Annotated in this window: 50 protein-coding genes and 1 tRNA gene (2 of these 51 only partly in view); 22 read left to right on the top strand and 29 right to left on the bottom strand. The window is 58.7% G+C overall.

The window, feature by feature from the left end; translation table 11 throughout:
* Window positions 1-356: the 5' end (the start) of a calcium:cation antiporter gene (locus EXN68_RS08090; RefSeq protein ID WP_142840344.1), read on the bottom strand. 751 nt of this gene lie to the left of the window's left edge; 356 of the gene's 1,107 nt are visible here — the first part of the coding sequence; its start codon is at window positions 354-356; the stop codon falls past the left edge of the window.
* Between the two features lie 194 nt (window positions 357-550).
* On the opposite strand from EXN68_RS08090, the gene EXN68_RS08080 reads away from it, so the two are divergent.
* The gene (locus EXN68_RS08080; RefSeq protein WP_142840343.1) at window positions 551-817 is read left to right on the top strand and encodes a DUF2188 domain-containing protein; all 267 of its coding nucleotides are present in this window, start codon (window positions 551-553) and stop codon (window positions 815-817) included.
* Between the two features lie 108 nt (window positions 818-925).
* On the opposite strand, the gene EXN68_RS08075 is transcribed toward EXN68_RS08080, so the two are convergent.
* Complete coding sequence (locus tag EXN68_RS08075; protein WP_142840342.1) at window positions 926-1,870, bottom strand: LysR family transcriptional regulator; 945 nt, start codon at window positions 1,868-1,870, stop codon at window positions 926-928.
* A gap of 90 nt (window positions 1,871-1,960) precedes the next feature.
* Between EXN68_RS08075 and EXN68_RS08070 the strand changes: the two genes are divergently transcribed.
* Both EXN68_RS08070 and EXN68_RS08065 read left to right on the top strand, forming a co-directional pair.
* Window positions 1,961-2,992 (top strand): NAD-dependent epimerase/dehydratase family protein, encoded by a 1,032-nt coding sequence (locus tag EXN68_RS08070; RefSeq protein WP_142840341.1) that lies wholly within the window; start codon window positions 1,961-1,963, stop codon window positions 2,990-2,992.
* Window positions 2,992-3,381: a DUF6220 domain-containing protein gene (locus EXN68_RS08065; RefSeq protein ID WP_142840340.1), complete on the top strand. Its 390-nt coding sequence runs from the start codon at window positions 2,992-2,994 to the stop codon at window positions 3,379-3,381. Before EXN68_RS08070 ends, EXN68_RS08065 begins: the two co-directional genes overlap by 1 nt.
* A 54-nt stretch (window positions 3,382-3,435) precedes the next feature.
* On the opposite strand, the gene EXN68_RS08060 is transcribed toward EXN68_RS08065, so the two are convergent.
* The 4 genes from EXN68_RS08060 to trxB all read right to left on the bottom strand — a co-directional run bounded on the left by EXN68_RS08060 (window position 3,436) and on the right by trxB (window position 7,464).
* Window positions 3,436-4,548, bottom strand: coding sequence for an alkene reductase (locus EXN68_RS08060; RefSeq protein ID WP_142840339.1), 1,113 nt, complete (start codon window positions 4,546-4,548; stop codon window positions 3,436-3,438).
* Between the two features lie 127 nt (window positions 4,549-4,675).
* The gene (locus tag EXN68_RS08055; RefSeq protein ID WP_142840681.1) at window positions 4,676-4,966 is read right to left on the bottom strand and encodes an ArsR/SmtB family transcription factor; all 291 of its coding nucleotides are present in this window, start codon (window positions 4,964-4,966) and stop codon (window positions 4,676-4,678) included.
* A 602-nt stretch (window positions 4,967-5,568) separates the two neighbouring features.
* Window positions 5,569-6,465, bottom strand: coding sequence for a LysR family transcriptional regulator VtlR (locus EXN68_RS08050; RefSeq protein WP_046798419.1), 897 nt, complete (start codon window positions 6,463-6,465; stop codon window positions 5,569-5,571).
* 24 nt (window positions 6,466-6,489) lie between these two features.
* Window positions 6,490-7,464, bottom strand: a complete 975-nt coding sequence (gene trxB / locus EXN68_RS08045) for a thioredoxin-disulfide reductase (protein WP_052818057.1) — start codon at window positions 7,462-7,464, stop codon at window positions 6,490-6,492.
* Window positions 7,465-7,713: 249 nt separating this feature from the next.
* Between trxB and EXN68_RS08040 the strand changes: the two genes are divergently transcribed.
* The gene (locus EXN68_RS08040) at window positions 7,714-8,181 is read left to right on the top strand and encodes an Lrp/AsnC family transcriptional regulator (protein WP_161991241.1); all 468 of its coding nucleotides are present in this window, start codon (window positions 7,714-7,716) and stop codon (window positions 8,179-8,181) included.
* A 30-nt stretch (window positions 8,182-8,211) separates the two neighbouring features.
* Here the strand turns inward: EXN68_RS08040 and EXN68_RS08035 are convergent, their stop codons facing one another.
* Together EXN68_RS08035 and greA are read right to left on the bottom strand one after the other, a co-directional pair.
* Window positions 8,212-9,267 (bottom strand): glycosyltransferase family 4 protein, encoded by a 1,056-nt coding sequence (locus EXN68_RS08035; RefSeq protein WP_142840337.1) that lies wholly within the window; start codon window positions 9,265-9,267, stop codon window positions 8,212-8,214.
* Window positions 9,268-9,354: 87 nt separating this feature from the next.
* The gene (gene greA, locus EXN68_RS08030) at window positions 9,355-9,831 is read right to left on the bottom strand and encodes a transcription elongation factor GreA (protein WP_026363859.1); all 477 of its coding nucleotides are present in this window, start codon (window positions 9,829-9,831) and stop codon (window positions 9,355-9,357) included.
* Between the two features lie 221 nt (window positions 9,832-10,052).
* On the opposite strand from greA, the gene EXN68_RS08025 reads away from it, so the two are divergent.
* From EXN68_RS08025 to EXN68_RS08015, 3 genes are all read left to right on the top strand, one after another.
* The gene (locus EXN68_RS08025; protein ID WP_142840336.1) at window positions 10,053-11,285 is read left to right on the top strand and encodes a putative DNA modification/repair radical SAM protein; all 1,233 of its coding nucleotides are present in this window, start codon (window positions 10,053-10,055) and stop codon (window positions 11,283-11,285) included.
* Complete coding sequence (locus EXN68_RS08020) at window positions 11,285-12,739, top strand: UdgX family uracil-DNA binding protein (protein ID WP_142840335.1); 1,455 nt, start codon at window positions 11,285-11,287, stop codon at window positions 12,737-12,739. Before EXN68_RS08025 ends, EXN68_RS08020 begins: the two co-directional genes overlap by 1 nt.
* Before the next feature lie 148 nt (window positions 12,740-12,887).
* Window positions 12,888-14,027, top strand: a complete 1,140-nt coding sequence (locus EXN68_RS08015; RefSeq protein ID WP_142840334.1) for a GGDEF domain-containing protein — start codon at window positions 12,888-12,890, stop codon at window positions 14,025-14,027.
* Here the strand turns inward: EXN68_RS08015 and EXN68_RS08010 are convergent.
* From EXN68_RS08010 to EXN68_RS08000, 3 genes are all read right to left on the bottom strand, one after another.
* Window positions 14,024-14,212, bottom strand: coding sequence for a type II toxin-antitoxin system antitoxin (locus tag EXN68_RS08010; RefSeq protein WP_142840333.1), 189 nt, complete (start codon window positions 14,210-14,212; stop codon window positions 14,024-14,026). The two genes, EXN68_RS08015 and EXN68_RS08010, sit on opposite strands and share 4 nt — an antisense overlap.
* A gap of 287 nt (window positions 14,213-14,499) precedes the next feature.
* Window positions 14,500-17,988, bottom strand: coding sequence for a carbamoyl-phosphate synthase large subunit (carB, locus tag EXN68_RS08005; RefSeq protein WP_142840332.1), 3,489 nt, complete (start codon window positions 17,986-17,988; stop codon window positions 14,500-14,502).
* Between the two features lie 157 nt (window positions 17,989-18,145).
* On the bottom strand, window positions 18,146-18,967 hold the full coding sequence (locus EXN68_RS08000; protein WP_237681376.1) for a LytTR family DNA-binding domain-containing protein: 822 nt from the start codon (window positions 18,965-18,967) through the stop codon (window positions 18,146-18,148).
* Window positions 18,968-19,059: 92 nt separating this feature from the next.
* Here EXN68_RS08000 and EXN68_RS07995 point away from each other — a divergent pair, with 92 nt between their 5' ends.
* Together EXN68_RS07995 and ypfJ are read left to right on the top strand one after the other, a co-directional pair.
* Window positions 19,060-19,548, top strand: a complete 489-nt coding sequence (locus EXN68_RS07995; RefSeq protein WP_142840330.1) for a DUF2306 domain-containing protein — start codon at window positions 19,060-19,062, stop codon at window positions 19,546-19,548.
* A gap of 98 nt (window positions 19,549-19,646) precedes the next feature.
* Complete coding sequence (gene ypfJ / locus EXN68_RS07990) at window positions 19,647-20,555, top strand: KPN_02809 family neutral zinc metallopeptidase (RefSeq protein ID WP_142840329.1); 909 nt, start codon at window positions 19,647-19,649, stop codon at window positions 20,553-20,555.
* A gap of 39 nt (window positions 20,556-20,594) precedes the next feature.
* On the opposite strand, the gene EXN68_RS07985 is transcribed toward ypfJ, so the two are convergent.
* Complete coding sequence (locus tag EXN68_RS07985; protein ID WP_142840328.1) at window positions 20,595-21,074, bottom strand: DUF2938 domain-containing protein; 480 nt, start codon at window positions 21,072-21,074, stop codon at window positions 20,595-20,597.
* A 289-nt stretch (window positions 21,075-21,363) separates the two neighbouring features.
* A complete protein-coding gene (gene mcpU, locus EXN68_RS07980) occupies window positions 21,364-23,454 on the bottom strand; it encodes a methyl-accepting chemotaxis protein McpU (RefSeq protein WP_142840327.1) in 2,091 nt (696 codons plus the stop codon).
* A gap of 329 nt (window positions 23,455-23,783) precedes the next feature.
* Here mcpU and EXN68_RS07975 point away from each other — a divergent pair, with 329 nt between their 5' ends.
* A complete protein-coding gene (locus EXN68_RS07975; RefSeq protein ID WP_142840326.1) occupies window positions 23,784-25,181 on the top strand; it encodes an MATE family efflux transporter in 1,398 nt (465 codons plus the stop codon).
* A gap of 124 nt (window positions 25,182-25,305) precedes the next feature.
* Here the strand turns inward: EXN68_RS07975 and carA are convergent, their stop codons facing one another.
* Window positions 25,306-26,511, bottom strand: coding sequence for a glutamine-hydrolyzing carbamoyl-phosphate synthase small subunit (carA, locus tag EXN68_RS07970; RefSeq protein WP_142840325.1), 1,206 nt, complete (start codon window positions 26,509-26,511; stop codon window positions 25,306-25,308).
* A 337-nt stretch (window positions 26,512-26,848) separates the two neighbouring features.
* Between carA and EXN68_RS07965 the strand changes: the two genes are divergently transcribed.
* Window positions 26,849-27,298, top strand: a complete 450-nt coding sequence (locus tag EXN68_RS07965; RefSeq protein ID WP_170979832.1) for a GatB/YqeY domain-containing protein — start codon at window positions 26,849-26,851, stop codon at window positions 27,296-27,298.
* Window positions 27,299-27,651: 353 nt separating this feature from the next.
* Here the strand turns inward: EXN68_RS07965 and EXN68_RS07960 are convergent, their stop codons facing one another.
* Both EXN68_RS07960 and EXN68_RS07955 read right to left on the bottom strand, forming a co-directional pair.
* Window positions 27,652-27,885: a BrnA antitoxin family protein gene (locus EXN68_RS07960; RefSeq protein ID WP_309546932.1), complete on the bottom strand. Its 234-nt coding sequence runs from the start codon at window positions 27,883-27,885 to the stop codon at window positions 27,652-27,654.
* A 49-nt stretch (window positions 27,886-27,934) separates the two neighbouring features.
* Window positions 27,935-28,240, bottom strand: coding sequence for a BrnT family toxin (locus EXN68_RS07955; RefSeq protein WP_142840323.1), 306 nt, complete (start codon window positions 28,238-28,240; stop codon window positions 27,935-27,937).
* 174 nt (window positions 28,241-28,414) lie between these two features.
* On the opposite strand from EXN68_RS07955, the gene dnaG reads away from it, so the two are divergent.
* The 3 genes from dnaG to EXN68_RS07940 all read left to right on the top strand — a co-directional run bounded on the left by dnaG (window position 28,415) and on the right by EXN68_RS07940 (window position 34,029).
* The gene (gene dnaG, locus EXN68_RS07950; RefSeq protein ID WP_142840322.1) at window positions 28,415-30,400 is read left to right on the top strand and encodes a DNA primase; all 1,986 of its coding nucleotides are present in this window, start codon (window positions 28,415-28,417) and stop codon (window positions 30,398-30,400) included.
* Between the two features lie 393 nt (window positions 30,401-30,793).
* Entirely contained in the window at window positions 30,794-32,848 is a 2,055-nt protein-coding gene (rpoD, locus tag EXN68_RS07945; protein WP_142840321.1) for an RNA polymerase sigma factor RpoD, read from the top strand.
* A gap of 257 nt (window positions 32,849-33,105) precedes the next feature.
* Window positions 33,106-34,029: a DUF930 domain-containing protein gene (locus tag EXN68_RS07940; RefSeq protein WP_142840320.1), complete on the top strand. Its 924-nt coding sequence runs from the start codon at window positions 33,106-33,108 to the stop codon at window positions 34,027-34,029.
* A gap of 167 nt (window positions 34,030-34,196) precedes the next feature.
* Here EXN68_RS07940 and EXN68_RS07935 read toward each other — a convergent pair whose 3' ends face one another.
* Window positions 34,197-36,749, bottom strand: a complete 2,553-nt coding sequence (locus EXN68_RS07935) for an HWE histidine kinase domain-containing protein (RefSeq protein ID WP_142840319.1) — start codon at window positions 36,747-36,749, stop codon at window positions 34,197-34,199.
* A 267-nt stretch (window positions 36,750-37,016) separates the two neighbouring features.
* Here EXN68_RS07935 and EXN68_RS07930 point away from each other — a divergent pair, with 267 nt between their 5' ends.
* A complete protein-coding gene (locus tag EXN68_RS07930; protein WP_142840318.1) occupies window positions 37,017-37,439 on the top strand; it encodes a secondary thiamine-phosphate synthase enzyme YjbQ in 423 nt (140 codons plus the stop codon).
* A 149-nt stretch (window positions 37,440-37,588) separates the two neighbouring features.
* Entirely contained in the window at window positions 37,589-37,930 is a 342-nt protein-coding gene (locus EXN68_RS07925; RefSeq protein WP_142840317.1) for a hypothetical protein, read from the top strand.
* 163 nt (window positions 37,931-38,093) lie between these two features.
* Here the strand turns inward: EXN68_RS07925 and EXN68_RS07920 are convergent, their stop codons facing one another.
* Complete coding sequence (locus EXN68_RS07920; RefSeq protein ID WP_142840316.1) at window positions 38,094-38,837, bottom strand: SIMPL domain-containing protein; 744 nt, start codon at window positions 38,835-38,837, stop codon at window positions 38,094-38,096.
* A gap of 181 nt (window positions 38,838-39,018) precedes the next feature.
* On the opposite strand from EXN68_RS07920, the gene EXN68_RS07915 reads away from it, so the two are divergent.
* Window positions 39,019-39,094, top strand: a tRNA-Ile gene (locus EXN68_RS07915).
* Window positions 39,095-39,254: 160 nt separating this feature from the next.
* Here the strand turns inward: EXN68_RS07915 and EXN68_RS07910 are convergent.
* Together EXN68_RS07910 and EXN68_RS07905 are read right to left on the bottom strand one after the other, a co-directional pair.
* Window positions 39,255-39,626, bottom strand: coding sequence for a hypothetical protein (locus tag EXN68_RS07910; protein ID WP_065113813.1), 372 nt, complete (start codon window positions 39,624-39,626; stop codon window positions 39,255-39,257).
* Window positions 39,627-39,842: 216 nt separating this feature from the next.
* On the bottom strand, window positions 39,843-40,475 hold the full coding sequence (locus EXN68_RS07905; RefSeq protein ID WP_052818041.1) for an outer membrane protein: 633 nt from the start codon (window positions 40,473-40,475) through the stop codon (window positions 39,843-39,845).
* 442 nt (window positions 40,476-40,917) lie between these two features.
* Between EXN68_RS07905 and EXN68_RS07900 the strand changes: the two genes are divergently transcribed.
* Entirely contained in the window at window positions 40,918-41,370 is a 453-nt protein-coding gene (locus EXN68_RS07900) for a hypothetical protein (RefSeq protein ID WP_142840314.1), read from the top strand.
* Between the two features lie 211 nt (window positions 41,371-41,581).
* Complete coding sequence (locus EXN68_RS07895; RefSeq protein WP_142840313.1) at window positions 41,582-42,142, top strand: dual specificity protein phosphatase family protein; 561 nt, start codon at window positions 41,582-41,584, stop codon at window positions 42,140-42,142.
* Window positions 42,143-42,286: 144 nt separating this feature from the next.
* On the opposite strand, the gene EXN68_RS07890 is transcribed toward EXN68_RS07895, so the two are convergent.
* Window positions 42,287-43,534, bottom strand: coding sequence for an AGE family epimerase/isomerase (locus EXN68_RS07890; protein ID WP_142840312.1), 1,248 nt, complete (start codon window positions 43,532-43,534; stop codon window positions 42,287-42,289).
* Between the two features lie 192 nt (window positions 43,535-43,726).
* Here EXN68_RS07890 and metH point away from each other — a divergent pair, with 192 nt between their 5' ends.
* Window positions 43,727-47,500 (top strand): methionine synthase, encoded by a 3,774-nt coding sequence (metH, locus tag EXN68_RS07885; RefSeq protein WP_142840311.1) that lies wholly within the window; start codon window positions 43,727-43,729, stop codon window positions 47,498-47,500.
* 69 nt (window positions 47,501-47,569) lie between these two features.
* On the opposite strand, the gene EXN68_RS07880 is transcribed toward metH, so the two are convergent.
* Both EXN68_RS07880 and EXN68_RS07875 read right to left on the bottom strand, forming a co-directional pair.
* Window positions 47,570-48,901 carry an MFS transporter gene (locus EXN68_RS07880; RefSeq protein ID WP_142840310.1) on the bottom strand — a complete coding sequence of 444 codons (1,332 nt, stop codon included), beginning with the start codon at window positions 48,899-48,901 and terminating at the stop codon, window positions 47,570-47,572.
* Between the two features lie 79 nt (window positions 48,902-48,980).
* Entirely contained in the window at window positions 48,981-49,757 is a 777-nt protein-coding gene (locus tag EXN68_RS07875; RefSeq protein ID WP_142840680.1) for an AAA family ATPase, read from the bottom strand.
* Between the two features lie 333 nt (window positions 49,758-50,090).
* Here EXN68_RS07875 and EXN68_RS07870 point away from each other — a divergent pair, with 333 nt between their 5' ends.
* Entirely contained in the window at window positions 50,091-50,738 is a 648-nt protein-coding gene (locus EXN68_RS07870) for a hypothetical protein (RefSeq protein ID WP_142840309.1), read from the top strand.
* A gap of 42 nt (window positions 50,739-50,780) precedes the next feature.
* On the opposite strand, the gene EXN68_RS07865 is transcribed toward EXN68_RS07870, so the two are convergent.
* From EXN68_RS07865 to EXN68_RS07835, 6 genes are all read right to left on the bottom strand, one after another.
* Complete coding sequence (locus tag EXN68_RS07865; protein ID WP_142840308.1) at window positions 50,781-51,824, bottom strand: zinc-dependent alcohol dehydrogenase family protein; 1,044 nt, start codon at window positions 51,822-51,824, stop codon at window positions 50,781-50,783.
* Window positions 51,825-51,901: 77 nt separating this feature from the next.
* Window positions 51,902-52,960, bottom strand: coding sequence for an ABC transporter ATP-binding protein (locus EXN68_RS07860; protein ID WP_142840307.1), 1,059 nt, complete (start codon window positions 52,958-52,960; stop codon window positions 51,902-51,904).
* A 13-nt stretch (window positions 52,961-52,973) separates the two neighbouring features.
* A complete protein-coding gene (locus tag EXN68_RS07855; RefSeq protein ID WP_065113804.1) occupies window positions 52,974-53,756 on the bottom strand; it encodes an ABC transporter permease in 783 nt (260 codons plus the stop codon).
* The gene (locus EXN68_RS07850) at window positions 53,753-54,637 is read right to left on the bottom strand and encodes an ABC transporter permease (protein WP_142840306.1); all 885 of its coding nucleotides are present in this window, start codon (window positions 54,635-54,637) and stop codon (window positions 53,753-53,755) included. The genes EXN68_RS07855 and EXN68_RS07850 overlap by 4 nt, the downstream gene beginning before the upstream one ends.
* A 102-nt stretch (window positions 54,638-54,739) precedes the next feature.
* Window positions 54,740-55,846, bottom strand: a complete 1,107-nt coding sequence (locus EXN68_RS07845) for an ABC transporter substrate-binding protein (RefSeq protein WP_142840305.1) — start codon at window positions 55,844-55,846, stop codon at window positions 54,740-54,742.
* 290 nt (window positions 55,847-56,136) lie between these two features.
* The gene (locus EXN68_RS07835; RefSeq protein ID WP_046798027.1) at window positions 56,137-57,015 is read right to left on the bottom strand and encodes a MurR/RpiR family transcriptional regulator; all 879 of its coding nucleotides are present in this window, start codon (window positions 57,013-57,015) and stop codon (window positions 56,137-56,139) included.
* A gap of 177 nt (window positions 57,016-57,192) precedes the next feature.
* On the opposite strand from EXN68_RS07835, the gene EXN68_RS07830 reads away from it, so the two are divergent.
* Window positions 57,193-57,671 carry the 5' portion of an N-formylglutamate amidohydrolase gene (locus tag EXN68_RS07830; protein WP_142840304.1) on the top strand. 295 nt of this gene lie beyond the right edge of the window, so the window shows 479 of its 774 coding nt (coding positions 1-479); the start codon lies at window positions 57,193-57,195; its stop codon lies beyond the right edge, outside the window.

Here is a 57,671-nt window from a genome sequence, read left to right as displayed (position 1 = left end):
GCTAAGCCAAGAATGCCGTTGATGTCGATCATCACGGCGGAATAGATCGTGTCGCGCACCAGTGTCGGTGAGCTGGATTCACTCATGATGATGGCGAGGATCAGCACTTCCACCGCAACTGCCGACAGTGTGAGGATCATCGTGCCATAGGGATCGCCGACCTTGGCGGCGAGGATTTCGGCGTGATGGGCAACCCGCATAGAGACCAGAACGATGAGCCCGATCAGGGCGATCGCGGCAATGAGCGATGCCGTTTTCCCGCCCTCGAATATTGCATGTTCGGCCATATAGGCAACGATTGCCGCCGGTATCGCGAGCAGCAATATGCGCTCCTGCTTCAGAATAGAACCCACCATTGATTTCCCTTCCCCTGACAGCCGCAGGCTGTGACGTATCGTCCCTCAGATCAAGCAGGATTTGCGCTTGAGTGCTTTTGGTAGGATAGTGATGTCGCAGGACATGCTGCTCATGCCGCGGTGTCCCCGTTGGGTGCAATGCTTGAAACGCGGTTGTGGTTGCCATGTCGCCTACTGAAACAGGAGGAACATGCATGACCAAAGTGGTGTATGAAATCGTCGAACATGACGGAGGCTTCGCTTACCGCATGAACGGCGCTTATTCTGAAACCTTCCCTTCCTATGCGGATGCCGTCGAGGCTGCGCGTATCGTTGCCGCTGAACAGCAGGTGGGCGGCGATGACGAGGAAATCAGCTATCAGGACGAACGCGGCCAATGGCATGAAGAATATAGCCAGGGCGGCGACCGGCCGGAAGCTGAAGTCGTGGACAAGACTTTACCGTCGGCCAGACCGTTTTGATGAAAGAGCCGGCATTTCCGGTCAAATCGGCACCACGTTACATGTTCCGCAAGTTGGTTTTACATCATCGCGGACCGAGGTCCGTGCGGCAACCGCTTCCCAATAGTCCTAGCGCCGTTGCGGCGGAGCGCCCGGGTCGGTCTCCTTGAGATGTGCCTTCAGGCCTTCGACGAGGGCGCTGAACACGGCACGGCATCGTGGTGAGGTCTTCAGGTTTTCATGCATCGCCACCCAGGTATGCAGCGGGATGTCGATGTCAGGCAGAACCTGCACCAGTCGCGGGTCCTTGCGCGCAAGGCCGATCTGACAGACGCCGATGCCTGCGCTGGCGCGGATCATGGCAAGCTGGGCAAGATTGCTGTCGGCGCGGATTTCGAAGCAGATATCCTCAATATCGGGTATTTCCGGATCAAGGGCGCGCATCCGCTGGATGGCCGCCCTGATAAAAGGCGTCTTGCGGTCGAAACCGACCATCCGGTGCTCGTTTAATTCTTCCATGACCTTCGGAATCCCGGCTTTCGCCAGATAGTCGCGCGTCGCATGAAAGCCCAGACGGAAATTGCCGATGTAGCGCATGACGATCGCATCCTGCTGCGGTTCGGTCATGCGGATAGCGATATCGGCCTCGCGCCGCAAAAGGTCTTCCAGCGTATCCGATAGCGAAAGCTCGATTTCGAGCCGGGGGTGAATTTCCTGCATGGCCGCGACGATGGGCGGCAGCATTTCCACGCCGATGATGTCAGATGCGCTGATGCGCACCGTGCCTTCGATCTTGCCGACTTCGCCGGATGCCGCACGCATGAGCGCTGCCGCTGTCGCTGCGAGATTTTCCGCATAGGGGCGGAGCGCAAGGGCAGCTTCCGTCGGCATCAACCCGTGCGGTGAGCGGATGAACAGCGGAAAACCGACCGCCTCTTCCAGCGCGCCGATATGGCGCCCTGCAGTCGGCTGAGTGATGCCCAGTTCACGCGCAGCCGCAGACAGCGAGCCGTCACGCAGCACACTGAGGAAGGTGCGGTAAAAATCCCAGCTGACATCCCTGCTCTTGATCATAAATTTTTGTATACCTGCTCCACCCATTTCGACAATTTCGTATATCGCAGGACGGAACGATACTCCAGCCCACAAGAAGGAGTGATGGTGATGATATATGAAAAACACGCAGATACAGCAGAAAATCAGCCTCTGGCGCTGATCGTCGGGGCGAATGGCGGTGTGGGCAGCCATGTGGCAAAGATGCTGTTGCAACGCGGCTGGCGGGTGAGGGCGCTGACGCGCCAGCAGGCACCATCCGGTGCGACGGATGGTATTGAGCGCGTGACCGGCGACGCCATGAACCGGCAGGACGTGGTGGAGGCCGCGAAGGGGGCAATGCTCATCGTCCATGCGGTCAACCCTCCGGGATATCGCAACTGGGACAGGCAGGTACTGCCGATGCTCGACAACACCATCGCGGCGGCTGAGGCTTGCGGGGCGAGGATCGTGTTTCCCGGCAGCGTTTATAATTTCGGGCCGGATGCCTTTCCGCTCCTGACGGAGGACAGCCCGCAAAAGCCTTTCACCCGCAAGGGCACGTTGCGGGTGGAGATGGAGCGGCGGCTGAAGATGGCGTCGATGCGCGGCGTGCCGGTGCTGATTGTCCGCGCCGGGGATTTTTTCGGCCCCGATGCGAAAAATAACTGGTTTTCGCAGATGCTGGTGCGGCCGGGTAAGCCAGTGCGCAGCGTCCAGAACCCTGCGGCGCCCTATGCCGGACATCAATGGGCCTATCTGCCTGACGTGGCGGAAACGATCGGCCGGTTGCTCGACCGTTCGGGCGATCTTCCGGCGTTCGCCGTTTATCACATGGAAGGTTTCTGGGATTTCGACGGGTTACAACTGGTTGCGGCAATCGAGCGGGTCGTTGGCCACCCGGTCAAGATGCGTCGGCTTTTCTGGCCGGGCATAAGGCTGGCCGCACCCTTCGTTCCGCTGTTTCGTGAAGTGCTGGAAATGCGATATCTCTGGCAGATGCCGATCCGCATGAGCAACCGCAAGCTTGCGGATTTTCTCGGCACGGAACCACGGACGCCGATTGATGCAGCCGTCTCGGCGACATTGGCGAGCCTCGGCTGCCTTCAGCAGGTGCCGCAACCGGCGAGCCTCCATCCGGCTGATGCCGGGGGCAGGGTGTGATGGCCACCGCGGCAAATGGGATGTCAGCTCGGCGTCGCGTATTCGCGGTGATTTCGGCAGGGGTGCCGGTGCTGATTTTTGCGCAGGTGCTGCTGGCGGGGTTGTCGATCTATTATGACGGATCGCTGCTTTCGGTGCACAAGGGGCTTGGCATGTTTATCGCCATCCCCATCGCGTCGCTGGTCTTCCTCGCGCTGCGTTATGACGATCTGCGGCCGAACCTCAATCGAGCGCTGGTGCTGCTTGCGCTCTATTGCCTGCAGGTGGCGCTGATGAGCATCGGCCGGGAAACGGGCAATGGCTTTCTGCAGGCGCTGCATGTGGCAAATGCCTTTGTCATGGGGGCGTTTTCCGATTTCGCCGCCCGGCAGGCACGCACCGCATCCTGAAACGGAAAACGCCGCACTGCGGAGAAGCAGTGCGGCGTCTGGTTTTATCAATGATCAGCCGAGCGCCGGATAGTCGGTATAGCCTTCTGCGCCGCCGCCATAGAAGGTCGGCTGGTTCGGCTCATTCAGCGGTGCATCGTTCTTGAAGCGGCGCACCAGGTCCGGATTGGCGATGAAGGCCTTGCCGAAGGCGACAGCATCGACCTTGCCGCTTTCCACGGCTTCAATAGCGCTTGCACGGTCGTAGCCGTTATTGGCGATCCACAGGCCCTTGCCGCCGGCATTGCGATACGCACCCTTGAAGGCGGCGTAATCGAAGGGCTTGTCGCCCTGCTTGAAATCACGCGGGCCACCGGTCGCACCCTCAACGACATGGATGAAGGCGAGATTGCGCTTGCCGAGCTCTTCCGCAACGTAATTGTAAAGCGGCTGCGGATCAGCCTCGAAAATATCGTTGGCGGGTGTGACGGGGGAGAGGCGGATGCCGGTGCGGCCTGCGCCGATTTCTTCCGTAACCGCATCCACCACTTCCAGAAGGAAGCGGGCGCGGTTTTCGATCGAACCACCATAGTCGTCGGTGCGCTGGTTGGTGCTGGATTTCAGGAATTGCTCGATCAGATAACCGTTGGCTGCGTGGATTTCGACGCCGTCGAAACCAGCTTCCAGCGCGGCACGGGCGCCGCTGCGGTAATCCTCAAGGATGAGGCCGATATCGTCGATGGTGAGCGCACGCGGCTCGGAGGTTTCCGCAAAAGCACCGGTGCCGTCATCATTGATGATATAGGTCTTCGATTTGGCCGGGATGGCGGAAGGGGCGACGGGCTGGCCGCCATGCGGCTGCAGCGACGTATGCGAAATGCGGCCCACATGCCAGATCTGCGCAACGATCTTGCCACCGGCCGAATGTACGCCGTCGGTGATCTTCTTCCAGCCTTCGACGGCTTCCTGCTTGTAGAGGCCCGGAACATCCGCATAGCCCTGTCCCTGCTGGGAAATCGGCGTGCCTTCGGTGACGATCAGCCCGGCCGTGGCGCGCTGCTCGTAATAGGTGGCGTTCAGATTGTTGGGAATTGCCCCCGGCGAACGGTTGCGGGTGAGGGGAGCCATGACGATACGATTGGCGAGTGCGATATCGCCGGCCTGTGCCGGTTCGAAAAGACTTGTCATGCGACTTCACTTTCTGGTCGGTTGGCGAAATTGCGCTTAAGGCGCGCTGTCTTTCGGTCTGGGTGCCGGAAGGAGAACCACGTGCTGGTTTCCAGTCCGGCACCCCAGGGCTCAAAGCTTGGGAGGCTCAGAGATTCGCGTGCAGATAATTGCGGAACGCGTCGATGGTTTCCTCGTTGCGTTCGAAAAACACCCATTGCCCGACCTTCTTCGACCTTATCAGGCCGGCTGCCTGCAACACCGCCAGATGCGACGAGACGGTGGATTGTGACAGGCCGCTGATCTGAAACTGGTTGGCGCACACACCCATGCTGAACGGATGGTCCTGACAGAAGTGATTTTCCGGGCACTTCAGCCATTCCAGAAATTTCAGCCTGGCAGGGTGGGAAAGGGCTTTGAGGACTTCCTCCGGGTTCATCGGTGTTTCTCTAATATCTGGCATGAGCGATGCTTATATCGATGGTTTCCGATATACAAATCACGTATCCGTGAGGGCCTGTGGGGATGGCGGGGATGCTTCCCAAAAAAGAAGGCCGCTGGATGTCTCCGCGGCCCGATAAGTTTGAAGGTTAAAACCTCCAGAGGGGAACAGCTGTCGCGTGCCTTACGGGAGCGTGACAGCCAGCTAAAATATGGGAGCGTCAATAATGCAAAACAAGGTTGCATCGTGCGATATTTCGCCAAATTGGGGAAAATTCTTGCGGGTAAAAAAAGAGGGCCGCCGGATAGATCCAGGGCCCTTTAAGTGTGAAGGTCAAAAACCTCCAGAGGGGAACAGCTGATGCGGTGGAACTGGGAGGAAAAGCCACCGTGTGCATCAGCTGAGAGCGATATGGTGCTTTTTTGTGCACGAAACAACTCTTTTTTGTGCAGGTCAGGCATGCGCGCGATGCAGGCCTCGATATTTCCGGTATATTTTATGTGCAATGCTGGTGAGGGCCGCCTGTCGGCAGCCCTCTCATCCGCATTTTCAAGTGTTTGAATTTAAAAGGATATCCAGGTTTTCCGGCTATTTTAACGTCAGAAGTTCCAGTTCCGCGCCTTGGCGACGATGAAATCGCGGAAAGCTTTCAGCTTTGCGGCGTTTTTCATTTCATCGGGATAGCAGAAGTAGGTATCGAATGACGGAATATCTGCGGCCAGCGACAGCTGGATGAGACCAGGATCGCGCCCGACGATGTAGTCGGGCAAACAGGCGATGCCTATTCCCAGCAGGCAGGCGCGTTTGATCGAGGTCTGGCTGTTGATCTGCAGATGCGGGATGCGCGTGTTGTCTGAAGACCGCCCGGCGTTTTCCAGCCAGTTGACATCAAGAAGGTAGTTTGGCGCCGGTTCACCGAAGGAGATGATCCGGTGATTGTCCAGATCCTCGATCGACTGCGGTTCGCCGTGGCGATTGATGTAGGACGGCGCGGCATAGACATGCATGTGCACCGTAAACAGCTTGCGCTGGATAAGGTCCGATTGCTGCGGCTGGCGCAGGCGGATGGCGCAATCGGCGTGGCGCATGTTCACGTCAAGCTCCTCATTGTCGAGGATGAGCTGGATCGACATTTCCGGATAGAGTTGCAGGAACTCCTGCACCTTGTCCGTCAGCCAGCCCTGGCCGAGACCAACCGTCGTCGTCACGCGCAGCTTGCCGCTCGGCTTTTCCGTCGTTTCGGTCAGCTGCATCTTCACCGTTTCGAGCTTCAGCAGCACGTCATGGGCGGTGCGGTACAGCAGCTCGCCCTGTTCGGTGAGGATCAGGCCACGAGCATGACGATGGAACAGCTTGACGCCGACATCCTGCTCCAGCGCGCTGACCTGGCGGCTGATGGCCGACTGGGACAAATGCAGCTTGTCGGCAGCGTGGGTGAAAGACCCTGCTTCGGCTGCGGCATGAAAAATGCGCAGTTTATCCCAGTCCAATGGCATTGCCATGCCTATCCTGCCTTTCGGTTATTCCGCTGCGACCGCGAGCGGTTGTTGCGCGGTGAGATAGCGTTCTGCTTCAAGCGCTGCCATGCAGCCCATGCCGGCGGCGGTGATCGCCTGGCGGTAAATGTCGTCGGTCACGTCACCGGCCGCGAATATCCCTTCGACGTCGGTTGCCGTGGAATCGGGAGCGGTCCACATGTAGCCGTTGTCTTTCAGCTTCACTTTGCCCTTGAACAGTTCAACCGCAGGCGCATGGCCGATGGCGACGAAGACACCGTCGATGGGCGTATCGCTGATGACACCGGTTTTGGTGTCACGCAGTCGCACACCGGAGACGGAGGGCGGCATGGGCGGCTTGGCGGGTGCGCCGGTAATTTCGGCGATTTCCGTGTTCCACAGGATCTTGACGTTTTCCTTGGCAAACAGCCGTTCCTGCAGGATCTTTTCCGAACGGAAGCTGTCGCGGCGATGCACGACTGTCACGGATTTGGCGATATGGGCGAGATAGAGCGCCTCTTCCACGGCGGAGTTGCCGCCACCGACGACGATCACGTCCTTGTTGCGATAGAAGAACCCGTCGCAGGTGGCGCAGGCGGAAACACCGAAACCCTGAAAATGCTGTTCGCTCTCGATACCGAGCCACTTGGCCTTGGCGCCGGTGGCGATGATCAGCGTATCGGCGGTCCAGACCTGACCGGAATCGGTCTTGACCACGAAAGGCCGGGTCGTGGTGTCAACTTCGGTCACGAGGTCGCTGACGATTTCCGCGCCCACATGGGTTGCCTGTTTCAGCATCTGGTCCATCAGCCACGGACCCTGAATCGGATCGGCAAAACCCGGATAGTTTTCGACGTCAGTGGTGATCATCAGCTGGCCACCCTGTTCCATGCCGGCAATCAGCACCGGCTTCAGCATTGCGCGGGCCGCGTAGATGGCCGCCGTATAGCCGGCGGGACCGGAGCCGATGATCAATACCTTCGTGTGGCGGGCAGACATGGAAACATTCCTTCTCAATAGCAGGGTCTTCGCTCAAGGGCCTTCCAGCCGTGGACGGCGGACGGGCCACAACCCCTTCGTTGGCAGGTATTTAAGGTTGTCTAGTGTCTTTATTCAAGGGCAGCCTTGCGTTACCAACAAGGCAGTTGTGGATGCGCGCGCAATTTTGTAACCGGCCGGCGGCATATTGTTGCGAATCCCGTGCCGAATAGTACAAGGAACTTCTACGGCTTAACGAGGAACTTCTCCGTGACCAGCGTCGAACTCGATGCCATCGATCTGAAAATCCTGCGCGAATTGCAGCGCGACGGGCGCATGACCAATGTGGAACTGGCCGAAAGGGTTGGTATTTCCGCGCCGCCATGCCTCAGGCGTGTCCGCAAGCTCGAAGAAGCGGGTGTGATCGAGGGTTATCACGCCATGTTGAACGCGCCGAAGCTCGGTTTTGATCTCGTCGCCTTCTGCATGGTTGGCCTCAAGCGCCAGTCGGACAGCAATCTGAAGGCTTTCGCTGCCGCGACGGGCGGCTGGTCGCTGGTGCGGCAGGCATGGATGGTGTCAGGCGAAAGCGATTTCCTGTTGCATTGTGTTGCCAGAAACCTCACCGAGTTTCAGGATTTCGTCATCGAAGTTCTGACGGCTGACGAAAATGTCGACACGGTTCGCACCATGCTCACCATCCGTCAGGTCAAGCGCGTCGGCCTCGTGGAAATCTGAACGGCAGATTTGCAGTTGCTTTGCTAGGCGTTATGCGCGCCTTAGCGTGTCATAGACCGCACCGAGACTTGTCGCCTCTTTTTCCAGCGGGAATGTGGTGCGCACATGCGCAAGCCCGGCCAGCGCATGGTTTTTGGCCAGAGCCGGGTCGGCAAGATAGGGCTTTATCGCATCCACGAGTGCTGCGTAGTCACCCGCTTCGACCACCATGCCGGTCTTTCCCTTGACGATCATTTCCTCGTAAGCGCCGGCATTGCTGGCAACGACTGATGTTTCCGACGCCATCGCCTCGAGCGGTGTCAGGCCGAAACCCTCGTTTCGCGACGGTGCAACATAAAGCGTCAGCCGTCTGTACCAGGGTTTGATATCATCGACTTCGCCCTGAAACACGATCCGGTCGGAAAGGCCGGCTGCGGTAACATCGGCTTTGAGCGTGTCACCAAAGGCCTTGTGTTCCGCCGTCACGCGGCCGGAAACCACGGCCGTCCATTCAGGGTGTGCGGGCAGAAGCTCGATCATGGCGCGCACGAAGAGATCGGTGCCCTTCTGGTGGCGCACCCGCCCAAAACAGCCGATCAGATAGTGTCCCGGCAGGCCGGTTGAGGCGATCGTGTCCTCGGGGCCTTCCGCCGGATGAAACAGATCGGTGTCGACGCCATGCATCACGACGCTGTGGGGAACTTCAAGAAAAGAGCCGGAACGGCCGCTGGTTGCCACCACGGCATCCATCTTCGAAATCAGGAAACGCGTATAGGCGGAATGTCGCCTTTGCGCGGCCGAGGTGAAGAGCAGCTTTACCTTCATGCGCAGCACATCGCGCATGAAAATGCCCGGCAGCATTTCAAGATTGCGGCGGGCGTGCCAGATGCGGGGGCCGCCGAACGGCCCGTTTTGCCAGAGGCGCCACAGATCGCGGAAGCGCACATGCGGCAGATGCGGCGGCAGGCCGGGACCGATGACGGCCACCTTCTGTCCCAGCCGGTTCTGCACCGGAATGAGCTGAACGATGGTGGAGGTGACGCCGGAGAGCCTGCGCTTGAAGTTCGGTGCAAGCACCTGCACATCTTTCAGACTGACGTGGGACAAGATGGGCTTCCGTCTCTGCGGCTGGTTTGGCGGTTTGATACGTCAAAAGGCAATGCGCCCGCGAGGGGCGCATTGCGGTGAGGCTCATCAGCCCCACTGTACCGCGAGGATTTCGTAACCCTTGGCGCCGCCCGGGGCGTTGACTTCGATGCTGTCGCCAACTTCCTTGCCGATCAGGGCACGGGCGATGGGCGAGGAGATGGAAATGCGGCCAGCCTTCACATCGGCTTCCTGGTCGCCGACGATCTGGTAGGTTTTTTCCTCGTCGCTGTCCTCGTCCACCAGCTTGACGGTGGCGCCGAACTTGATCTTGGAACCGGACATCTTGGAAAGGTCGATGACCTCCGCGCGCGCGGTCAGGTCTTCCAGTTCGGTGATGCGGCCTTCGTTATGGCTCTGGGCTTCCTTGGCAGCGTGGTATTCGGCATTTTCCGAAAGGTCGCCATGGGCGCGCGCTTCCGCAATTGCCTCGATGATACGGGGACGTTCCTCCTGCTGGCGAAAGCGCAGCTCCTCCTGCAGCTTGACGAATCCACCCTGAGTCATCGGTACTTTTTCTACCATTTTTTTATCCTTCGCATTCCGGTCGCTTTACTTGCAGACACAAAAAGAAACAGGTTCCGGAGAGGAACTCCGGAACCATGCCAAAATCATAACTAAGCCGACTATATCAGAAGACGACAGCGAAATGCCAGCAAATTTGAGGCGGGCAATTTTATGCATTCATTCATGAAGTTAGGCGGCATGATTGACATTTCTCAATAGAACATATAGTGAACATAATTATGAAGAAGTCAATCAGGCAACGTCTGGCCATTCTCTCCGATGCGGCGAAATATGACGCATCCTGCGCCTCCAGCGGTACGACGAAACGCAGCTCGGCTGCATCCGGCGGATTGGGCTCCACGGAGGGATCGGGGATCTGCCATGCCTATGCGCCGGACGGGCGCTGCATTTCGCTGCTGAAAATCCTGCTCACCAATTTCTGCATTTATGACTGCGCCTATTGCATCAACCGTTCCTCCAGCAATGTGGAGCGCGCGCGGTTTACCGCCGAAGAGGTGGTGTGGCTGACGCTGGAATTCTATCGGCGCAACTATATCGAGGGATTGTTCCTGTCCTCCGGCATTATCCGCTCTTCCGACCATACGATGGAGGAGATGGTGCGCGTGGCGCGGGAGTTGCGCGTTACCCATGGATTTCGTGGTTATATCCATCTGAAATCGATCCCTGAAGCATCGCCGAAGCTCATAGAGGAAGCGGGGCTTTATGCGGACCGGCTGTCGATCAATATCGAGTTGCCGACCGATAGCGGTATCGGTCGTTTCGCGCCGGAAAAGCAGCCCGCAAATATTCGCCGCTCCATGGCTGATATCCGCCTGAAAATCGAGGAGGCCGGCGAGCCGACGGTGCGCACGCGTCGGACAAAGCGCTTTGCGCCCGCCGGGCAGAGCACGCAGATGATCGTGGGTGCTGACGGTGCTGATGACAGCACCATTCTCTCCACCAGCGCCCGGCTTTATGGCAGTTATGGCCTGCGCCGCGTCTATTATTCCGCCTTCAGCCCCATTCCGGATTCCTCGAAAAACCTGCCACTGATCAAGCCGCCCTTGATGCGTGAGCACAGGCTTTATCAGGCCGACTGGCTTTATCGATTTTACGGTTTCGATATTGGCGAGATAACCGCGATTGGTGGCGACGGCATGCTCGATCTCGATATCGATCCGAAGCTGGCATGGGCGCTCAAAAATCGCGACCGTTTTCCGGTGGATGTGAATGCTGCGGATCGGGAAATGCTGCTGCGCGTTCCCGGCTTCGGCACCAAGGCGGTGGCGTCCATCCTGTCATCACGACGGTTTCGGCGGGTACGGCTGGAGGATGTTGCCCGTTTTGGGGTGTCCCTGAAAAAGGTGAAGGCCTTTATCGTCGCGGACGGCTGGACGCCGGGCAAACTGACTGAACGGCCTGATCTGCGGGCGATGTTTGCGCCGCAGCCCGAACAATTGTCGCTGTTGTGATGTATGGCCCGGTTCTGGAAGGGCGGGGCGATTTCGGCGAGTGGCGCGATGCGGCTCGGGCGGCGCTTGCCGCCAACATACCGCCAGAGGCGATTGACTGGCGGCTGCGGGATGACGAAGCTGGTCTGTTGGATTTTGCCGGGGAGCCGTTGCCGACGCCCAGGCCTGGGGAAACCCAGGTCTCCGTTCCGGCCGCTTTCGTGGCGCTGGCACAGGCGGTGATCTGTCACAGCGATAGGGGCCGTTTTGCGCTGCTATACCGGCTGTTGTGGCGGCTTAGGCAGGATCGCGCCCTGCTGCAATTCAAGTCCGATCCGGATGTATCACAAGCACGGCTGCTCGAAAAATCTGTCCGTCGTGACTGTCACAAGATGACGGCCTTCGTTCGTTTCAAGGAGTTACCCTTACCGCAGGGGCAGGTCGGGCGACGGCGCTTCGTTGCCTGGTTCGAGCCGGATCATTTTATTGTCGAGCGCGAGGCGCCGTTTTTTCAGCGGCGGTTCACCGACATGGACTGGTTGATCGCGACGCCGAAAGGGTCTGCGCGATGGGATGGGAGCGTGCTGCAAACATCGCGAGAGGCCGCTGCCAAACCCGATTTAACAGACGAGACGGACGATCTCTGGCGGACTTATTATGCCAATATATTCAATCCCGCCCGCTTGAAGATCAAAGCAATGACGGCGGAGATGCCGAAAAAATACTGGAAGAACCTGCCCGAGGCGGATCTCATTCCCGGCCTCATTCTGGGCGCGGAGGCGCGGGTGCTGGATATGGCGGCCAAGGCGGCAAGCCAGCCGCAGCCTTTTCACCACCGCCTGCAGGCCGTTGCCGCCGCGGCACGGGAGGAGGTCCTGTCGCCGGAACCGGAAGGTTCGCTTGCCTCCTTGAGGCGGCAGGCAGGCCAATGCACCCGGTGTCCGTTGCATTGCAAGGCGACGCAAACTGTTTTTGGCGAGGGGCCGGAGGATGCGGATGTCATGATCGTCGGCGAGCAGCCGGGCGATCACGAAGACCTTGCCGGAAAACCTTTCCTCGGCCCTGCCGGTCAGCTCTTTGACCGGACGCTGGGCGAGATCGGCGTGGATCGCAGGCGGCTTTACGTCACCAATGCCGTGAAGCATTTCAAATATGAAACACGTGGCAAGCGGCGTATTCACCAGCGGCCGGATGCGGGTGAGGTGCAGCAATGTCGCTGGTGGCTGAGCCAGGAAATTGCATTGGTGCAGCCGAAGCTCATCGTCGCCATGGGCGCGACGGCGCTTTATGCGCTGACCGGTGGCAAGGAGAAAGTCACCGACGTTCGCAGCCGCCCTCTGCCCATGCAGGAAGGGCGAACGCTGTTTGCCACGGTGCATCCTTCCTACCTGCTGCGCCTGCCGGACGGGGAGGCGAAGCACGCGGAAATTCTGCTCTTTAAAAAGGATATGGAGTTTATAAGATCATTCGAATAGATTGTTTTATTAATTTATGAAAATATTGTATTTTATTTTGATTTTTATGAATATAATTTACGATTTTTTGGTTCGCTATTTTTATTGAAATTTTATACTTATAGATGATAATTGAATTCGTTTTATTTATTTATTGCGTGGACATATTATGTTGGGTGAACTCGATCTCACGACAGTCATACTGATGCAAAAGTGCTCTTATATTGTAGGGTTGCTGAGTTTCATCTATCTGAAGTTGTCAAATCGTGGATTGCGTGGCCCGGTTGCTCTTGCCGCCGGCTTTGCTGCCATGACAATTGGCTCCACCCTCGCCGGTTACGGCGAATGGGGGATAATGTCACCGGCTTTTTGGCAGCTCGGCAGTGTCGTTTTCGGCATTATCGGTTATGCGCTGATCTGGCTCGGTCTGAAAGTTTTGAGCGATGGACGCCCTGTGGGTCGCCGAACGGTGGTTGTCCTCTGTCTTGTCGCCCTGCTGGCGATTATCGTCGCGCTGCAGGTGGCTGAAAACAATGCCTATCGTGCGGCTCTGTTCAATGGCTGCGCGGCTCTCGCCTATCTTGCGGGCGCGGGTGGTCTTTTCACAAGATGGCGCAAGGAGCGGCTTCTCTCCCGTCTGGCACTCGGCGCAATCACCGGGATTTCCGGTCTGATTTCGCTATCCGTGGTGAAAAGTATATTCCTCCCGGACTATGCCATCATCAATCTGGTCAATGCGTTTTTCTTCATCATCATGCTGAACTTCGCCATCGCGCTGTTCGTGATGATGCTGGTGGCCGAGCGGTCCGAACGGAAATTGCTGGTTCTCGCCAACACCGATCCGCTGACCGGCGTCAAGAACCGCCGCTTCTTTTTCCAGGCCATGCCTGCGGCTCCCGATCCCGCCGATGCGGCCATGCTGCTGGATATCGATCACTTCAAATTGATCAACGATCGTTTTGGCCATGCCGTCGGTGATAGCGTCCTTCAGGAAGTGGCGAAACGCATCGGTGGCAGCATACGCGGTGCCGATGTGCTGGCGCGTTACGGTGGTGAGGAATTCATCATCTTCCTGCCGGGAGCAGGTGGTCAGAAAGCCTCTATGATCGGCGAGCGTATTCGCAATGCGGTTGCCGTCAATGACGTCGATTGCGGTGGATTGCGCGTCGGCGTGACGATCAGCATCGGCGTCGCGACCACCGGCGAAATGCGCTGCGACCTGCAGACGCTGGCGGAAATGGCGGATCGCGCCCTCTACCGGGCCAAGAGCGAAGGGCGCAACTGCGTGCGCGAGGCGCTGGCGGCCTAGCCCTGCTGCTCGCTCAATTCATTCACCGCGGCGCGATGGTGCAGGGCTTCCTTGAGCAATATCTCGATCTGGGCGTTGATGCTGCGCAACTCACCGCTGGCCGTGCTCCTGATCACGTTCAATATTGCGGGTTCGATCCGCAGCGGAAAAGCCACCCGTTCCGGTCCCGGCGGACGTCCTGCCATTGCTTTAACCCCGCAAGGTTTCGGTGCTGATCACCGGAGTTGCGTCGACAGGCGCGGAAATGCCGGCGATTATGCGGGCAAGCGCAGGCGAAATATATCCGCCTGTGGCCGAGGTCGGCATGTCGGTCTTGGATAAGGGCATCATGAACCTCACGTCGGAATGATGCGTTTTTGATACCGGAAACGGATTGCAGGGGGATTACGCAATGCGAAACGCCGCGGATCTTGCGACCCGCGGCGTTTCGTTTTCACTCAGCACGTGACGGCGCGGATTTCCCGCGGGTCGCTTACTGGAAATAGCTCTGCAGCGGCTTCACTTCCAGATTGCCGGCCTTCAGCGCCTGGATGGCAAGGGCTGCAGCTTCGGCACCGGCCATGGTCGTGTAATAGGGCACCTTCTGCATCAGTGTTGCACGGCGCAGCGACTTGCTATCGGAAATCGCCTTGTTGCTATCAGTGGTGTTGATGACGAGCTGGACCTGGCGGTTGCGGATGGCGTCTTCGATATGCGGACGGCCTTCCTGCACCTTGTTGATCTTTTCGGCGTTGATGCCCCGTTCGGCAAGGAAACGCTGTGTGCCGCCGGTGGCCACGACCTTGAAGCCGCTTTCCACCAGAATGCGGATGGCGGGGAGAACACCTTCCTTATCGTCGTCACGCACCGAAACAAAGACCGTGCCGGAGCGCGGCAGGTCGACGCCGGCGCCGAGCTGGCTCTTGGCGAAGGCGAGCGCAAAATCCGTGTCGAGGCCGATGACTTCACCGGTCGAGCGCATTTCCGGTCCGAGCAGGATGTCGACGCCGGGGAAGCGGGCGAAGGGGAAGACGGCTTCCTTGACGGCGATGTGCTTCAGGTTGCGCGGATCGGGCTTTTCGCCATAGGCGGCAATCGCTGTATTGAGCTTTTCACCGGCCATGACGCGGGCGGCGATCTTGGCAATCGGCGCGCCGATGGTCTTGGCGACGAAAGGCACGGTGCGCGAGGCGCGCGGGTTGACTTCGAGAACGTAGATCGTGCCGTCCTTGATCGCATATTGCACATTCATCAGGCCGCCGACATTCAGCGCTTTTGCAAGAGCCGTCGTCTGGCGCTCCAGTTCGTCGAGGGTTTCCTTGCTCAATGAACGCGACGGCAGCGAGCAGGCCGAGTCGCCCGAATGGATGCCGGCTTCTTCGATGTGCTCCATGATGCCTGACACGAAGACGCTTTCGCCGTCGCACAGCGCATCGACGTCCACTTCCACGGCGTTGGTCAGGTAGCTGTCGAACAGCAGCGGGTTCTTGCCGAGCAGGGTGTTGATCTGGCCGGTCTTGTCGTTCGGGTAACGCTGCTTGATGTCTTCGGGTACGAGGCCCGGAACCGTGTCTAGCAGATAGGTCTGAAGCTGGCCTTCCGAATGGATGATCTGCATGGCGCGGCCACCCAGAACGTAGGACGGGCGAACAACCAGCGGGAAGCCGATTTCAGACGCGACGAGGCGGGCCTGCTCGACCGAATAGGCGATGCCGTTGTTCGGCTGGGCGAGATCCAGCTTCATCAGCAGCTTCTGGAAACGGTCGCGGTCTTCGGCAAGGTCGATCATGTCAGGCGCGGTGCCGAGGATCGGGATACCGTTCTTTTCCAGCGCTTCTGCGAGCTTCAGCGGGGTCTGGCCGCCGAACTGCACGATGACGCCAACCAGCTCGCCCTTTTCCTGTTCGGCGCGCATGATCTCGATCACGTCTTCGGCCGTCAGCGGCTCGAAATAGAGGCGGTCGGAGGTGTCATAGTCGGTGGAAACCGTTTCCGGGTTGCAGTTGATCATGATGGCTTCGAAGCCGGCATCCTTCAGCGCGAAGGCGGCGTGGCAGCAGCAATAATCGAACTCGATGCCCTGGCCGATACGGTTCGGGCCACCGCCGAGGATGACGACCTTCTTGCGGTCGGAAACCTGCGCTTCCGAGCGGGCTGCGCCAACGAAGGGAATTTCATAGGTCGAATACATGTAAGCGGTCGGCGAAGCGAATTCTGCCGCGCAGGTGTCGATACGCTTGAAGACCGGGCGAACATTGAGGCTGTTGCGCAGTTCGGCCACTTCTTTCGGGCGCTTGGACGTCAGGCTGGCGAGGCGGGCGTCGGAGAAGCCCATGGCCTTCAGCATACGCAGGTTTTCAGCATCCTGCGGCAGGCCATGCTCGCGGATGCGAGCTTCCATGTCGACGATGGCCTTGAACTGGGCGATGAACCACGGATCGATCTTGGAGTTTTCGTGGACTTCTTCTTCGGTCATGCCCATGCGCAGCGCCTGGGCGACCATGCGCAGACGGTCCGGCGTCGGCGTGCCGATGGCGGCGCGGATGGCGTTCTTGGAGCCTTCGCCTTCCTCAAAGCCGGGGATTTCGATTTCATCGAGACCGGTGAGGCCGGTTTCCATGCCGCGCAGCGCCTTCTGCAGCGATTCGGCGAAGGTGCGGCCGATGGCCATGACTTCACCGACCGACTTCATGGCGGTGGTAAGGATCGGCGACGCGCCCGGGAATTTCTCGAAGGCGAAACGCGGGATCTTGGTGACGACATAGTCGATGGAAGGTTCGAAGGAAGCAGGTGTCGCGCCGCCGGTGATGTCATTTTCCAGCTCGTCCAGCGTATAACCGATAGCGAGCTTGGCGGCGATCTTGGCGATCGGGAAGCCGGTCGCCTTCGATGCCAGCGCGGACGAGCGCGATACGCGCGGGTTCATTTCGATGACGACGAGACGGCCGTCTTTCGGATTGACGGCGAACTGCACGTTCGAGCCGCCGGTTTCCACGCCGATCTCACGCAGCACCGCAATCGAGGCGTTGCGCATGATCTGGTATTCCTTGTCCGTCAGCGTCAGCGCCGGTGCGACCGTGATCGAATCACCCGTGTGGACGCCCATCGGATCGATGTTTTCGATGGAGCAGATGATGATGCAGTTGTCCGCCGTGTCGCGGACGACTTCCATCTCATATTCCTTCCAGCCGAGCACCGATTCTTCGACCAGCACTTCGGTCGTCGGCGATGCATCGAGGCCGCCCGAGACAATGTCGAAGAATTCCGAGCGGTTATAGGCAATGCCGCCGCCGGTGCCGCCAAGCGTAAACGACGGGCGGATGATGGCGGGCAGGCCGACATGGTCGATGGCCTGGGCGGCAATCGCCATGGCGTGGGCCATGTAACGCTGCTTGCGATCGGTCTCGCCGAGGTTCCACTGGTTTTCGAGGTCATCCAGCGCCTTGTCGAGCTCAGGACCCGAAAGCTTGCCCTTTAGTTCGGTGCGGGCGATTTCGTGCTTCTTGCGGTCGGCATCCTTGATTTCGGTGGCGTTGGCGAGCATCGACTTCGGGGTTTCAAGGCCGATGCGGGCCATGGCTTCGCGGAACAATGCGCGGTCTTCCGCCATGTCGATGGCTTCAGGCTTCGCGCCGATCATTTCGACATTGTAGCGGTCGAGAACGCCCATGCGCTTGAGAGAAAGCGCGGTGTTGAGCGCGGTCTGACCGCCCATGGTCGGCAGCAGCGCGTCCGGGCGCTCCTTGGCGATGATCTTGGCGACGACTTCCGGGGTGATCGGCTCGACGTAAGTGGCGTCGGCAAGGCCCGGATCGGTCATGATCGTCGCCGGGTTGGAGTTGACCAGAATGACCCGGTAACCCTCTTCCTTCAGCGCTTTACAGGCCTGTGTGCCGGAATAGTCGAATTCACATGCCTGGCCGATGACAATCGGTCCTGCGCCAATGATGAGGATGGACTTGATATCTTGGCGCTTCGGCATGGCTCTCTCGTTCCGCTTTTTGGTTGCGCAAAACACCGGCCAGGGTGGAAGATCACCGGCCGGGGAGCGCAATTCAAATGTTTTCAGGCTAGAAGCGGCTTATAGGCAAATGTTTTTGAGAACGGAACCCCATAAATTCCGGAATCGACAGAAACTCTTAGCCGGCGGGGGCACGCGCGGCAAAACGGGCCTGCACCGCCGCGCTGTAAGAGCGGCTGACGGGAATTTCCGTGCCGTCTTTTGTGACGATGTGCAGACGTCCTGCCTGCCTGCGCAGCGAGACGATATCGGCATCGGCAACCCAGTGGGATCGGTGGACCTGCAAGCCCTCGCTCTGGCCTATTTCTTTCAGCGCATCAGAAAACCGCAGCAGAACGAGTTGGCGCCCGCGCGTGGTGACGATTTCAGTATAATGGTCCTGAACTGACAGCCGCAGCAATTCTCCGCGCTTTTGCGGCGGCAGCCGCTCCAGCAGCGGCGCGGTGTCTTTTACCTCGCATTTGCCGTCTTCCCCGGTATCCGTTACGGCAACTGCCGTCGTTTCGAGGGACTGGCTGGCGGTGAGATAGCTCAGCAGGCAAAAGATGGCACAAAGAGGCAGGGACGACAGGCTGCTTTGCAAAAAGGGGCCGAAACCCATTTCCGTGCCTGAAAAGACCCGGTTGGTGATGGTAAGTAAGAGCCCTATTGGCAGCGCGGCCGTCAGCGAGCCGAGCATCATGCGCGCCAGCATGTTTCTGATGCTATCGGCGAAGATGCGGTTGGCGATGATGGAAAAGGATATGGCAAATGTCCAAGCGCCGGCCTGTATGATTGTCCAGTAAAGCAGCCGGTCGGCGAAGCTCATGGTTTCGCTCGTCCCGAAAGGTCCGGTCACGATAAAGATCGCCAGCACGGCGAGAAATGTCAGCCACAGCCTGCGCGACTGCAGGATGGCGTGCATTTCACGAAGCGTGGATTGCATATATGGGTGATCCACGAAGTTTTCCTGCTGATGGCGCCAATCCGTTTTCCCTGAACGCATGTTTTGCCGAAATTGCCGGTGATTTCAACAGAGCCGAAACAGCGCCCATGTCATTCCAGCCTTTATTAGATGCACCGCTTGCCGTGCAATTCCATGTCGCCACCGTCGTGCCCGCAGCCATTCTCGGGGCCTTCGTCTTCCTGCGTCCCAAGGGCACCGCCATCCACCGGCTACTTGGCAAGATCTGGGTGGTGCTGATGGTCGCGACTGCGGCTTCTACCTTCTTCATCCATGAATTGAAGGTGTTTTATGGTTTCAGCCCGATCCATCTGCTTTCCATCTTCACCATCTACGGGTGTCTGCAATCGGTTTATTGCGCCCGCCGCGGTGATATCAGACGGCATATGCGGATCATGCAGAGTGTTTATCTCGGCGGTATCGTGATTGCCGGCGGCTTCACCTTCGTTCCGGGGCGCATCATGCATGAGGTTGCCTTCGGCGACGGGAGGGCGGGTTTTGCTGCCCTTTCCGCTGGCGCATTGGTGTTCGCTTTCCTGTTTCTGGCGGTGTTGAAACAAAGACGTAGAGCCGTGTGAGAGGTTCCGTTTGCCGCCTCTGCTTTCTTCCGGAACAAGATGTATTATAGTGCCGTTATAAGGCAGCTTGTTGAGGCGGTATTCGCCGGGAGAAGAGCATGGAATGGAGAGGGCGTCGCCAGTCGGACAATATCGAGGACCGGCGCGGCATGTCAGCGGGATCGGGTGATCCTTTTTCCCGTGGCGGGATGCGGGTACCGATCGGACGTCGCGGCGGCGGTATCGGGATTGGCGGTCTTCTGGTCATACTTCTGATCAGCTGGGTGCTCGGCATCAACCCGCTGACGCTGCTGACCGGCGGCGATATGTCGATGGACGGCGGCGGCACGACGCAACAGCAATCCGGCACGCGCCCGCAGGGTCAGTCGTCCGACGAAACGACTGCTTTCGTACGCACCGTGCTGGCGGAAACCGAGGATACCTGGAGCGGTATCTTCCAGTCTGCCGGCGAAACCTATCAGAAACCGACGCTGGTGCTGTTCTCCGGTCAGGTGTCTTCCGCCTGCGGTAACGCCTCCGCAGCCAGCGGCCCGTTTTATTGCCCTGGCGACCGCAAGGTCTATCTGGATACCAACTTCTTCAAGGAACTGGACCAGCGTTTCGGTGCGGCCGGCGATTTCGCGCAGGCTTACGTGATCGCGCATGAAGTTGGCCATCATGTGCAGAACCTGACCGGCGTCCTGCCGGAGTTCAACCGCCGCCGCCAGTCAATGAGCCAGGTGGATGCCAACAAGATGTCGGTGCGGGTGGAGCTTCAGGCGGATTGTTATGCCGGCATCTGGGGCAAGTTTACCGAGCAGAAGGGCATTCTCGAAACCGGCGATCTTGAAGAAGCACTGAACGCCGCCCACCAGATCGGCGACGACACCTTGCAGAAGCAGACCCAAGGTTATGTGGTGCCTGATAGTTTCAACCACGGCACTTCGGCGCAGCGCATGGAATGGTTCAAGCGCGGCTTTCAGAACGGCCGTGTCGAAGATTGTGATACTTTCTCGGCGAATATCTGAGATAAAGACAGGAGAGGGGGCTTTCAGCCCCCTTTTCATTTAGCGCATCAAAAGCGCCACGGCATACATGCCCAGCGCGAAGATCGTGTGGGCCACGAGGTTGAGAATACGGACTTTGGTGGGATTGGGCGTTTTTGATGCCGCCCAGCCGATGCCAAGACCCGGCTGCAACAGGAACCAGCCCGCACCAACCGTGACGATGCCAACGATCCATGGCTGGATGAAGGACGGATTTGCAAACCACGCAGCCGGCACCACCAGTGCCAGAATAATGCCGTAGAGGATGCCGACGGCATAATGCGAAATCCAGCCGAGCGCCAGTTCATGCTCGTAGGGTGCGGCCGTGGCGATGCTGTCGTGAAAAATCGTGCCTTTTGGCACATGCCAGAACCAGCGGCCGACCGGCGCCCAGTTCGGTGCTGACTGGCCGAAAAACCGATGCAGCACAATCGCCCATATATCCATAAACACGGTGCCGCCAATGCCCATGGCAATGCCGCGCCAAATCAGTTCCAGCATAAATCCCTCCACATATCATGATCGATCAAGCTCTAGCGGATCGGGCCGGTAGAGAGAACGGGGTATCGTTCGCGCGGCAAATAAAAATGGCCGGATCGCTCCGGCCATGAAAGAGGTTGAAACCTCTCCTCCGTCATGCCGGACTTGATCCGGCATCCAGCAACGGCGCGTCTGCGCCGTGAGGAAATGAGTCTTTCGCGATCAAGGACTTGATCGCGCTGGACCCCGGATCTAGTCCGGGGTGACGGGGTTTGTATGCTTTGCCTCCACCAACTAGCAGGCGGTTCTCCTAAGCAGCCCGCCCATATTCCGCCTGCCGCCGCGTGGCCGTAGCGAGCTGGAATTGCGCCAGCAGATCATTGAGCGCCGCCGCTTCCGAAGCCAGTCCGTGGCTGGCCGCCGTCTGTTCTTCGACCATGGCGGCATTCTGCTGGGTGCCCTGATCGATGGTGTTGATGGCGGTGTTGATTTCCTGAAGCCCGGTCGACTGTTCGCGTGACGACGTCACGATGGCGTCGATATGGCGGTTGATCTCCTGGACTTCGCGGACGATGGTTTCCAGCGCCTTGCCGGCATTGCCGACGAGATCGACGCCGGATTGTACCTGCGATGTGGAGGCGTTGATCAGCGTCTTGATCTCCTTGGCGGCATTGGCGGAGCGCTGGGCGAGCTCGCGCACTTCCTGGGCGACCACGGCAAAACCCTTGCCGGCTTCACCGGCGCGGGCCGCTTCCACGCCGGCATTCAGCGCCAGAAGGTTGGTCTGGAAGGCGATTTCATCGATCACGCCGATGATGTTGCTGATCTCCGACGATGATTTTTCGATGCCTTCCATGGCGCGAACCGCATCTTCGACGATGATGCCGGATTGTTCGGCATTGCCGCGGGCGCGATCAACCAGACGGCCGACTTCCTCGGCGCGGCGGGCGGAGTCCTTCACCGTGGTGGTGATTTCCTCGAGCGCTGCGGCGGTTTCTTCCACCGAGGCGGCCTGCTGTTCGGTGCGCCGTGCCAGATCGTCGGCGGATTGGCGAATTTCACCAGCACCGGCGTCGATTGCGCGGGCGTTCTGGCCAACGGTGCTGAGCGCCACATTCAGCTTGGCAACGGAATTGTTGAAATCGTCGCGCAGGCGGTCGATGCGGGTCACGAAAGGCGTGTCGATGCGGTAATTGAGATCGCCGTCCGAAAGATGCGCCAGGCCTTTGGCGAGCGAATCGACCGCGAACTGGATGTCTGCGGCATCTTTTGACGCCAGTCTCTCGCGCTCATTGCGCTCCTGTTCGGAAAGCGTGCGGTTCTCTTCGGCATCACCTTCCAGACGCAGGCGTTCCATGGCGTTCGATCTGAAAACGGCAACCGCTGCGGCCATCGAGCCGATCTGGTCGGTGCGTTCCTGGCCGGGAATGGCGACATCGAGATTGCCGGCTGCAAGGCCTTCCATGGCCGAGGTCATCTGCGTGACGGGGCGGACGATGAAACGGGAGAGCACGGTTGCAAGCAGCGCGATCATGATTGCGGCGGCAAGAACCGTGGCAATGGTCGCCGCCAGCCGGAACTGGCCGATTGCGCTGTAGGCGATATCGGAATCGACGACGAAGCCGAGATACCACTCGACTGAGGGCAGGCCGGCAACCGGTATGAAACTGGTGATCTTGCCCTTGCCGTCAATTTCAGTCTGGGAAATTGCCGAGGAAATTGTCGGTGTGTTGACCTTGAAAAGATCGCTCAGCGGCTTTTCGACGAGTTTCGGATCGGGATGAATGAGGATCTTGCCATCCTTGTTGACAAGGAAGGCATAACCGTCCGTGCCGGCATCCACGGACTTGATCATCGTGACCAGCGAATCCAGCGAGAAGTCGCTTCCCGTCACGCCAGCCAGCTTGCCGTCAACGGAGACGGGCATGGCGGCAGTGATGACGAGGCCGCCGGTTGAGGCGTCGGTGTAAGGTTCGGTCAGCACCGGCTTGCCGGCCTTGACCGCATCCAGATACCAGGGGCGCTTGCGCGGGTCATAACCTTCCGGCAGCGGTGTTTTCGGGAATGTCGTGAAGACGCCGGTTTCGGCATTGCCGAAATAGGTGGACATGAACTGCGCTGTCAACACGTCGTTCTGCAGGAACTGCAGCTTGGCGTCGTCCTCCGGAAGCTTCGCAAGCGTTTTCGCCACCGTGTCGGTGAGCATGATGCGGCCGCTCAGCCAGTTGGCGATGCTCTGTGCGGCCTGCTTGCCGGACGAATCGATGTTTTCCGCCACCGCTTCCGTCGTGACCCGGTGCTGAAGGCTATCGATATAGAAAGAAAAGCCCGCAAAGGCCGCGACAACAAGTGATGACGCCGCAAACAGAATGCGCGTCATGAGGTTGGATTTTTTTGGCAAGCTACACGTCCTTGAAACCAGATATGCCCGGTCGGGTCATCTTGGAGAATGGGGGGAAAGACATGCCTCTGAGGCGGGAATATTCTGCGTCATGCAGCTTATGATTTAAAAGAACTACGCGATGTTCTAATAGGTAAAGCGAAATGGTAAAATTCGGCTAAATTTGTTCAGGTTCATGCCGTTTCAGCCGGTGCAGGCAGGCTTTGAAATTCTGCGTAAATTTTGATCATCGGGCCGCAAAGGTTGCGTGCAGGAAGGGAATATTTTATTCATCACCCTGCTGCCGTTGCGCAATTCGCGGGCAATGGCCAAAATTCAGGTGAATTACAATGTCTTCGTCGGTTGTTGCAGAAACCGTTCCCTCCGGATCGGGGTCGTGGCTTTCGCATTTCAAGGCTACGCTTGCGCTTGGAATTCCGCTTATCGGTGCGCAGCTCGCCCAGCTTGGCATCCATACCACTGACATGGTCATCGTCGGGCAGCTGGGGGCTGAAAAGCTGGCGGCCATGGTGCTGGCCGGGCAGTTCTTCTTCGTCGTCTTCATTTTCGGCTCGGGATTTTCCGTGGCCGTGGTGCCAATGGTGGCGCAGGCTTACGGGCAGGGCGATGCGACGGCGGCTCGTCGCTCGCTGCGCATGGGCATGTGGGTGGCGATCGCCTACTGGATTCTCGCTTTGCCGGTCTTCTTTAATGCCGAGCGGATTCTGGTCTATCTCGGGCAGAACCCCAATGTCGCAGCGCTGACCGGCCATTATCTCGCCATCGCCAAATTCGGCCTGCTGCCGGCTTTGCTTTTCTACGTGCTGCGCGGCCTTGTCAGCGCCATCGGCCGTGCGGGCATCATTCTTTATGTCACCATCATCATGTTGGTCATGAACGGTTTGATGGCTTATGCGCTGGTGTTCGGTCATTTCGGCCTGCCGGCAATGGGCATGAATGGCGCTGCCGTCGTTGCCGTCATCGTGAATGCTTTCAGCTTCATCTTCATCGTTGTCTATGTGCAGACGCGTGAGGAGACGAAGAAATACGAGCTGTTCGTGCGTTTCTGGCGGCCGGACTGGCATGCACTGTTCGAAGTGCTGCGCTTGGGCCTGCCGATCAGCATCACCATCCTTGCCGAAGTGACGCTGTTTGCCGCCGCATCGATCCTGATGGGGCAGATCGGCACCGTGCAGCTTGCGGCGCATGGCATTGCCCTGCAGCTTGCCTCCATCGCCTTCATGATCCCGCTCGGCCTGTCGCAGGCGGCAACCGTGCGCGTGGGCATCGCCCGGGGTCAGGGCGATTTCAAAAACCTCATTCGCGCTTCGATCATGATCTACGCCATTGCCTGTGGCATTGCCCTTTGCGGCGGCATTTTGTTTGCGGTCGTTCCGGATTTTCTGGCGAAATGGTTCCTCGATCCAAAATTGCCAGAAGCTGCGGAAGTGCTCGCTTATGCCAGCAGCCTCGTTGTCATCGCCGGCGTCTTCCAGCTGGTGGATGGCATTCAGGCCGTGACGGCAGGGCTGCTGCGCGGACTGAAGGATGCGCGCATTCCAGCGATGCTGGCGCTGATTTCCTATTGGCCGATCGGCCTGGCGCTTGCCTGGACCATGGCTTTTCCGCTCGGTTTTGGCGGGCGTGGCGTCTGGTTCGGTTTCGTGATCGGCCTTTCGACGGCGGCTGTTTTGCTCACCGTCCGCTTCGTCATTCTGGTGAAGCGCGAAATGCAAACGGCCCGCTGATAGCGGGCCGTTGTGTTCTTTCTGGAATGTAACGCTCTGTCGTCACCCTCGCCCTTGAGGCGATGATCCATCGACGTGGTTCCTCGGGTCAGGCCCGGGGACGACGTCGAACGCGAAAGGTCCATCAGCGCTCGGCGAGCGCTGCCTCACCCTGTCTTTCGCGCAGCAGATTGACGAAGCGGCGGAAGAGATAATGGCTGTCCTGCGGGCCGGGCGAAGCTTCCGGGTGGTGCTGAACCGAGAAGACCGGCTTGCCGACGATGCGCAGGCCGCAATTGGTGCCATCGAACAGCGACGTATGGGTTTCCTCGACGCCATCAGGCAGCGATTTGGCATCAACCGCAAAACCGTGGTTCATCGAGACGATTTCCACCTTGCCTGTCGTGAAGTCCTTGACCGGATGGTTGGCGCCGTGGTGGCCCTGATGCATCTTTTCGGTCTTTGCGCCGACGGCGAGACCGAGCATCTGGTGGCCGAGGCAGATGCCGAAGATCGGCAGTTCGCTCTTGATGAGGTTCTGGATAACCGGCACGGCATATTCGCCTGTCGCGGCCGGGTCTCCCGGGCCGTTGGACAGGAACACGCCATCCGGCTTCAGCGCCAGAATGTCTTCGGCCGAAGTCTGGGCCGGAACCACCGTCACCTTGCAATCAAGACCGGCGAAAAGGCGCAGAATGTTGCGCTTGACGCCGAAATCCACGCAGACGACGTGATATTTGGCATCGGCTTCACCGAGCGTGCCGTAACCCTTGTTCCAGACCCACGGCGTTTCAGCCCAGGTGGAGGACTGGCCGGAAGTCGCCTCGATGGCGAGGTCGAGGCCGACGAGGCCGCTCCAGGCCTTTGCTTCCGCCTTCAGCGCCTCGATGTCGAAGACGCCGTTCGGATCATGGGCGATGACCGCGTTCGGTGCGCCGTTTTCGCGGATCCATGCCGTCAGCGCGCGCGTATCGATGCCGCAAAGGCCGATGACGCCGCGGGCCTTCAGCCAGGCATCCAGATGCTTGACGGCGCGGAAGTTCGAAGGGTCGGTGATATCGGCCTTGAAGATGACGCCAACGGCGCCGCGGCGGGCGGCGGGGGTCAGGTCTTCGATGTCTTCCTCATTGGTGCCGACATTGCCGATATGCGGGAAAGTGAAGGTGACGATCTGGCCGAGATAGGATGGGTCGGTGAGGATTTCCTCGTAACCCGTCAGGGCCGTGTTGAAACAGACTTCGGCCTGAACCTTGCCGGTTGCGCCGATGCCTGTGCCCTCGATCACCGTGCCATCGGCAAGAACAAGCATTGCAGTCGGTTTGCGGGTAGTCCAGGGCGCTGTCTCGGTCATCTCGTTCCGTTTCTGCCGCTTCGCACCCCACCTCTTGAAAGGCAGGGGGTAAGGGGCCATTTTTGTCGCAGGCTTCGTGACATAAAGGGGCGCGCGATAAAGCTCGCGTTCCGACCCTTCGTTAAAATCTCGTGCAGGTGCCGGAAAATAACGAAAGCAGCCCAAGCGGTCAACCATGGGCCCAAGATTTACGCGGATTTAAGATGCCGTGGATTCAAGGGCTTATGCAATTGATTTGCTTGAGCGTAGTTGCTCGTTTATGTCGTTGCGAAAAATAAGGTGGAAAGTTTGCCTATCGCGAAGCTGCGGAATGGCTTTCCCAAGGAGAAGAAAAATGATGCGCGACACGTTCGCAAATACTTTGAAAGATGCGCTGAAGGCTCGGGACGCCAGACGTACCTCGACCGTGCGTCTCATTCAGGCGGCCATCAAGGATCGCGATATCGCCAATCGCGGCGTGGGCAAGGACCCCGTCAGTGATGAGGATATCATGCAGATTCTGACCAAGATGGTAAAGCAGCGCGAAGAGTCCGCCACCATATATGACGGTGCTGGCCGACCCGAGCTTGCCGCGCAGGAGCGCGAGGAAATCGTCATCATCAAGGAATTCATGCCGGAAGAGATTCCGGCCGAAAAGGTGCGCGAACTGTGCCAGGCCGTCATCAGCGAGACCGGTGCCTCCGGCCTGCGTGACATGGGCAAGTGCATGAACGCGCTGAAGGAGCGTTATCCCGGCCAGATCGACTTCGCCAAGGCCTCCGGCGTTGTCAAGGATCTGCTGAAGTAGGCTTCCAGCGTGTTGGAAAAAGTAAAGGCAGGGTAGCCACGGCTACCCTGCCTTTTTTCTGTCGACGAAAGCGCATTCCGGCGGATCAAAATGCGGTCCTCACAGGCTTTTTTAGGGGGACGTGCCTGTGGGCGTCGGCAGATTTATGGAAATGTTCACGCACTACCTTTGACTGTGTTTTGTTTTTACACCGCCGCGACGGGGCGCTCAAATTACAAAAACATAATTTTTGGTGATGTTGCACTGCCATAAATTTGCCGGAAGCAGGCGCAATGGGGACCTGCCGTCTCCCACTCGCTCGAAAATGATCCTCGTCTTCTGCGCCGAATCCGGGCAATCCGTCCCGAGACGTTTCAGCCCGGCCGTTTTTTCTGCTCGTGCACATAGTGGCGCAGCACCGCATTCATGCGGGTTTGATAGCCTTTGCCGGTGGATTTGAAGAAATCGACGACATCCTGGTCGAGGCGAATGGAAATCGATTGCTTGGCTGTGGGGAAAACCACTTCGGCCTTTGACCAGTCTATGTTTTCAAAGCCGGCCCAGTCCGGATCGTCGCGCATGGCGCGGTCGATATCTTCGTCGGTCATGGCATCGACTCGCACCCAGTCTGTCTCGCTCTTTTCGCCGCGAGCGCGCTTAGTGCGTATTTCTTCCAAAGTTATTCGCGTGGTAGGATTGTTGCTCATTTTTCCGTGCCGCTCGCGCCGATATGATCCGGCATGTTTCGCCCCGCATCGTATAAATGATGGTTATAAGGCGCCCCATGAACGGGCAAACCGCGCGTATGCGAACCTCTCCATTTTGGTCGGACTGTATTTCGATATGTGGCTCAAAAAGCGCCTCGACCGCATCCTCGAAATCGATACCGTGCTTTTCGATATTGATCAGCCGCTTTTTCTTATCCCAATCAAAGGATATGAAATCCCTTGTCACAATGTCCATGAGCCACCTGAAACTGATTCCAGCTTTAGGGCACTCATGCGTCGTTTCTGTATATTCTTTTGTATATACACTTATGTCAATGCCGCCTGTGAATATCGGGTATTATTTACCTACCCATTTTGTATTGCGGCCTTTATGCGCTTATATGAAAGACTGGCCTCGAACAGGTAACCCATGCGCTTTTCCAATTCTTTTCTCGATGAGATACGCGACCGCGTGAACATCTCCGATGTGATCGGTCGACGTGTGTCTTGGGACAAGAAGAAGACCAATACGCCGCGGGGCGATTATTGGGCCTGCTGCCCGTTTCACGGTGAAAAAAGCCCCAGTTTCCATTGTGAGGACCGCAAGGGGCGGTATCATTGTTTCGGTTGCGGTGTTTCCGGCGATCATTTCCGGTTCTTGACAGACCTTGAGGGCTTGAGTTTTCCCGAGGCCGTGCAGCAGATTGCCGATATGGCCGGCATTTCCATGCCGCAGCCCGATCCGCAGGCGGAAAAGCGTGAGCGTGAGCGCACCTCGCTGCAGGATGTCATGGAAATGGCGACGCTGTTCTTTCAGGATCAGTTGCAGACGGCGCTTGGCGCGCGGGCGCGGGCTTATTTGCGCGATCGCGGGTTGACCGGACGGACCATCGAGACTTTCAGGCTCGGCTTTGCGCCGGATAGCCGTAATGCTCTCAAAGAACATCTGGCCAGCAAGGGTGTGGCGCGCGAGCAGATGGAGGCCTGCGGGCTGGTGGTGCATGAGAACGTGCCGGTTTCTTACGACCGGTTCCGGGATCGCATCATGTTCCCGATCCTGTCGTCGCGGGAAAAGGTGATCGCTTTCGGCGGCCGCGCCATGGCGGCGGATGCGGTGGCGAAATATCTGAATTCCAACGAGACCGAGCTTTTTCATAAGGGCAATGTTCTTTACAATTTTGCCCGCGCCCGCCGCGCCTCGCAGGCTGCCGGCGGCACCGTTATTGCCGTTGAAGGCTATATGGATGTCATCGCGCTTTATCAGGCCGGTGTCGAAAACGCCGTCGCGCCGCTCGGCACGGCGCTGACGGAAAGCCAGCTCGATCTCCTCTGGAAAATGTCACCGCAGCCGATCCTCTGCTTTGATGGTGATGGCGCCGGCATTCGCGCCGCCAACCGTGCGGCCGATCTGGCTTTGCCGCATATCAAGCCCGACCGCTCCGTCAGCTTTGCGCTTTTGCCTGACGGAAAAGACCCGGACGATCTCGTGCGGCTGGAGGGGCGGGCGCCCTTCGACCGGGTGCTTTCTGAAGCCAAACCGCTTGCCGCGATGGTCTGGAGCCGTGAAACATCCGCCGTTACCTTTGATACGCCCGAAAAGCGGGCCCAGCTTGAAAGCCGTCTGAGACAGATCGTTTCCGTGATCGGCGACGAGACGGTGCGCCGTTTTTACCAGCAGGATATGCGCGACAGGCTGAATGGCTTCTTCCAACCGCGCTTTCAGCAGGGCGGGCAACAGGGCGGGAACTTCCGTCGCGATGGCGGGCAGGGCGCCGGGCGCGGCTTCCAGCGCAATGCGCCGGGGCGGGGCGGGGCGATGTCGGCGCCTGCCAGCAGTATTTCGGACCGGTTGGCGCAATCGGGTCTGGTGAGAGGGTATCAGACCAAACCCTCGCTCCGGGAAAGCGTTCTTGCCATCACCATCGTCAACCATCCCGAATTACTGCTCGAGGAATATGACGAGATCGCTGCCATCGATTATGAAAACCGCGATCTGCAGCGCCTGTGGTCGACAGTGCTGACCTATGCGGCGGAAAGTGCGGCGGAGATATCGCGGGCAGGGCTGATAGAGCGCCTGTCGCAGCAGGACTTCGAGGCGCTGTTGAAGACGATGGACCAGCAGGTGCGCAATGCCCGCCTGTGGACGGCGACTGAACAGGCGGCGATGGAAGATGCGCGCGAAGGTTATGTGCAGGCGCTTTCCTTGCACAAGCGAACCAAATCCCTGCTCTGGCAGAAGCGGGAGCTGGAACGGGAAATCGCCGAGGCGACGGATGACGAGCGCGGCACGCTTCTGGTGCGGGCATTGGCCGAGGTGCAGCTTGAAATCGGCCGAATGGAAAATCAGGAGGCGATCATCGATGGTTTCGGGGTCATGTCCGGCCGGGTGAAGGGGCCGGCCTTCGGCCATGGCTGAAAGGGCTGGCCAAGAATTGAAAGACGTGTGGGGTTGCCTTTTGCGGCAAGCGTCCTAAATAGGGGATAGTCTGGTGATAACCGTGAAATGCGGCCTTTTTTGAGAATTTCCGTGGCTGTCTCGCCCTCAAAGGCTTGACGGGGCGGGAAATAGCGGGAATCACCATTTCAGGAAAAGTAAGGTGGAATGAGCCTTGGCGGATAGAAATTGCATGAGCAAGCATTTCCGGGTGCACTGTCTTTGCATTCTGCCTGAGGCTGCCGTGGTTAATCGGCAATTAAAGATCACTCCGTTAGGTGTCTGACAGTGATTCGCGGCAAACCGCTGGATGCTCAAGGGGCGGACGGCGATGCGGCGGAACAGGTGTTAGCGTCAGGGAAAGCGACGAGATAGATGGCAACCAAAGTCAAAGAAAACGAAGAAGCAGAAAACGAACGCGACGGTGCGACGGACGGTCCGCTTCTCGATCTTTCGGATGACGCGGTCAAGAAAATGATCAAGGCCGCCAAGAAGCGCGGCTATGTGACGATGGACGAGCTGAATTCCGTCCTGCCGTCCGAAGAGGTGACCTCCGAGCAGATCGAAGACACGATGGCGATGCTGTCCGATATGGGCATCAACGTCATCGAGGACGAGGATGCGGAGGAAGCGTCTGGCGAGGCCGAAAGCGACGATTCGGAATCGGAAGATTCCGAAGGCGGCGAACTGGCGCCCTCCGGCGGCACAGCACTTGCGACCGCCAAGAAGAAAGAACCGACCGACCGTACCGATGACCCGGTACGCATGTATCTGCGCGAAATGGGTTCGGTCGAGCTTCTGTCGCGCGAAGGCGAAATCGCCATCGCCAAGCGCATCGAGGCCGGCCGCGAAACGATGATTTCGGGCCTGTGCGAAAGCCCGCTGACGTTCCAGGCGCTGATCATCTGGCGCGACGAACTGAACGAAGGCACGACGCTGCTGCGCGAGATCATCGATCTCGAAACCACCTATTCCGGTCCGGAAGCCAAGGCTGCGCCGCAGTTCCAGAGCCCGGAGAAGATCGAGGCGGACCGCAAGGCTGCCGAGGAGAAGGAAAAGACCCGCAAGCTGCGTGCGCCGAGCGGCGACGATGACGTGACCGATGTGGGTGGCGATGGCCTGCCGCCGGAAGAGGAAGAAGAGGACGACGACGAGTCCAATCTTTCGCTTGCCGCGATGGAAGCCGAACTGCGCCCGCAGGTCATGGAAACGCTCGACACCATCGCTGATACCTACAAGAAGCTGCGCAAGCTTCAGGACCAGCAGGTTGAGGCGCGTCTGGCCTGCACCGGCACCCTGTCCTCCGGTCAGGAGCGTCGCTACAAGGAACTGAAGGATCAGCTGATCACGGCCGTCAAGTCGCTGTCGCTGAACCAGAACCGCATCGATAGCCTCGTCGAGCAGCTCTACGACATTTCCAAGCGCCTGATGCAGAATGAAGGCCGCCTGCTGCGCCTTGCCGAATCTTACGGCGTCAAACGCGACAGCTTCCTCGAGCAGTATCACGGTGCGGAACTCGACCCGAACTGGATGAAATCGATTGCCAATCTGGCCGCTCGCGGCTGGAAGGAATTCGCGCGCGAGGAAAGCAATACGATCCGCGAAATCCGTCAGGAAATCCAGAATCTCTCCACGGAAACCGGCATTTCCATCGCCGAGTTCCGCCGCATCGTTTCGATGGTGCAGAAGGGTGAGCGCGAAGCGCGTATCGCCAAGAAGGAGATGGTCGAGGCCAACCTGCGTCTGGTGATCTCGATTGCGAAGAAATACACCAACCGTGGCCTGCAGTTCCTCGATCTCATTCAGGAAGGCAATATCGGCCTGATGAAGGCGGTCGACAAGTTCGAATACCGTCGCGGTTACAAGTTCTCGACCTATGCGACCTGGTGGATCAGGCAGGCGATCACCCGTTCGATCGCCGACCAGGCCCGCACGATCCGTATTCCGGTGCATATGATCGAAACGATTAACAAGATCGTTCGCACCTCGCGCCAGATGCTGCACGAGATCGGCCGCGAGCCGACCCCGGAAGAGCTGGCCGAGAAGCTGGCCATGCCGCTTGAAAAGGTGCGCAAGGTTCTGAAGATCGCCAAGGAGCCGATCTCGCTCGAAACCCCCGTGGGTGACGAAGAGGATTCGCATCTCGGTGACTTCATCGAAGACAAGAACGCGCTGCTGCCGATCGACGCGGCCATTCAGGCGAACCTGCGCGAGACGACGACCCGCGTTCTGGCGTCACTGACGCCGCGTGAAGAACGTGTTCTGCGCATGCGTTTCGGCATCGGCATGAACACCGACCATACGCTGGAAGAAGTCGGCCAGCAGTTCTCGGTCACGCGCGAACGTATTCGTCAGATCGAAGCGAAGGCGCTGCGCAAGCTGAAGCATCCGAGCCGCTCCAGAAAGCTGCGCAGCTTCCTCGACAGCTAAGCGTTCCGCTTCCTTTAAAATTGAACCCGGTCAGTCACCTCTGGCCGGGTTTTTTGTTTCCCGCACTGGCGAACTCTGCGACAAGCCTTATGTGTGAAAATAAAGCGCTCCGTTTTTCTGTGAAAAGCCAGATGCTTTATCCCTTTGTTTTTACGCATTGTCCTGATGTGACGGCGGTTCCGCTTTGACAGGCAATGCTCAGGTTCGATGAGATGGAACAGGTTTCGGCAGAAAAATGGCGGTGGAGAGGTTGGGCTGTGCCCGTCTCCGTGCTGCTGCATCTTGCCGTTGTCGCGATCTTCCTTTTCGAACTGCCGGAACGGATAGCCGAACCGCAGGAGCCGGAAAGCATCAGCGTCGATCTGGTGTCGCCGCCTGAGGAGAAGAAGGCAGAGGAAGGCAAACCGCCCGGTGCGGAAGAGGCAAAGCAGGAGGAGAAGCCGCAGCCTCCGCCACCACCGCCAGCGCCGCCGGCAGAGGAAGCAAAACCTTTGCCGCCCATGCCGGCAACGTTGCCCGCCATCGCCATGAGGCCGGAAGAGGCGCAGTCCGACCCTGAGGACAAGCCGGGAAAAGCTGAAGAGGCGGAAAAGACCGAGCCTTCCGAGCAACCAGAAAGCCAGCCGGAAAAAACGGCAGAGGAGAAGCCCGCGCCTGCTGCCGCCAATAGCGACCTTCAGGCTTCCGCCGATCAGGGGGAGATTGCGGTTTCGCCCGCCAAGCAAGAGGCTGAGCCGGATCAAGCACCCGTGCCGCAAGCAAAGCCCACGGAGGAAAAGCCAGCTGACGTGGCGGAAGAAAAGCCCGCAAAACTTCCTGCTGCCAAAAGTCTGCTTTCCTCGTCGCTGCTTTCTCCCGCCCAGAGACGTCAGATGTTCGGTGATCTTCCACCGCGTCGCCGTGTCGTGCAGCTTTGCAGCACGGAGGCCCTGGCCCAAATTCAGGGTGCGGGTTTTGCAGCCAGGGGCATGATACCCTTTTCAGATACCGGTGGCAGGATCTCCGGGAACTCGATCGATGCTTCGGGCGGTGCATTCAACACCGGCAATAGCTGGCACGATGTATCGTTCCAGTGCGAGGTTGATCTGGAGAATTATACCGTCACGGAATTCCGGTTTAAAATCGGCAATGCGGTAAGCCCGGATGATGCGAAAAAGCGCGGCTTCACGCGTTTCCAGTAAGGGCACAGATTCTGAGGTCGCCGGTGAAACGCCCAACATCTCTTTCGTCACCCTCGGGCTTGTCCCGAGGATCTGCAATCGATTGATTTTGTTGATGTGCTTAGATCCCTGGGACAAGCCCAGGGATGACGCAGTGCAAGGCACTAGTGTTTCGCGAGCTAAGGACGTTATACCCTCTCCGGATCACCCACCAGCAGCCCGATACCCGCCATCAACGCATCCTCGTCATAAGGCTTCCGGATCACCGGCACAGCCCCGAATTCATCCGGCACCATGCTGCCATCCGCATAACCGGTGGCAAAGAGGAAGGGGATGCCGCGGCGGTGAAGTTCCCGGGCGACGGGGATCGAGGTGTCGGAACCGAGATTGATGTCGAGAATGGCGACGTCAGGCACGTAGCTCTTCAGCTTTTCGATCGCCATCGCCGATGAGGTTGCTGTTTCGATCGTCTTGATGCCGTTGTCTTCCAGCATGTTTTCGACATCCATGGCAATCAGCATCTGGTCTTCGACAAGCAATATCTTCAACGGTTCCTCCCGATTGTAACGTCTGGCCTGCGGCACGATTTCTTCCTCGGTTTTTGCGGTGGAGGCCGCCATGGCCGATGAAACGTGGCGGGAGGGCAGGAGAATGTCCGCCTCCAGCCCGTCCGGCAAATATCGTATCGTGCTGCGCCCACCGAGATCGTAGGGAATGCTGCGGCTGATGAGCGCCGTGCCGAAACCGGCGCGCGACGGCGTCGGCAGCTTGGTTGGCAGGGTTTCACGCCACTGGATTTCGCAATCGCCGTTCTCGTTGACGTCCCAGTTTACGTGCAACTGCCCGCCGGTCTGCGAAAGCGCACCGTATTTGGCGGCATTCGTTGCCAGTTCATGCAGAACCAAGGCCATGACGGAGAAAGCGCGCGAATCGAGCGTGACCTGCGGACCTGCAAGCTTCACCGTCGTTTCCGGCGAGCGATGCGGCGACAGTTCAGCTTCCAGCAGATCGCGCAACGCGCCGCCGCCTTCACCGCGAATGATCTGGTCATGGGCAAATGACAGCGCCTGAATGCGGCCCTTCAGCGCGCTCACATATTCCTGCAGCGTCTTGCCCTCCTGCGAGGGGTTGCCGACCAGCGATTTGATGATGGCGAGAACATTCTTGACGCGGTGATTAAGCTCCTCGTTCAGCATGCGCTGGCGCACTTCCGCGCGCTCCCTCTCGCCGGCCATCAGCTCGCTGTGATGGAAGGCGACCTCGACAAGCGCAATTCTGGCCGCTTCGGCAATTTCCCGGTCGGCTTCCGACCAGGGCTGCGCCTGCAGGCGAACGGTTTCTTTCCAGATCGCGAAACTCTTACGGGGGGTGAGGCGGTCGCCCAACGGGCCGGTCTCATAGGATTTTTCGGGATTGCCGGCCCAGTTCAGATTTTGAACGATCTCCTTGCGGAAAAACAGCAGATAGTCGTTCTTGACCTGCGACAAGGGAATGGCAAGCATCCCGGCGGCCGTGCCGGCATAGATTTCCGCTTCCGGTATGGCGTGCGACAGCGCATGGGTGGCCCAGACCTTACTTTCGGAAGCCGAGGCGACGAAGCGCGCCAGCCTTGGAATGGCATCCTGCGGCGGCGTTGCGCCATGGCCGTGCCAGTTGTTGCCAACCCAGAGCCCGACGCCATCGCAGGGCATCAGCTCGGCAAAATCCTGGAAACTGTCGATCAGCAATTCTTCGATATTGGCGTGATGGGCGGCAAGCCGCAGGAAGCGGTCAAGTGCGGCATGGGCGTGGTTGACGGTATCGAGCCGGCGCTTCTGCTTCAGAACCTGCAAATGCATGGAGAAAAATTCTCCGAACATTTCGGCGGCGATCCGGACCGGCATCGTCAGAACGCGCGGAGAATAATGGTGACAGGCGATGAGGCCCCACAGCGCCCCATCGACAATCACCGAAATCGACATGGAGGCGCCAACACCCATGTTGCGAAGATATTCGCAATGGATGGGCGAGACGCTGCGCAGATGCGCGAAGGACAGATCGAGCGGTTCACCGGAGGCGTCGAGAGCGGGCAGGACGGCAACGCGTGCACCGCTGGCATCGGAAATGATGCGCAGCGTGTTCTTGAGATAAAGCGCCCGGGCTTGCTGGGGTATGTCGCTCGCCGGAAAATATTGCCCGAGAAAGCTCTCCAGTTCCGGCTGTTTTGCCTCCGACACCACCTTGCCGGCCCCGTCTTCCTCAAAACGGTAGATCATCACCCGGTCATAACCTAAAGTCGCCTTTATCAGCCGGGTCGTTCTTGAAATCAGGCTTTCGACGCTGTCGGCCTCGCGGATGCGGTCCACCATCTTGCGCGCCGTGCCAAGCGGTTGCGTTTCGCCTTGCGATGGTTCGAACTCGATGATGGTGGTGGATTTGTAACGGTGCAGGGCAATATCGAAGCTGCGGCCATCGCTCATCTGCATGTTGGGCAACATGGCGGGGCGGGTGGTTCTGCCGGTTACAGTCAGCGCGTTGCGAAGATCGTGGACGAGGTCCTTGCCGAGCACTTCTTCGGCAGTTCTGCCGTTCAGATCGCCCTCGATGCCCAGAATGTCGCGGCAGTTTTCCGAATGCCGCAGAACCATGCGCAGGGCATTGTCGCAGGCGATTAGACAGCCATGCGGTTGAATATAACCTGGAATGTGGATGGGTTCGCGATCGCAATTGGTCAGGTCGACTTGATAGTCAGTGGATGCCATGAAGAAGTCTTTCGCACCCTGTGCCCGGCTTGGTACTTGTCTTGTGTTGAAAATAGTCTGTTCGTCGAGGAACGGGGAAGCCTGAATAATTCATTCTGATATTGCCAACCCTTCCCCGTTTTCTTGCAACCGTGACGTCGCTTTTCCGTTAGTTGTTACGGCCCGCCGTCGCGTTATTGTTTTATCTCTACCCCTATCGGATAGAATTTGACATGGCGTAACGTTCGCAGTGCCGATTTTGTTCCAGCCTGTTTGAAAGAAAAAAATGTGCCGCAGAAGACAATAACCATCGCCACCCAAGGACAGGGGCTCTACGAGTTCACATCCGAAGCCAAGGGTTTCGTGAGAGGGAGCGGTGTGGACGAAGGCTTGCTGACAGTCTTTGTCCGGCATACATCCTGCTCGCTGCTTATCCAGGAAAATGCCGATCCGGATGTCCAGCGTGATCTCTCGATGTTCTTTTCCCGCCTCGTGCCGCCTTCGGACGATGCCTCAATGCGCTGGGTCATCCACACACTGGAAGGCCCTGACGATATGCCTGCACACATCAAATCGGCCCTAACGGCGGTTTCGATCGGCGTGCCGATCGGGCAGGGCAGGCTCGCGCTTGGCACCTGGCAGGGGATCTATCTTTTCGAGCACCGCGACCGGCCGCACCGCCGCGAAATCGTGCTGCATATCTCCGCCTGATCTTCCATTCATGAATGGGTGTTTTGCCGTTAATAACCATGAACCCCTGCTGAACATGCGGTTCTGTTAATGTTCAGACGGCTGGAACTAGGGTCTCCTCAATCGCTGAGGGACGTTCCCTGCCGGCGAAGAACAAATGGAGTGAGTTCATGTTCAACACCTTTGCAAAAGCCGGCCTTGCCGCTCTCATTGCTTTCGGCGGCATCTCCGCCACCGCTCCTGCGGCTTCGGCTGGCTCGGATGTTCAGTTCAGAGTTCAGGTTCAGGATGGCTATGGCCATGACAGAGGCCGCGGCTGGGGTCGTCCCGATCGCCCGCGCTTTGGCTGCTCGCCGCGCTTTGCGGAAGAAAAGGCAAGCCGCATGGGTCTTCGCCGTGCCCGCGTTGTTGACGTATCGCCGCGCCGCGTCGTGGTTGCAGGCTTCGACCGTCAGGGCCGTGACCGCATCGTCTTTGCCAATGAGCGTGGCTGCCCGGTCATCCGCCGCTAAAGCGGACAATATCGATCCGGTGACATCCCCGTCCGCCGGATGGATAAAAAATGCCCCTCGCTTGTCCGGAAAGGCAGGCGAGGGGCATTTCTTTTTTTAACCGGCCGATGCCGGATTTAGAACGGGCGGGAGGCGACACGCAGGTGCCGCCCCTGACGTGTTCTTACTGTTCGAGGGCGAAGGTGACGTTGACCACCACGCTGTAATTGTTCTCACCCGAAGCGATCGGCACGCTGTCGGCTTCCTTCATCATCGACGCGCGCATCGCGCCGGCTGGCATCGGCATCGGGCGCTGCGAGTTTTCGCTGATCTGAATGACGCGGCCGAGCTTCACGCCTGCCGCTTCCGTCAGCGTCTTCGCCTTGGCGATCGCATCGGCCACGGCCTGTTTGCGGGCCTCGGTAACCGTGGCTTCGGGCTTGTCATTGGTGAAGGTGATATCGCCGCCCTGATTGATGCCAAGCTTGACGGAGGTATCGAGGATCGCGCCGAGCTTCTTCAGGTCGCGCACCCGCACCGTCAGGCCGTTGGAAACCTGATAGCCGGTGATCTCAGGCGCAACATAAACGCCGTCCTTGGGCTCATAATGCTTGTAGAGCGGCTGTACCGAGAAATTGCTGGTCTGCAGATCCCGATCTTCGATGGCGGCTTCTTTTAGCGCCTTCAGAACCTCGGCGAGCGCCTTGGAATTCTCGGTAAGTGCCGCAGCCGCCGTTTCCGCCTGCTTGACGACGCTGAAGGACAGGATCGCCATATCAGGGGCAATGGCCGCCTGGCCTTCGCCGGAAACACTGATGGTGGCTTCGCGCGGGTTGGCTTCCTGTGCAAGCACCTGGCTGGCCAGCGGCACCATTGCTGCTGCGGTCAAAGCGGTGAGTGCGAAAAGGCGGGCCTTTTTTGTCGTCATGGTGTTTCCTCGTTGATTGTGTCCCTTTGGAGGGTATTGCCTTAGATTGTGTAGCTAATACGGCGGCGGTGCCTTGCGGAAGCATCAATGGCTTGTCGGGCTATAAAAATTACGTTAGAGCGTGACCCACCGGATTCGAACCATTGCGAAACCGGTATTTCGGATCACCTTGCTCCGATAAGGGCCTGTAGCTCAATGGTTAGAGCCGGCGGCTCATAACCGCTTGGTTGGGAGTTCGAGTCTCTCCAGGCCCACCATTTTTCTTTCATATTTCGAATGAATTGGCGATTCCGCTCATCAGCTAGCGATGCTTCATTGATCATTGCCGCCTTCGACACCTTTTGCTCCATCCAACAAAAAATCCGACCAGCCATTCAGACTGATCGGATCATCCAGAGCGAATTTTCAGCGATGCGGTCAGTTACAGACCCGCATGCTCTCCGTATGCCAGCCGCCGTCATAGGAATTGGGGACGCGGCGGTCTTCGAACCAGCAGCGCGGGCGGGGCGGCGGCGGGGGTTCGTAGTAGCGGGGGCCGTTGTTGCTGTTGGCAATCGCGCCGCCGATCAGGCCGCCGATGACGCCTGCGGCAAGGCCGCCGGCGATTGCGGCGCCATCATTGTGGCGGCGGTGTTCGCGGTAGGGCGGTGGGGGTGGGCCGCCACGGTCATAACCACGGTCGTAGCGCGGACGATAGGGATAATCCTGCGCGGCAGCGGTGCCGTAGGATGCGAAGACGCTGCCGGTGGCGACCAGCGCGGCAAGGGTGGAAAGAATGATCTTTTTCATCGGGGCTACTCCATAAGCCTGCCTTGGGAGATAGAGGCTCATTATGCCCGCATGATGGCACGGGTCTGCTGAACGGTTTGTGAATGTTTTGTTGTTCAGGGGTTCATGTTTTTGGCATCGCTAAAGTCGGCGGGTTGAGGCGGGCATTGTTTTGTCAGTCAAGAAAAAGCCCGGCGAATAGCCGGGCTTTTTTATGTTTGATCCGGTCGGGCAGGATCAGAATTTCACACCGAGGCCCACCTTGACGGTGTGCTGGTCGAAATCGGTATTGACGCCAAAAATGTCCTTGTCGCCATAATCGTTGTAGCGATATTCCAGCCGGCCGAACACATTGTCGGTGAAGGCGTAATCAAGACCCGCGCCAACGGTGAAGCCGTTGAATGTGGTGCTGTCCTTGCCGGCGCCGGGGGTTTCGATGAAACCACGTGTGGCTGTCCAGCCGGCCGTGCCGTAGAGCAGGGCGCGGTCGAAGGCATAACCGACGCGGCCACGGACTGAGCCCTGCCAGTCGGTGCCGATCTGCACACCGGCATAGTCATTGTCGTTCCAGTTATAATCGACGTCACCTTCGATGCCGACGACGAAATTATTGTCGAACTGGTAATTATAACCGGCAAAGGCACCCAGAATGCCGCCATCGAAATTATCCGAAGCGACGGGGCCGCCAGCCGAAAAATCGCCATTCGCCCAGCCCGCGCCGCCTTGAATACCAAGATAAGGACCAGACCAGGTGAAGACCGGCAGGGTTTCCTGCGCGACCGGAGGTGCCGGCGTTTCGTATACGGCATCCGCAGCCATTGCGGTGCTGGCGGAAAGGGCCAGAAGTGACGTTACGATCAGCGTTTTCATCGTTATACTCCCTGAGCTACTGTCGTCTATAGCATATATTAGTCGCATTTAATATGGTCTCGGGCCTGGCAATTCCAAGAGGCGCTATGTCCTCCGGTGTTCTTGACTGTCGTGCCCGGATCGCGGCGATTTTTCTCGCCCCGCCATGCTGTTCTGATGCGGCGAACGTCCTCAGCGGCGTTTGGTTCCCTTTGTCTTTCCGTCAGTGGCCCGGCGAACTGTCAGTCCGGTGTCACGCTTGGTTGTCTTGACAGCGTGGGGCACGACCATAGAGTTGTGTCTGTCCGTGGCAGGACCGCTGCTTCGCCGCTCCAGCCGCTTCACATCGGAAAGGGTGTGGAGAGCGGTTGAAACGTCGCTATCACGCCGGGTCGCCATGGACGGAAATGGGTAAGGGAGGGCAGCATCGCATGCGGGTTTGTTTTTATGAGGGAGGGGCGACGTGATCGTCGGAGCCGTTCTCAGTGCCATTCTTCTGCTGGTCCTCATTGCATTTCCGCGGCATCTCAAACCCGTCGTCATCTGCCTGCTGCTGATCTGGGGGGCGACAGCGGCCTTTGTCATTTATGACTGGTGGCGTGGCAGCCAGCGGCTCGGCCATGTCATTGCGACAGCCAGTTTCGATGCGGCCTGCCCGGATCCGGCTTTGCCCATTCGCGTCAGCTTCCGCAACGACAATGATGTGGCCGTGCAGCGCCTGACCTATACTCTCGAAGGGTTTGAACCCGCCTTCCGCGCTTCAGTCGCCTTCGATCCCTATCAGGTGAGCGAAAGACGCATCGAGGCGGGGGAGACTTTCGCCGCATGCCGGGCTTTCCGGTTGCGCAACAATGAAAGAGTGGAACCGCAGCGGCTGGAATGGCGTGTCACCGTTATTTCGGCGGAGTTCGACTAGGCGGCCGGGCGCGGTTCCCGTCATCACGGTATTTTGAGAATTTTCGCGCCGTTGCGCAGCCACCGGTAAACCCTTGCGGCGCAACGGGTCTGCGAGGGCTGTCATCGAGCCACCGGCCATGCCCATGCTTGGTTTGGCCGGTGCCGGACTTGTTTTCGCCGGTTTGCGATGCCATCTCGCCCCCGTCCGATGAATGTCGCGGGTTGATGTTTTGCGTATCGTTTTGAAGTTTTTGAAAATCACGGCCATTGGCCTTGTCGCCCTGCCGGTTCTGGCGGGCGCGCATATGGGTATCGGCCAGCTGACCGGAAATTTCCACGAGGTCATCCCCGGCGAACTTTATCGTTCGGCCCAGCCGAGCGGCAAGGACATAGCAGCCTACGCCAAGTCCTATGGCATCAAGACCATCATCAACCTGCGTGATGAAAAGCGTGAAGGCTGGTATGACGCCGAAAGCCAGGCGGCGAAGAAAAACGGTATCCGGCTGGTCGATTTTCCGATGAGTTCTAGCGAAAAGCTTTCGCCGGAAGACGCGGAAACGCTGGTGGCCGTGCTGCAGAATGCGGAAAAACCGATCCTCATCCATTGCGAACACGGTGCCAACCGCACGGGGCTTGCCTCGGCGATCTATGTAGGAGCGGTGGCCGGCAAGAGCGAGGCGGCGGCCGAATTCCAGCTCTCGCCCTATTACGGGCATGTGCCTATCCCCGGTATCGGCAGATATGAGATGTATCAGTCCTGGGATGATTTCGAGGAAACCATCGGTTTCTGAGGTTTAACGAGTGGCCGTCACCCCGGACTTGATCCGGGGTCCAGCACTATCCAAGTCCCTGATCGTGAGAAACTCTTTTCACGGCGCCGACACACCGTGGCTGGATGCCGGCTTAGGGCCGGCATGATGGAAGGTATTGACGCCTCAATAATCCCCGCCGTTTTCCGCAATCACCTTCGTCAGGCTTCCCGTGGCCGGGAAAAGCGGAATGAGGCAGGCCTGCAGCGCGTGGTAGATATCGCCCTTGCCGGGGAACAGCGTATGCGCCGGAACCAGATTTTCCGTCAGTTCCTCGTGCCAGCCGCCATTGTCATGGTCGATGAAGTTGTTGGCGATGGTGCTCCAGATGCGGCGGTAGCTGTCTTCATAGAAGGGGTCCGCCGGCAGGTTTTCATTGAGGAAGTGGGCGGCACCCGCCGCCTCGCACATCGGCCACCAGAGTTTTGCCTGCTTGTCGGGATTGTCGTCCCAGTCGAGCGTATAAAAGAAGCCGCCCTTTTCGCGGTCCCAGCCCAGCGCCATGGATTGCACGAACAGCGATTTTGCGGCGACCGGCATCCAGTCGTGGCGGCGTTCGCCCAGTATCCATAATTGCAGGATGAGGCGTGCCCATTCCAGCCAGTGGCCGGGGGTGGAGCCGGAGGGGCGGAACATTTCATTGCCGCGATACGCCTTGTCGAGCGTCCAGTTCTCGTCGAAATGCTCCGGCACCCGGAAGTCCAGCTCGCCGGCGCGGCGGCGGATGACAAGATCGGCGATGCGTTCGGCCTTGGTGAGATAGTTGCTGTCCCCTGTCGCCTCATAGGCGGCCATCAGCGCTTCGGTCAGGTGCATGTTGGAGTTCTGGCCACGGTAATTCTCGATGGGTGACCAGTCGCGGTTGAATTCTTCGGCGATGGCGCCGTGTTTTTCTTCCCAGAAACGGGTTTCCAGCACTTCGGTAATATCGGCCAGCATCTGGTCGGCCAGCGGATGCCCGACGGTCTTGGCGGAAGAGGCGGCCAGAAGCACGAAGGCATGGCCATAACCCTGCTTGGTGGCGTCGACAGGGCCGGCATCGTTCACCTGCCAGAAATAACCGCCATGCTCGTTGTCACGGTGTTTGTTCCAGAGATAGGTCATGCCGTGGTCGACGATATCGCCGCAGCCAGGCCGGCCGAGTAGATGGCCGATGGAGAAGCAGTGCACCATGCGGGCCGAAGCGTGGATGCCGCGTACTGGATCGTCTTTCTGCAGCGGCGCGCCCTTGGGATCGAGGTCGAAAAAGCCGCCGGCGGAATTCACGGCGCGATACTGGAAGAAATCGAAAAGTCCCTCGGCCTGTTTCACCAGCCATTGGCGGTGCCAGGGCAGGGTGTTCCAGTTGCGGCTGTTATGATCTTCCTCGGGCATTCTCGTCCTCCATGCGGTTTGCTGCATTGGCTTATATCCTTGCCGTATAAACCTGTCATCTGTCAGTGAAATTTCGTAGTCTGCCGCAACGGCGCAAAGCTATGCCTGTCCCTTGAAGATATATTGACATAAACATATCTTTATGTGACTTGACGGCTTGCGATCTTGCAAATCGAAATGAGGAGTGTGCCCGTGTTTGACGACCTGTTTGGCCCCGAAGGGGCAAAGCGCGACGGCGCGGAAATTTTCAAGGCACTGCGCGAGGCCGCAAGCGAACGCATCCTCATTCTCGATGGCGCCATGGGCACGCAGATCCAGGGTCTCGGTTTTGACGAAGACCATTTCCGCGGTGACCGTTTTATCGGCTGTGCCTGTCACCAAAAGGGCAATAACGACCTTCTGATCCTGACCCAGCCGGATGCAATCGAGGAAATCCATTATCGTTACGCCATGGCGGGTGCGGATATTCTTGAAACCAACACGTTTTCGTCGACGCGCATCGCGCAGGCTGATTACGAGATGGAAAATGCCGTCTATGACCTCAACCGTGAGGGCGCGGCAATTGTTCGCCGTGCTGCCCAGCGCGCCGAGCGGGAAGACGGACGCCGCCGTTTCGTGGCCGGCGCCATCGGCCCGACCAACCGCACGGCCTCGATTTCGCCAGATGTCAACAATCCCGGTTATCGTGCCGTCAGTTTCGATGACCTGCGTATTGCCTATGGCGAGCAGATCGACGGCCTGATCGACGGCGGTGCCGACATCATCCTCATCGAGACGATTTTCGATACGCTGAACGCCAAGGCGGCGATCTTTGCCTGCGAGGAGCGTTTCGAGGCCAAGGGCATTCGCTTGCCGGTGATGATCTCCGGCACGATCACCGACCTTTCCGGCCGTACGCTTTCCGGCCAGACGCCGTCTGCTTTCTGGAATTCGGTGCGCCACGCCAACCCCTTCACCATCGGGCTTAACTGCGCGCTGGGTGCGGATGCAATGCGTCCGCATCTGCAGGAATTGTCCGACGTGGCAGACACCTTCGTCTGCGCCTATCCCAATGCCGGCCTGCCGAATGAATTCGGCCAATATGACGAAACGCCTGAAATGATGGCGCGTCAGGTTGAGGGCTTCGTTCGTGACGGTCTCGTCAACATCGTCGGCGGCTGCTGTGGCTCGACGCCGGAGCATATCCGGGCGATTGCCGAAGCCGTGAAGGGTTACAAGCCGCGCGAGATTCCCGCGCATGTGCCCTTCATGTCGCTTTCTGGTCTCGAGCCTTTTGTGCTGACCAAGGACATTCCTTTCGTCAATGTCGGCGAGCGCACCAACGTTACCGGCTCGGCCCGCTTCCGCAAGCTCATCACCGCCGGCGATTACACGGCGGCGCTGGCTGTCGCCCGCGATCAGGTGGAAAACGGCGCGCAGATCATCGACATCAACATGGATGAAGGCCTGATCGATTCCGAAAAGGCGATGGTGGAATTCTTGAACCTCATCGCCGCCGAGCCTGACATCGCCCGCGTGCCTGTCATGATCGACAGCTCCAAGTTCGAGATCATCGAGGCCGGTCTGAAATGCGTTCAGGGCAAGTCGATCGTCAATTCCATTTCGCTGAAGGAAGGTGAGGAGAAGTTTCTCCAGCAGGCGCGGCTCGTTCATAATTACGGTGCGGCCGTGGTGGTCATGGCCTTTGACGAGGTCGGGCAGGCGGATACCTATCAGCGCAAGGTGGAAATCTGCGCGCGCGCCTACAAGCTGCTGACCGAAAAGGCCGGCCTGTCGCCGGAAGACATCATCTTCGACCCGAATGTGTTCGCCGTGGCGACGGGTATCGAAGAGCACAATAATTACGGCGTGGACTTCATCGAGGCCACCAAGACCATCCGCGAAACCATGCCGCTGACGCATATTTCCGGCGGTGTTTCCAACCTGTCCTTCTCCTTCCGCGGCAACGAGCCGGTGCGCGAGGCGATGCATGCCGTGTTCCTTTACCACGCCATTCAGGTCGGCATGGATATGGGCATCGTTAATGCCGGGCAGCTTGCGGTTTACGACAATATCGATGCGGAACTGCGCGAGGCCTGCGAGGACGTGGTGCTGAACCGTCGCGACGATGCGACCGAGCGTCTGCTTGAAGTGGCGGAGCGTTTCCGTGGCACGGGCGCCAGGGACACCAAGGTGCAGGATCTTTCCTGGCGCGAGCTTGCCGTCGAGAAGCGGCTGGAACATGCGCTGGTCAACGGCATCACCGACTATATCGAGGCCGATACGGAAGAGGCGCGCCAGAAGGCTGCCCGTCCGCTGCACGTTATCGAAGGGCCGCTGATGGCCGGCATGAACGTGGTCGGCGATCTCTTCGGCTCGGGCAAGATGTTCCTGCCGCAGGTGGTGAAATCCGCCCGCGTGATGAAGCAGGCGGTTGCCGTGCTTTTGCCTTACATGGAAGAGGAAAAGCGCCAGAATGGCGGCTCCGAGCGCAGTGCCGCCGGCAAGGTGCTGATGGCGACCGTGAAGGGCGATGTGCACGATATCGGCAAGAACATCGTCGGCGTCGTTCTGGCCTGCAACAATTACGAGATCATCGATCTCGGCGTCATGGTGCCGACGACGAAGATCCTTGAGACGGCGATTGCCGAAAAGGTGGATGTGATCGGCCTTTCCGGCCTTATCACGCCGTCGCTGGATGAAATGGTGCATGTGGCCGCCGAAATGGAGCGGCAGGGTTTCGATATTCCGCTGCTGATCGGCGGCGCGACGACCAGCCGTGTGCATACGGCGGTGAAAATCCATCCGCGTTACGAGCAGGGGCAGGCGATCTATGTCACCGACGCTTCGCGTGCGGTAGGCGTCGTGTCGGCGCTTCTCTCGGCCGAGCAGAAGCCGGCTTATATCGATGGCATCCGCAGCGAATATGCGAAGGTGGCGGAAGCCCATGCCCGCAACGAGCGCGAAAAGCAGCGTCTGCCGCTGTCGCGCGCCCGTGAGAATGCGCACAAGATCGACTGGTCGAGCTACAGCGTCGTCAAGCCGCAGTTCTTCGGCACCAGGGTATTCGAGACCTATGATCTGGAAGAGCTTTCCCGTTACATCGACTGGACGCCGTTCTTCCAGACCTGGGAATTGAAGGGCCGTTTCCCGGCGATCCTTGAAGACGAAAAGCAGGGCGAGGCGGCGCGGCAGCTTTATGCCGATGCGCAGGCAATGCTTGCGAAGATCATCGAGGAGAAGTGGTTCCGGCCGCGCGCGGTGATCGGCTTCTGGCCGGCCAATGCGGTGGGCGACGATATCAAGCTGTTTACGGATGAAAGCCGCAGGCAAGAGCTCGCCACCTTCTTCACGCTGCGCCAGCAGCTTTCCAAGCGCGATGGACGCCCGAATGTGGCGCTGTCGGATTTCGTGGCGCCTGTCGATAGCGGCGTTGCCGATTATGTTGGTGGCTTCGTGGTGACGGCGGGCATCGAGGAAGTGGCGATTGCCGAGCGCTTCGAGCGGGCCAATGACGATTATTCGTCCATCCTCGTCAAGGCGCTGGCCGACCGTTTTGCCGAAGCCTTTGCCGAGCGCATGCATGAGCGGGTGCGCAAGGAATTCTGGGGTTATGCGCCGGACGAGGCTCTTGGCGGCGATGACCTGATCGGCGAAGCCTATGCCGGTATTCGCCCTGCACCCGGCTATCCGGCGCAGCCCGATCATACCGAAAAGAAGACGCTGTTTGCCCTGCTCGACGCCACCAATGCGGCGGGTGTGGAGCTGACGGAAAGCTATGCCATGTGGCCGGGATCCTCGGTCTCCGGCATCTATATCGGTCATCCCGAGAGCTATTATTTCGGTGTCGCCAAGGTGGAGCGGGACCAGGTTCTCGACTATGCGCGCCGCAAGGATATGCCGGTGACAGAGGTCGAGCGCTGGCTCGGGCCGGTACTTAACTACGTGCCGACAAATGGCGCTGAGGAAATCGACAGCGCGGCCTGATGTTTCGGGCGTCGTTGCTGCAAAAAAAAAGCGCGGGTTCTGCCCGCGCTTTTTTGTTGGCCGTTGCGCTTACGATCTCAGCGCCGCCAGTTCCTCGATGCCGACATGGCTTTCGACCTCGCTGCCACGCAGATAGAGGTAAAGGCCAATGCAGAAGGCGAGCACGGCGATGAAGACCAGATACCAGGCATGCGCCATGGGATTGATGGCGAGCGCGGTCGTCACTCCGATCGGCGTCAGCCCACCGAAGACGGCATAGGAGACGTTGTAGGCGAAGGAGAGGCCGGAGAAGCGGACCGACGCGGGGAAGGCGCGGACCATGACATAAGGCACGGCTCCCGCCATGCCGACCGAAAGGCCCATGACGCCGTAGAGAATGAACATGGTTTCAAGCGACGCGCCGGCATAGCTGTAGAAGGTGAAGGTGGCGATGCCAAAGAAGATGCTGGCAGCCATGAAGAAAATGCCGGAGCCGACACGGTCGATCAATGCACCGGCGATAATGACGCCGAAAATCAGGAACAGCGTGCCGAAGCTGGTGCCAGCCAGCGCCTGCGTCGGGGTGTAGCCATAAAGCTTCTGCAGAAAGGTGGCCGTCATCAGCGTGGTCACCACGATGGCCGCCGACAGAACCCAGGTGAGCAGGGCGGAAATGATGACGCCGCGCATATGGTGCTTCAGCACCAGCCCGAGCGGCAGCTTGTCCGTCAGCGACTTCGATTTTTTCATCTCGTTGAAGATCGGCGTCTCTTCCAGCCAGCGGCGCAGATAGACGGCGATCAGGCCGAAAATCCCGCCGAGCAGGAAGGGAATACGCCATGCATAACCGGCAACATCTTCCGGCGAAAAGAGCGAGTTGATGGCAAAGGCAATCAGCGATCCCAGCATGATGCCGAAGGAGAGGCCGGATGTGAGGAAGCCGCAGGCAAGCCCGACACGACGGAAAGGCACGTGTTCGGCAACGAAGGTCCAGGCGCCCGGCACTTCACCGCCAATGGCTGCACCCTGCAGCATGCGCAGGATGATGAGCAGGATTGGGGCGGCGACGCCGATAGTGGCATAGGTCGGCATCAGCGCCATGCCCAGCGTGGAGAGCGCCATCAGGAGGATGGAAAAGGCAAAGACGCGCTTGCGGCCATAACGGTCGCCATAATGCGCCAGAACGATGCCGCCGAGCGGTCGCACCAGATAACCGGCGGCGAAGATGCCGAAGGTCTGGATCATCACCAGCCAGTCCGGCATTTCCGGCGGAAAGAACAGGTGGCCGATGACGGTGGCGAAAAACACGAAAATGATGAAATCGTAAAATTCGAGCGCGCCGCCCAGGGCCGAAAGACCCAGAGTTCTGTAATCCTGGCTGTTCAGGGGCCGGGCAGCTGCCGGTGTGCTGGTGGGAGACATAGGCCTGCTTCTTTTTCTAATTCACATGTTGCTAATGGGCATGCTGCAAGAGAAGCGGGATTTCAAGCTTTATCGGTTCTCAATCGCTTATGAATTTTGATGGGCGATCGAGAAAGCGCCGCAGGAAAGTGATGTTCTCCAACTCGTCATAGAGGCGTTCGGTGATGCCATCCTCATCGAAATAATAGATCGTCGCTTCCGGAATGGCCAAAAGCACCGGTGAATGGGTGGCGATGATCAGCTGTCCGCCACTGTCGGCGGCGTGGCGGATGATGGCCGCAAGCTCCAGCTGTTTTTGCGGTGAAAGCGGGCTTTCGGGTTCGTCGAGGAAATAGAGGCCGGCACCATGTACCCGCTGCTGCATGATATCGAGAAATCCTTCGCCATGCGACCGCCGGTCGATGGTGTTGTTCCTGACGATCCTGCGAAAGGTCTCCGGGGTTTCTTCCGGAAAGTCCTCGCCTTTTTTCAAGGCTTTTTCCCGCTCCCAGCGAAAGTCGTCCAGCGTCTCTTCATTCAGCCGGCGGACATAGCCAAGCACATCTTCGGCGCGCATGAACATGCGGATCTTCGGATATTTCTTGCGGGCGAAATAAAACGCCCTTGCCACGGTCTCGGCATGCTGAAGATAAAGATCACCCGAAACCTGGCCATGGTTACCGATGGCATAGGCCGTCATTCCGGCCGCCAGTCCTTCCAGCAGCGTTGATTTACCCGAACCATTATTGCCGGCAAAAAAAGTGATCGGCGTTTTGAACTCGAGGCGTTCCAGATGGCGCACCGCCGGAACCGAGAAAGGATATTCATCCCGTCCGCCCGGGGTTTCTTTCATGGTTACGCTATCGAGAAACAGCATGTCGCGGTCCTTGCATCTCATACGTCATGTTCACCGACGTTGCGCTCTGTCGCATCATTGCGGCGCTGTGCTCAAAGCAATTGCGTGTGATTGCGGCTTAACGTGGGGCGCTGTTCGCACCAATGGTTTACAGCGTTGGCGGAGATACGTCATGTCGCATCGTTAGAATTCCATTTTATTATAAATTAGTGGGCCTAATTCCAAGTAATAAATCGATATATATTAGATATATACAATATATATCTTAAATTTAAGATGTTATCGTGAGTATATACTTCAAATTAATTCAGTAATGCCAGTTGTCATCATTCTCGTTGTTGTTGGAGAGAGTGAATGAAGCATATTGCGCTTTTTTCGGTCGTATTTCTATTTTCCGCGATATTCGTGGGCGAAGCTGAGGCGCGGAAGTCTCGGTTTTTTGCCATCCCCGGATTCGGTGGCGGCGAGACCATCGATCTCGTTTATGATCTGCCGGACAGCGAGCCTTTTCTTCGCGACGGTGAAGCATTCGACGTTGGTTATCTCAACAGCGGGGATAGGAGCGGTTATGTGCTGTATCGTGACGAGCGTTACAGCAGGCTCAGCGATGCTGACATCGCCAGGCTGAAGGCGACGCTTGGTTTTGATCCGACGACAAAAGATCGCATGGAGCGGGCGGCGAGGGACAGTGACGCGCCCTGGAACCTCGTGATTATCATGGCGGTCGCAATTATTGGCATCTTTGTGCTTGTTCACAAGGGCATGCAACTCGTGCGGTGGATTTCGCGTTTGGCGACGATCTCAGCAGTCACCGGAAGTAAGCAGCAGCAGGAGGAGGAGGACGCCCCTGACCCGCTTGAGGTCCGCACGAAACAGCTGGTGAACCGTCAATGGCGCGATAGCCAGACGGATCACGCGACGCGTAGCCCGGCAGCATCGTCGGTCCATGCATCTGCCCCGGGAGCCGCTCCGGTCCGGGCGTTCGGGCGCAGGGGTGCCTGACCCGGACGCAATTCGCGAATCAGGTGGTTGCGGGCGCCTGCACTATTCGAACCGGTCGATGATGCTTATGCCGCTTTCCTGGAAACTGTTCATGGCGGGCAGGGCCGTGATGGCGTCGGAGAGGCTGATGTGGCGGCCGATCAATTTTTCCGGCGCAAGCTTGCCGCTCTCGATCATGGCCAGCATGTCTTCGTAACGCCACGCCTGCATGCCGTGGCTGCCATAAATCTCCAGCTCGTGGGCGATGACCCGGGCCATGGGGATGGCGGGCATGGCATGATCGGCCAACATGAGGCCGACCTGCACGTGGCGTCCGCGCCGGCGCAGATTGCTGATGGAATTGCAGCAGGTCTGCGGGTGGCCAAGCGCATCGATCGACACATGCGCACCGCCGCCCGTTACTTCGCGCACCGCTTCCGAAACATCGGCGACCGAGCGGCTGTTGATGGTGGCCGCCGCACCGAGCCGTCGGGCGAGTTCGAGCTTGTCTTCGGCAATGTCGATGGCGACGACTTGCGCGCCGAGACCTGCACCGATCATGATGGCGGAGAGGCCGACGCCGCCGCAGCCGTGCACCGCCAGCCATTCGCCACCCTTCAGACGTCCCTGATCGGTCACGGCGCGGAAGGAGGTAGCGAAACGGCAGCCGAGGCCGGCGGCAGTGGCATAACTCATCGTATCAGGCAGATGCACGAGGTTCTGGTCGGCATAATCGATCGCGACATATTCGGCGAAGGAACCCCAATGGGTGAAGCCCGGCTGGAACTGCGCCTCGCAGACCTGCTGGTTGCCGGAGCGGCATTCATGGCAGTGGCCGCAGCCGGAAACGAAAGGCACCGTAACACGGTCGCCTGTCTTGAAACGGGTGACGTTCTTGCCGACCGCGGCGATGACGCCGGCGAATTCATGGCCTGGAACATGCGGCAGGCTAATATCCGTGTCATGCCCCATCCAGCCATGCCAGTCGCTGCGGCAGAGGCCTGTCGCTTTTACTTCGATGACCACACCACTATCGGTCGGTTCCGGATCGGGCAGGGATGCAACGACAGGGGTCTCGCCGAATCGTTCGTAAAAAAGCGCGCGCATCATGGCCTCATATCGCTGGCATGCAGGTTCGAGTTCAATACCTGCTCTAGCCTCTTCCCCCAATGGAGAAAAGCGGTTTAGTCCCTGATCACCATCAGATCGCCTGCCGCGAATTTGAGCGTCACCTGTTCGCCAAGGGCAGGCGGCGCGGTGCCGGGATCATTGAACATGTCGAAAGACAGGGTCGAGCCGCCGAGATCGAGACGGGTGCGGATAACGGAGCCGAGGAACTGGCTGGAGGTGACGGTGCCGGAAATGGCGACATCGCCTTTCGCGTCGTTGCCGAGCGAGCCCGCTTCCGGGCGAAGCGCGAGGGTGATTTTTTCGCCGTTTGCGGCTTCGACCGGTTTGTGCAGCGTCACGTTTTGCTCTCCGACACGAATGGTGTTGGTGGAGGAGTCCATGACCGTGGCGTCGATGAGGTTCAGTGTGCCGACGAAGGAAGCGACGAAACGGGTCGCGGGCTTGTTGTAGATATCGAAGGGCGTGCCGATCTGGTCGGCGCGGCCGGAATTCATCACGACGATACGGTCGGAGATCGACAGGGCTTCTTCCTGATCGTGGGTCACGAAAATGGTGGTGATGCCGAGCTTTTGCTGGATCTGGCGGATTTCCTCGCGCAGCGATACGCGGATCTTGGCGTCGAGCGCGGAAAGCGGCTCGTCCAGCAGAAGCACTTCCGGTTTCGGCGCCAGAGCGCGGGCAAGCGCCACGCGCTGCTGCTGGCCACCCGACATCTGGTAGGGATAACGATCCGCCAGATGTTCCAGATGGATGAGCTGGAGCATTTCCTTCACGCGGGCGTCTATCTCGGCTTTCGGCTTGCCGGCGACTTTCAGGCCAAAGGCGACGTTTTCGTAGACATTCATGTTCGGAAACAGCGCATAGGCCTGAAACACCATGCCGATATTGCGCTGGTTAGGGCGCAGCGTCGTCTGGTCCTTGCCGTTGATGACAATCGATCCGCCGGTCGGGATTTCGAAACCGGCGATCATGCGCAGCACGGTGGTCTTGCCGCAGCCCGATGGCCCGAGGAAGGAGACGAATTCGCCCTTTTCGATGGCCATGTTGAAATCATGCACGACCTGCACGGCGCCGAAGGATTTCTTGATGTTGCTAAGTGTCAAAAAGCTCATGAAAATCTTGTCCTCAGGCCTTGGGAGGCGCGCCCTTCTGGTAACGTGAAACGAGTTGGATCAGACCAAGGCAACCCCAAGTGATGCCGAAGGAAATCACGGCAAGGGCTGCCGGTTCATAGGCGCGGTTGGCGCCAAGCAGCTGCATGTAGGGGCCGAAGGCCGGGCGGTTCAAAAGCGCCGCCATGGTGAATTCACCGATGACGATGGCGAAGGTCAAAAACGCACCTGACAGCACGGCAACCAGAACATTGGGCAGGATGATGCGCGAAAGGATGGTCGTCCAGCCGGCACCGAGGCTTTGGGCAGCTTCTGTCAGCGTCGAGACATCGATGGTTCTGAGGCCCGTATCGACGGCGCGGTACATATAGGGTAAAGCGAGCGTGGCATAACCAAACATCAAGAGCAGGTTGGTGCCGGAGGTGGTGCCGGTCAGCGGCAGCCAGCTGGAGGTGTTGTAAAGCCGGATATAACCGAAGACGATGACGATGGCCGGAATGACCAGCGGCAAAAGCGTGATGAATTCGATATAGGGCCGCAGGCCCGGCAGTTTCAGCCGTACCCAATAGGCGGTGGGCACGACCAGCAGGACCCCGAAAACGATGGTGAACAGCGCCATCACCACCGAATAGCTGAAGGTTTCCTGGAAACGCGGATCGGTCAGCACCTTGCCATAGGCGTCGAAGGAATATTCGCCGCGCCGCATTTTCAGCGAGAAGTTGGTCATGCCGATCAGCGGCAGGGCGAAATAGAGCAGGCCGAAGATCAGCGCGCCCCAGGCGAAAAAACGCTTCATTTCAGCCACCTTTCGCTGCGGGCACGCAGCCAGATATACAGCGCATTGGCGATGCCGGTGACGACGATCATGCCGAAGGCGAGTGCGTAACCAAGATGCGGATTGCCGAGAACGTCGCCGCGAATCTGCGCGAAGAGCAGGATCGGCACGATGTTGAGCGAGGAGCCGGTGAGCGCGATGGCGGTTGCCACGGCGCCAAAGGCATTGGCAAACAGCAGCGACATGGTGCCGAGCAGCGACGGCAGCAGGATGGGGAAGGCCACCATGCGCCAATATTGCAGGCCGGTTGCGCCGAGAATTTCCGCAGCCTCGCGCCATTCGCGCTTCAGCCCGTCCAGTGCCGGCGTGATGATGAGGATCATCAGCGGTATCTGGAAGAACAGATAGGTGACCGTGAGGCCCCAGAAGGACAGGATGTTGAAGCCGAGGAGCCGAAGATCAATGCCGATCTGCGTCTTCAGGAAGACGGTGAGCAAGCCGACAGGGCCAAGCGTGGCGATGAAGGCGAAGGCGAGCGGCACGCCGGCAAATTGCGAGGCGACGCCCGAGAAGGTCAGAAGCGGCCCGCGAATGCGCTGCGGCAGACCGCCCAGCACCACGGCGGCGGCCACGGCAAAACCGATCAGGCAGCCGAGAACCGCCGAGGCGAGGCTGATCTTGATCGAAATCCAGTAGGCCGAAAGAATGGACGGTGTGAAAAGCCCGCCGATGTTTTCCAGCGTGAAGCTGCCATCGGCATGCTGAAACGCGCCGATGACGATCTTCATCGTCGGCAGGATTAGGAAGAGCAGAACAAAGACGGCAAAAGGTACGACGCCTATCCAGTGCAGCGGCAACTTTCTGCCCGCGTCGGATGGTCCGCCGGTGTTGGTTGATGGCATGCCTTGTCCCCAAACGCCGTTTTCGAACGGTCTGTCTATTAAGGTCTTTATTATTAGAGAAACACCCCGGCTTTTTGATCAGCCGGGGTGCGTTTTCAACAATTACTTCACGTTTGCGCCGACGACGCTGTCCCAGCCGGCCGTAACGGCCGCCTTGTTGGCGTCAACTTCCTCGAGCGTCGGGAAGATCGCCTTTTCATAGGCTGCTGCCGGCGGCAGGCTGTCGATCAGTTCCTGCGGAACCTTGCCAGCCTTGACCATGGCGTTGAAGCGGATCGGGTGGCAATAGCCCTTCAGCCAGCCGAGCTGACCGTCGTCGGAATAGAGGTGTTCCATCCACAGCTTGGCGGCGTTCGGATGCGGCGCGTAAGCGGAGATGCCCTGAACGTAAACGCCGGCCAGAACGCCCGTCTCAGGGACGACGACTTCTGTCGGCGGGTTGTCGTTCAGCGTCTTCTTCCAGGACAGGGCGTTATAGTCCCAGGCGATGATGATCGGAGTTGCGCCCTGTGCCAGCGTGCCGGCCTTGCCGATAACCGGCAGGAAGTTACCGGCCTTGTTGAGGTCGGCGAAGTACTTCAGGCCGGCTTCACCGGCTTCCTTGCCGGATTTCGCACCGGTGGAAAGACCAGCGGCGAGAACGCCAAGGATTGCCTGGTTGGAAGCGCGCGGATCGCCTGCGAGTGCTACCTGACCGGAATATTCCGGCTTCAGCAGGTCAGCCCAGTCCTTGGGAGAGTTGGTGACAAGGTCCTTGTTCACGAACATCGACATGACGCCGTAATAGTCGCCGTACCAGTAACCGTCGGCATCCTTGACGTTGTCAGGAATTTCGTCCCAGGTGGAAACCTTGTAGGGCTGCAGCAGGCCTTCGGCCTTCATCTGCGGGCCGAAAGCAAGGCCGACGTCGACGACGTCAGGAGCCTGCGGGCCCTTGTTGTCCTTGTTTGCCTTGATTGCTTCCACTTCGTCGGCGGAGCCGGCGTCGGGGTTCAGTTCGTTGACGGTGATTTCCGGGTACTTCGCCTTGAAGGCGGCGATGACGTCGCCGTAACCGCACCAGTCGTGCGGCAGCGCAACGGTTGTCAGCATGCCTTCCTTCTTGGCGGCAGCGATCAGTTCGGCGCTCGGTTCAGCGGCGGCGATCGCGGTGGAGGCGATGACCAGTGCAGTGGTCGTAGCAAGCAGTCGGCGGCAGTGAGAGATCACTTTTTTCTCCTCTTCGTGTTCTCATATTGCGGACGCTGATACGGATTCTAGATGAAGCTAATGTGACGGCTGGATTACAATTTATTTATCCGGATTCCGCCACTTTACGCCCATTTTCCGCCATCGTCAGGCTTTTTGCCTGCAATTGCGGGATAATCCCCTCATCATCCTATTGGCCAGATCTGTTCCCCAGCTTGGTTATGTACCCTGTTTTTCGTGCTGGTAGCGATCACAGGTATCCAATCAGCGTGCGGCATTCTCGTCAAGCAAGTTGCCGGCTATATAATTTCTCATGTCCTGTCCGGTCGGCGAAACAGCCGCGTCTGCTCGAACAGGCCCTCCAGCGCGTTCATGCGCTGCTTGGTTTCATCCCAGGTGCCGCTTTGCACCGCTTCGATCAGCGCTTCGACCACGAATAATGTGACGACCGAGGAATCCCAGGCCGAAGGTGCCTCGATCTTCACACGGAAAGTGTGCAGCGCGTGGCGCGCCACCGGCGATGTCCATTGGTCGGTAAAGAGAATGATCTGCACGCCGTTTGCTTTCGCGACTTCGGCGAGCGTCGTCATATCGTGTTCGTAACGGCGAATGTCGAAGATCACCAGCACGTCGCCGGCGCTCATATTCAGCATATATTGCGGCCAGGCGCTGGAATTTGATGACATCAGCGTCGTTTTCGGCCGGATCACCTGCATGTGGGTGAAGAAATATTCGGCAATGGCGCCGGTGATGCGGCCGCCGACGAAATAGATGCTGCGTTTGCGGTCGGAAAGCAGGGCCGCGGCATTGTCGAAGACCGCGGTGTCGAGGTCGCTCAACGTGTCGCGCAGATTGCCGGTGATGGCATCGGCAAAGCGGTTGAGGATATGCAGCCCCGGCGCATTGGTGGCCCAGCGGTCGTGTTTGGCAACCGGGCCGGAGATCGTCGCTTCAAGCTCCTGGTGCAGATGCGCCTGAAATTCCGGATAACCTTTGTAGCCGAGTTTCTGCACCATGCGCGCCACCGTCGGCGTCGAAACGCCGGCATTTTCGGCGATGGTGGTGATGCTGCCGAGGCCGGAGACGGGATAGTTGCCGAGCAGGCTTTCCGCCAGCCGTTTTTCCGAACGGGTCAGCGCATCGTAATGGGCATGGATGACATCCGACACGGTCGCCGTCGTGCTGCGCAAATCTTTCCCCTTCCGGTCTTTTTGCCGGTGCTTCCACTAAAATAAACATCTGTGTCGGCGATCGAGTCAATGGGAAAAATGAAGAGAAAATTTCAAAATTCCATTTGACACTGGCAATAATGTGAAGAATTCTTTTCGTCGTTGACGGAACAGCGGGTTTCCGGGTGGGGTTCGTGCATGACGGTGCGTTCACGGTTTTTCACAGAAATGGAAGGACAGGCGGTTGGCGTCGAGAACGCTGCGGGAAAGGGCGACGTCCTTCTCGTCTGCGAACACGCTTCCGCCACCATCCCTGAAAAATACGGTACGCTTGGTCTTTCGCCGGAGGTTCTCTCGAGCCATGCGGCCTGGGATCCAGGTGCCCTTGCCGTGGCGCGGCTGCTTTCGCAGAGCCTTGACGCCACGCTCGTCCATCAACGGTTTTCGCGTCTGGTCTATGATTGCAACCGGCCACCCGAATCGCCTTCCGCCATGCCGGTGAAAAGCGAGATTTATGATATTCCGGGCAATCTCGATCTTTCCGAAGCGGAGCGATTTGCCCGCACTTCTGCGCTCTATGTCCCATTTCACGACCGCGTCAGCGAGATCATCGCCGAGCGGCAGGCCTCCGGGCGCAGGGTGGTCGTGGTGACGATCCACAGTTTCACGCCGGTCTA

Origin of the sequence: Martinezella rhizogenes, assembly GCF_007002745.1 — a bacterium.
In the GTDB taxonomy this organism is placed as follows: domain Bacteria; phylum Pseudomonadota; class Alphaproteobacteria; order Rhizobiales; family Rhizobiaceae; genus Agrobacterium; species Agrobacterium cucumeris.
Note: the sequence above shows the minus strand (reverse complement) of the source record. Positions and strands in the feature narration are given on the sequence as shown.

Bases quoted from the DNA above. Each gene is read 5' to 3' on its own strand.
- EXN68_RS08080 (WP_142840343.1), top strand. From the start codon at position 551: ATGACCAAAGTGGTGTATGAAATCGTCGAACATGACGGAGGCTTCGCT.
- EXN68_RS08075 (WP_142840342.1), bottom strand. From the start codon at position 1,870: ATGATCAAGAGCAGGGATGTCAGCTGGGATTTTTACCGCACCTTCCTC.
- EXN68_RS08070 (WP_142840341.1), top strand. From the start codon at position 1,961: ATGATATATGAAAAACACGCAGATACAGCAGAAAATCAGCCTCTGGCG.
- EXN68_RS08065 (WP_142840340.1), top strand. From the start codon at position 2,992: ATGGCCACCGCGGCAAATGGGATGTCAGCTCGGCGTCGCGTATTCGCG.
- EXN68_RS08060 (WP_142840339.1), bottom strand. From the start codon at position 4,548: ATGACAAGTCTTTTCGAACCGGCACAGGCCGGCGATATCGCACTCGCC.
- EXN68_RS08055 (WP_142840681.1), bottom strand. From the start codon at position 4,966: ATGAACCCGGAGGAAGTCCTCAAAGCCCTTTCCCACCCTGCCAGGCTG.
- EXN68_RS08050 (WP_046798419.1), bottom strand. From the start codon at position 6,465: ATGCCATTGGACTGGGATAAACTGCGCATTTTTCATGCCGCAGCCGAA.
- trxB (WP_052818057.1), bottom strand. From the start codon at position 7,464: ATGTCTGCCCGCCACACGAAGGTATTGATCATCGGCTCCGGTCCCGCC.
- greA (WP_026363859.1), bottom strand. From the start codon at position 9,831: ATGGTAGAAAAAGTACCGATGACTCAGGGTGGATTCGTCAAGCTGCAG.
- EXN68_RS08025 (WP_142840336.1), top strand. From the start codon at position 10,053: ATGAAGAAGTCAATCAGGCAACGTCTGGCCATTCTCTCCGATGCGGCG.
- EXN68_RS08020 (WP_142840335.1), top strand. From the start codon at position 11,285: ATGTATGGCCCGGTTCTGGAAGGGCGGGGCGATTTCGGCGAGTGGCGC.
- EXN68_RS08015 (WP_142840334.1), top strand. From the start codon at position 12,888: ATGTTGGGTGAACTCGATCTCACGACAGTCATACTGATGCAAAAGTGC.
- EXN68_RS08010 (WP_142840333.1), bottom strand. From the start codon at position 14,212: ATGGCAGGACGTCCGCCGGGACCGGAACGGGTGGCTTTTCCGCTGCGG.
- carB (WP_142840332.1), bottom strand. From the start codon at position 17,988: ATGCCGAAGCGCCAAGATATCAAGTCCATCCTCATCATTGGCGCAGGA.
- EXN68_RS07995 (WP_142840330.1), top strand. From the start codon at position 19,060: ATGTCATTCCAGCCTTTATTAGATGCACCGCTTGCCGTGCAATTCCAT.
- ypfJ (WP_142840329.1), top strand. From the start codon at position 19,647: ATGGAATGGAGAGGGCGTCGCCAGTCGGACAATATCGAGGACCGGCGC.
- EXN68_RS07985 (WP_142840328.1), bottom strand. From the start codon at position 21,074: ATGCTGGAACTGATTTGGCGCGGCATTGCCATGGGCATTGGCGGCACC.
- EXN68_RS07975 (WP_142840326.1), top strand. From the start codon at position 23,784: ATGTCTTCGTCGGTTGTTGCAGAAACCGTTCCCTCCGGATCGGGGTCG.
- carA (WP_142840325.1), bottom strand. From the start codon at position 26,511: ATGACCGAGACAGCGCCCTGGACTACCCGCAAACCGACTGCAATGCTT.
- EXN68_RS07965 (WP_170979832.1), top strand. From the start codon at position 26,849: ATGCGCGACACGTTCGCAAATACTTTGAAAGATGCGCTGAAGGCTCGG.
- EXN68_RS07960 (WP_309546932.1), bottom strand. From the start codon at position 27,885: ATGACCGACGAAGATATCGACCGCGCCATGCGCGACGATCCGGACTGG.
- EXN68_RS07955 (WP_142840323.1), bottom strand. From the start codon at position 28,240: ATGGACATTGTGACAAGGGATTTCATATCCTTTGATTGGGATAAGAAA.
- dnaG (WP_142840322.1), top strand. From the start codon at position 28,415: ATGCGCTTTTCCAATTCTTTTCTCGATGAGATACGCGACCGCGTGAAC.
- rpoD (WP_142840321.1), top strand. From the start codon at position 30,794: ATGGCAACCAAAGTCAAAGAAAACGAAGAAGCAGAAAACGAACGCGAC.
- EXN68_RS07935 (WP_142840319.1), bottom strand. From the start codon at position 36,749: ATGGCATCCACTGACTATCAAGTCGACCTGACCAATTGCGATCGCGAA.
- EXN68_RS07925 (WP_142840317.1), top strand. From the start codon at position 37,589: ATGTTCAACACCTTTGCAAAAGCCGGCCTTGCCGCTCTCATTGCTTTC.
- EXN68_RS07920 (WP_142840316.1), bottom strand. From the start codon at position 38,837: ATGACGACAAAAAAGGCCCGCCTTTTCGCACTCACCGCTTTGACCGCA.
- EXN68_RS07910 (WP_065113813.1), bottom strand. From the start codon at position 39,626: ATGAAAAAGATCATTCTTTCCACCCTTGCCGCGCTGGTCGCCACCGGC.
- EXN68_RS07905 (WP_052818041.1), bottom strand. From the start codon at position 40,475: ATGAAAACGCTGATCGTAACGTCACTTCTGGCCCTTTCCGCCAGCACC.
- EXN68_RS07890 (WP_142840312.1), bottom strand. From the start codon at position 43,534: ATGCCCGAGGAAGATCATAACAGCCGCAACTGGAACACCCTGCCCTGG.
- EXN68_RS07880 (WP_142840310.1), bottom strand. From the start codon at position 48,901: ATGTCTCCCACCAGCACACCGGCAGCTGCCCGGCCCCTGAACAGCCAG.
- EXN68_RS07875 (WP_142840680.1), bottom strand. From the start codon at position 49,757: ATGCTGTTTCTCGATAGCGTAACCATGAAAGAAACCCCGGGCGGACGG.
- EXN68_RS07870 (WP_142840309.1), top strand. From the start codon at position 50,091: ATGAAGCATATTGCGCTTTTTTCGGTCGTATTTCTATTTTCCGCGATA.
- EXN68_RS07865 (WP_142840308.1), bottom strand. From the start codon at position 51,824: ATGCGCGCGCTTTTTTACGAACGATTCGGCGAGACCCCTGTCGTTGCA.
- EXN68_RS07860 (WP_142840307.1), bottom strand. From the start codon at position 52,960: ATGAGCTTTTTGACACTTAGCAACATCAAGAAATCCTTCGGCGCCGTG.
- EXN68_RS07855 (WP_065113804.1), bottom strand. From the start codon at position 53,756: ATGAAGCGTTTTTTCGCCTGGGGCGCGCTGATCTTCGGCCTGCTCTAT.
- EXN68_RS07850 (WP_142840306.1), bottom strand. From the start codon at position 54,637: ATGCCATCAACCAACACCGGCGGACCATCCGACGCGGGCAGAAAGTTG.